The sequence below is a fragment of the Pseudobutyrivibrio xylanivorans DSM 14809 genome (genome assembly GCF_900141825.1).
GTDB classification, from domain to species: Bacteria; Bacillota; Clostridia; order Lachnospirales; family Lachnospiraceae; genus Pseudobutyrivibrio; species Pseudobutyrivibrio xylanivorans.
Map to the genome: position 1 here is coordinate 1 of NZ_FQYQ01000003.1, position 57,671 is coordinate 57,671.

Sequence of the window (57,671 nt, forward strand, 5' to 3'; positions counted from 1 at the left end):
GCTGGCAGTATCAACATACTTATTATCGTACTGCTTTACAAGAGCATGGCATTATCCAATCTATGTCTCGAAAAGGTAACTGTTATGATAACTGTATAATGGAGACATTCTTTGGAAGATTAAAGAACGAAATGTACTATGGTTATGAGAAAGACTATTCTTCTTTTGAAGAATTCTCAAAGGCAGTTGAAGAATATATAGATTACTACAATAACAAAAGAATTCAGGCAAAAACAAAATGGATGCCACCTGTACAATACAGGATAGCATCCATGTGTTCAGCCTAGTTCATAAATATGTGTCCAGGATTCTGGGTACATATCATCTGGGCGTCCCCAGAATCGCTGGTCTATGTAAACTAGTCTATTAATAATAGTTATTATTCTAAAACGCTATAATTCTTTTTACTTATCACCAATGCAGAGCGCTGGTATTTCAAATGTAAAACCAGCATATCTAACTTTTTTATGAGTTTTTAAACAATTATCTGGCATATCTAGTTCATATTTGTGATTTTTAATAATACTACAAACCTCCCCCAACGATTTTTTCGATAGTAGATTTATAAGTGTTAATTCATCTATAACCGGAATATTATCATTCTGTGTTCGAATATTATTCTTTGCAACAACACACGCAATAATATCCACATCTTGTTCTGTTGATTCACCAAATACTTTTTTTATAAAATCTAGCTTATCTTTCGTCGCATACTCAATTACCATTTCTTGTTGTTCGCAGCCATGTGTAATATCATCTTCCCTAGCAAATATCTCTTTACTAGAATCAGCGGCCATAAACCACTTTAATTCACATAGTAAGATTACATTCGATTCTTTATCATATATTCCTAAATCAATATCTGGCAATCGTCCACCAAGTCGTTTATGTTTAACTATAAAATAATTCTTACTTAACACTGATTGGATTTTTTCCACCATGAGATTTTCAAGATTATTAACCTCTTTAGAATGTTCATAATCCTTATTTTTCAAACTAACTAACGACAAAAGATTTCGTTCTGGATTCGCACCGATAAATAACATCGGAGCAATTAACAATCCTTGTTTTCTCAATGCTATAATAGGCTGATACATTACATCCATATTCTTTATTTTGTAATCATAAATAAGGTATTCAACAATGTTTTCTACAACTTTTCTTTTTAAACCATTGATTGATGCTATTAATGAGACTAAATCTTCTTTTGTAATTCTAATTATGCTATTTTCCCATCTTACCTTTGGATCTTTTATAGTAAACAAACTACCAAAATGTATATAACAAAGCGCAGCAATATCAATCCAGGTTTGTCTATATTCTTCCAAAGAAAATAAATCAAATTGCCAGTATTCAGGCAATGTCTTTGTAGCATCCCATTGATTACATGCTATTTCTAAAAATGGTTCTAATATATCATGATTTATTTCATACCATAATTGACCATTATCAACATGAACATGTTCTCTCAGATTTTGTAAAGCTACTGATATCTTTACTGGATTAAATAATTCAAGAAAATTATTGTCTCCAGTATTCATTCTTTCTCTAAGCATATCATTCCAAGCTGTGTCATTCTCTTTTGACAAATTAAATATAACTTTCTTTCTTTTAACATCCGCAGTAAATCGTTTTCGAGAATATGAAATATATCCACTACAAATCACTGAATATGGATAAGCATATTTATCTAGGAATGAATAGAGCAATTTATATCTTCTTTCAGATAGCTCAAAACTTAAGTTTTCATCAGTATCATCTAAACTAGCCTGGTTAATCCACATCAAGGCTTGGTTTAATGCATCCATATAATCTGTTATCTTCCCCATCGCGAATGGGTTTAACATCATAGCTTTAAAATTTATTACACATAAATCACCATATGTAGCAAGCAATTCATATCTAATTTGTTCTTTAGTTCCCGTTAATGCAGGATGATTTTTGTGATAATCATCAATTATTCTTTCAATTTCTCTAATATCATACGATTTCATTATATTTTTACTCATAGTAAGCACCTCCGCAAGCCATATTAATCATATCATATAAAGCCAACAAGAAGTGCTTAAATAATTTTAAATCCTCACCACATTAAACAATTCTCCTCTTTTAACCTTGAATCCACCCTTAAGATACTTCTCAATATCCAAGTTATTCCTAGAATCATATTCTCCAGTCTCATGGTAAAGTGGATGCTGGGTGACATCATATTTGTCCGACAAAAATGGTCTTACGCCACGAAGCTGCAAGATACATTTATCACCATCAAGCACAGCTAGTTCATCCATAGTCATTAGGTCTTTACCAGTCTTTTGATAGTTCGTAGAAAAAGAAGGATTGTTACCTCTGCTTTCTCCAGTGTTATACATATCAATAGTTTCTTTACCCAATGCCTGGCTCAGGTCTTTTAGCGTAGAAGGCTCAGAACCACCTAAGAAAAGCTGTGAGTCCATATTACCTATAATGGTATCACAGTGATCTTTATAGATAGCTTTCAACTGAGATTTAGCCTGTAAGAATAAGCAAGCACTTATCTCACGACTTCGAATTGTAGCTACCAGTTTCTCTAGGTTTGGAATCTGGCCGATGTTTGCTGTTTCGTCTATAAGACAACGTACATGCACTGGCAGTCTCCCACCATAAACATCATCAGCTTTCTCACATAGCAGATTAAAAAGCTGTGTATAGATAAGTGAAATGAGGAAATTGAATGTAGCATCTGTATCACTCATGATTAGAAACAATGCAGTCTTTTGATCACCTAATGTATCAAGCTGCAATTCATCATAAGTTGTAATCTCGCGAAGCTCTTCAATATCGAATGGAGCCAGTCTAGCGCCGCATGAAATTAAAATACTTTTCATCGTTTTGCCAGCTGCCATTTTGAACTTTTTATATTGCCTTACTGCAAAGTGATTTGGATTCTTTTTCTCCAGTTCATTAAACATAATATCTACTGGATTCTCATAATCCTCATCATCCTCCCTGACCTCACAGGCATTTAAGAAATCAAGCAAGGTATTGAAGTTCTGTTCCTCTTCAGGGGCCTCATAATGGATATATCCAATGAGTGCTGTATAAAGGAGTGTTTCAGCTTTGGTCCAGAACTGATCTCCTTCTTTACCATCACCTTTTGTATTAGTAATAAGCGCATTAACAAGCTTTAAAATATCCTTCTCAGAGTGAATGTACTCGAAAGGATTGTAATGCATACTTTTTGCAAAATTGATGGTATTAAAAATCTTTAATCTATAGCCATGCTTCAAAAGAGTCTTACCACATTTGATAACAACATCTCCCTTTGGATCAGTGACTACATAACTAGAATGCATCTGTAAAAGGTTTGGCAGTAAGAAGAATCTAGTCTTACCTGATCCAGAACCACCTGTAATTACAACATTCTTATTTCTTGCATATTTTGGCTGTTTAGGACGGCTGCTCATCATCAGTCGCTCTGTTTGGGTGAGGATGATATTATCCTCAAACTTTGGTGCCTCGAAAGGCTCTATATCCTGCTGATTTCCCCATCGTGCTGAACCATATTCTGCACCATGACGATATTTCTTAGCATTCTTTCCCTTCACATAAACAGCAACCTTCATCACAACACCAATAACAATACCGACTACCAAATCAAATGGATAAAAGCTTGGTAAGAAATTCGAGAAGGCTATCGGAAGAGACTGAAATAATCCATCAATCTTTTCCGATATTCCAATACCTTCTGATATTCTCCAGGCTTCACCTAGATTTGTTGCGAATAATCCCATCAACACATAAGGAACGTTCAGCAGAATTAATTTCTTCTGCTGCTTTGTCATCTAACGTGCTCCTTTTTCTTAGTTCGTGTTTTCTTTGGTTGTGACTTAACCTTCTGAACCAAACGTTTAAGCTTTTCACGAACGCTAGGCCTCTGTTCTTTCCTAACCATCTTGGCTCCATATTCATTCATCACAGCTTCTAAAGCGTCTGTATCTCTAGCCTTAAAAAAGGCTGTATATACTGGTGGATTTTGATTCTTATCTTTAATTACTGCGAAATCCACTCCATACTTCTTAGCTATTCTTTCAAAGGTTTTAATACCTTTATCACCAATCTCCATACTGGTAACACCTTGATTCTGCTTTATAAGCTCATCAATAGATTGTTTTCCTTGGATATGGCTATCAATACTTTCTAGCTTCTTATTAGCTCTATGCCGCATATAAAGTCTAATACCTGCCATAATTCCATTAATGGTCATTCTAGTACCTGTTATAGCCAGCCGGACCGTTTTCTCTTCTATCTCTTCCTGCAAAATCTCACCTCCTCTCCACTAAAAAACAGATACTAAATATTAATTCTTAGCATCTGTTTCTTCTTTATCTTTATCCTGTTTTATTAATTCCTGATACTTTGAAAGCCTATCAGCTTTCTTTTGATTTTCGTCAAAACTTAAATCTACTTCTACTGGAATCATAGTTACCTCCTACAAACACATATCTTTATTTCTTTGTTGTTTCTTCTGCCACTGTTCAAGCAGCTTTATAATGGTATCCTCCATCTGGCGAGGTGTGTAAGACTTAGGAAAGTATTTCTTAAGGACATCATTCTTAAGGGTGACTCTGTCTACATCCTGCTTTTTTTCTTCTGAAAGAATGATGTTCATTCCTTCCTGAGTGATTCTATTTTCTACGGCTAATGCTTTTATTCGCTGAGCCTGTGAAAGAGATGGTATGGACTGTGAGTATTCAATAGCCTCTAACAAGTCTTTTTGCTGAGTTGGATTTAGGAACGATAATTCCACAGCTGGATTAAATCCAATACGTTTTTCATCAACCATATCAAGCAGTTCAGGACAAAGGTTTGTCAGACGAATATATCTCTTAACATTTGTTTTAGAAATACCTGCCTCTTCTCCAATTATCTCAGTACTCAACTTCGGACCAACTTGGTCCGAAGTTAATTGCGCCATCTTTCCCTGATGTTTTAAAGCATCTAATTTCATTTTAAATGCCCAAGCTCTCTCACTAGGAAGTATTTCTTCACGTTGCAGATTACTATCTACCATCAAGATGGTCGCAGCATCATCATCCAAATCCCTAACAATACAAGGAATTGTTTCAAGGCCTGCAATCTCACAAGCATGATGTCTTCTGTGTCCTGATAGAATTTCATAACCATCTCGATCAGGTCTTACAATAGCTGGCTGTAAAACACCAAACTCCTGAATGGACTCTACTGTTTTTGCCATATCTTCATCGTCTTTTACCTTAAAAGGATGACCTTCAAAAGCATGAAGCTCTGTAAGAGGCAATTGCACAACCACATCACCATCAGGTACTTTGGCTGTTTCTTCCTTAGCTGCCCCGCCAAAGATATCATCGTAACTGGTCAATTGAATGTTTGCGCGCTCTTTCATTCTTCAATACCTCCTTGGTTAACTCTCTATAAGCCTCTGCAACTTTTCCCTTAGGGTCATGAGCGTAAATACTCTTGCCCTCAGCACTTATTTCAGCTGCTCTAACTGAATGTGGAATCTCAGTTTTATAAACCTTTAACTTGCTGCCATAAGTCTCACGAATAAGATTACTAATGTCCTTAGCGTAGTTTGTTCTGTTATCCACCATTGTTAAGAGGATTCCATCAATCTTAAGCTTGGGATTAATCTGTCGTCTTACTTTGCTAACAGTCTGTAAAAGCTGCTCTAAACCTTTAGCAGAAAGGTACTGTGCCTGAACTGGTATCACTAACTGATCAGCAGCTGCTAACGCATTTACGGTAAGCATTCCAAGCGAAGGCATACAATCAATTAGCACATAGTCATAATTCGTTTTTACGGAATCAATATATTCTTTCAAAACCCTTTCACGACTCATATAGTTGACAAGAGATAATTCCATACCAGAAAGCTCTATGTTTGCTGGAAGCAAATCGACACCTTCTTTGTGATGAAGAATCCCTTCATCAACAGCTATCCGCTCTTCATTAAGCACCTTTGCCATAATATCCTTTACTGTTACCGATATCTCATCTGTTCGTGGATACCCAAGGCTGATGGTAAGTGAACCCTGTGGGTCCAAATCAACCAATAAAACCTTTTTCCCTTCTGCAGCAAGACCAATCCCAAGATTTTCAGTACTTTGGGTTTTCCCAGTCCCACCTTTCTGATTTACAAGTGCCATAACAATTGGCTTACTCATTGGTTAGCCCTCCTTCATTCCTAAATATTTCATTATTGCAACGAGTTCTGTAGTAAGAAGATGTCGTTAACAGCGAGTTGTACAAAGTCGTTAATAGATACGATTTAATGTTACCTATTTTCGGTTTTGTTTCTTCTAGACGTTCCAGCACGAATGCGATATTAAACATATTCAGCTTCATAAACTGTGATCTAACAATACTCATTGGCTTTTTCTCTCCACAAATAACGATTTCCTTCTTAGATGACGTAACTACATCAACAATCAACTCATAAAGCTCATCAACAAGAGGATTATCTGAATAATCAACTCTCAAAGCATCCAGGCTTATCTGATTTGCAATATAACATCTGATTGCGGAGTAGTTATCAAAGTCTTGTCTCGTCCTGTCCCGTCCTTCATCTACATAACCTTCATCATTAGACAAGACTTGACTAGACTCAGTATCACTAAATTCAGTTTTATTAAACTTAGTATTATTTGTTTGTCTTTCCGACAATTCTTGATTTGACTTATCGACATTTCTTGAATTGTCATTTGGACAATTCCAGAAGTGTCCATCCGACACTTCCTCTGAAAAGTCCAATACGTAGATGAGATTTGGCTTATTCAGCCCCTGCCTTTTTCTTTCAATTAATTCAATTTCCTCAAGCTCTTTGAATACACTGCAGGCCTTTTTCTCTCCACAACCAATAACCTCTTCAGCAGCTTCACTGATTGTGCAGTAAACAAAGACTCTACCTTCATCATCAAACCATTCATTTTCTGCAGATAAACTCATCCTATCCAACAGGAAACCATACAGTACCTTAGCCTCACAGGAAAGCTTGCGATATCTTTTTCCCGTTAGTAACAACTTTGGAATTCTTATAAATGAAAAAAGGTCAGCTTGCCGCCGACCATAAAAATACTTTTTAGACATTAAATCCCACCTCGTATATTCACTTTATTTGGCTTATATAGCCATTTCACCTTTGTCCTTAGACTTTGGTTTATGCTCCTTCTTTGGAGCTTCCTTGACCTTATCCTGGGTCTTCTTAAGCTTACCAACCGCAGATTCTTTCTCAGCCTCTTTATCGAGCTCATGCTCCTTTGTAGCTATACGCTCTTTGAAGTTCTCTGCCAGCTCAAATACCTTTTCCTTTGAATCATAGTGATATAGATTATCCGAAAGGATGTCCTCTGGCTCTAACTCACAAGAATTCACATTGGATATCATCTCCTTAAGTGAATCTATATCGTGAGCCATAGACTCAGGTACTAAAAGCACCTCGTGGATTGAACAAGGGATAATATAGAAGTCTTCTCCCATCTTTTTTGCCTGCTCATCCAAGAAGCCCTCATAAGCAATAACACCAGCTCCATGATGCTTATCCGCCACTGTTCCAACGAGAATCTGATCTTCTGGTCCACCAGCAGGGAGCATAAATCCTGCATCCGGAATAAGCTCTGCAATTGTTCCAAATAAAGTATTAACCTCCACAGGTCTGATCTCCGGTGATGAAATAAGAGCATCCTGATGAAGCTGCTCCTTTGTAATATCCATCTTTTCAAGCATCTCATTTGTAACCACAACTGATGCTATTCCATCATCCATCTGTCCAAGCAATACGCGATATACAATCGCTATATCCTCCATATCTTTGTGAGGAACCTTCTCTAGAAGTGATGAATTCTTTTCCGCATTTACTGCTTCAAGTACCAGCTTGTCCTTGATGAAATCATAATCTGTAAGCTGATTTGCATCGTAGCTTGGCATGTTAGAAATAGCGTCATCCATCATCCTTGTCGCGTGGTTCAGGACCAGGTCGTAATCATCTGTTTTCTCATATGCTGCAAACAGATTTGAGAAATTACCGCTAGGTCCCATCATGGAATTCTCAAGCTTAACAGAAATTGCATCATAACCATCCTGATTAAGCTTCTGTGAAGGTGCGATATCTACACTGGCGATATCATGCCCTTTTGCCTCAAGATTACTCTTAAGGTCTTCTTTGAACTGCTCTTTGAACTGTTCGTAGTCCATATAACTAACCTCCTTATGAATATTTTATTTTTGTCTATAAGTGAGACAAAAAAAGAGCAGTTATTCAATAAAGAATACCTACTCTATGTAACAAAAATATTCAGTTTGGAAGGCAAATGGTGTCAAAAAAATTGACACCATTTTGACACCATTTGCTCACGACATACATTTCAAAAATGCTTATTTTACGCCATTCTGACACCACAAGTTATGACAACTTACGATACGTTACGATAAGATATAACAGTTTACATAAATAGCAAAAATCCTTATAAATACGCTATTTCTCGCTAATCTTATTCCACTCATAAGGTGTGTTCTGGTACACGTAGTAATTCAACCAATTAGAATACAAAATATTCCCATGACTTCTCCACTGAAGCAATGGCTTCTGCTCTGGATCATCATTTGGATAATAGTTCTCTGGCAAAGCTATTTCTAATCCTTTGCCAACATCTCGCTTATATTCACTATCAAGAGTAAAGCGGTCGTACTCTGGATGTCCCATTACAAAGATATTGCTGCCATCCTTGGACATGCAAAGGAACACGCCAGCTTCATCGCTCTTGGCACATACTACAAGCTCGTCACAGGCTTCTATATCTTCAGTGCGCACACCTGTATGGCGGCTGTGTGGAGCATAGAAAACATCATCAAATCCACGGACCAGTGGAATCTTTCTGTTCTGAACTCTGTGTGGGAATATACCAAATTTCTTCTCATCTAAATCATATTTATTAATACCATAGCGGTAATATAATCCTGCCTGGCATCCCCAGCAAAGATGAAGTGTAGATGTTACATGAGTCTTAGTCCACTCGAACACATGAGTAAGCTCTTTCCAATAATCCACCTCTTCAAAAGGCATCTGTTCTACAGGTGCTCCTGTAATAATCAAACCATCAAAATATCTATCGTACACGTCCTCAATGCGCTCATAGAAAGTATCAAGATGAGTCTTGCTTGTGTGTTTGCTCTCGTGACTTCCTACTGTAAGGAATGTTACATCCACCTGAAGAGGTGTATTAGAAAGTGAACGTAAAAGCTGAAGCTCAGTAGCTTCTTTTAATGGCATTAGATTAAGAATTCCAATAGAGATAGGTCTAATATCCTGATGAGTGGACCTATTCTCGTCCATAACAAATATATTCTCTTGCTCAAGTATTGCCTTAGCAGGTAAATCGTTTTGTGTTCTAATTGGCATACTTACCCTCTCCTTATCATCTAGTAAAATCAATAAATAACTTTACTAATGATAACACAACCTATCTTCTTCTGCCATGCAATAATTCTTTATTCTTGTACATGCGCTGGTCAGCCATAAGATATACTCGATTGGAATCCGCATTTTTAAATTCATGTCTGAAAGCATAGCCAATAGCAGCACTTCTATATATGTTAGGGTCAGATTTATTCATATTATCAAGACAACTATTCAGCCTTTCAATAATTTCATCTACTTTTTCCATGCTGCTATCTGTAAGAATACCAACGAATTCATCTCCTCCAGTTCTTGCAATGAAGCCAACATGTCCAAAGCTTTCCTTTAAAGCTTCTCCTACATCGGATATGTATTTATCTCCCATCAGATGTCCCTGATTATCATTGATAGCCTTTAAGCCGTTTAGGTCTATGCTGATAACACAATAATCCTCTTCGCTTTTAGAAATCTTAGCCATATAAGCCTCGTACCTAGATCTGTTTGCCAAGCCTGTCAGCTCATCGGCATAAGCAAGATGTGCAAGTGAAGAATACTCTTCATTTCTAGCGAAAGACTCTGAAATAAAGGTTGAATAATTAAGCATTGTTCCGAAAACCATAAATATAGCAGCCACAGGAACAATCAACTTAGAAAGCATTATCTGTTCACATATACCATATAGTTCTAGATAATAAAAGATAACATTAATAACACAAGCTGCAGCCAGACCGATTTGTCCAACCGCCTGAATAAACTGGGACTTGGTAATCAAATTCGCTTTTGCATCCTTAATTAGGACCTTAACAAACATAAATACAATCAGTACTAACGCATCCAGCTGATATATTCCCAGTGTCCTATTGATATGAACAAGCCCTGTAAAATGAAGTGCTATTAATAAGAACGGAATAATCGAACCACATATACTGAAAACCAGGAACGCTTTATTTTTTAGGTAGTCTCTCATACAGCCGATGGTCATATACATAAGTGGAACCACCATATACAAAGCAATATATTCTATTTCTGTTTGATGTCCGCTGGTTTCAATGAACAAATCCACCAGCTTAAACTGAGCCAAAAACCACACTCCCAGAGCAACATACATTAACGCAGCATACATCTGCATGTTCACTTCCGGAATGTTGCTTCTAAATCCTAAAGCAACGGCAAAAAACATTATTCCAAAAACAACAAGAAACGCACCAACCAAATATATGAACATGCGATTATACACGCTATACATAAGCAGATCCACGTAGCCACCTACAGCCGGAGCCTGATAATATGCATAAGCATTATCCTCAGTCACCATAAGAGTAATCTGAATTGTGGATAATATAAGCGCCTTAGGCAAACTCACATAGTTTACTTCGCAGCCAATATACTTTCCTGTTTTATATTCCTCTAAAAATCTATGCCCTGCTAATTTATCTCCACAATACACCTCCCAAGCACTATGTCTTGAATCAAACATTAATGTTGGAGAAATGAAATAGCCCAGATCAACATTATCATTTTTTAAAGTGATAATATCCCCTTTATAAGTACTATTCCCAATCAGCTTTCTAAGCTCAGATAGCTTCACATCCTCATAAAGATTTCCATTGTAAGTAACATCCCACCCGCTATCCAAAACAACTACATTTGAATAGTTATTTGGTTTAAAGAAATAATGAGCAAAGATGTATATTACTAAGAGGGATATAAAGGAGATTCCCAGATAAAGTATTTTTTTACCCATGATGCACCCCCTTCATTTCGTACATGCGTAAGTCAGCCTTATCGAATACATCCTTATATCTTCCCCCTTGTACCTCGTCACTATAGGCAAAACCAACAGATGCCCCTAGTGTTATATCCTTGCTATATTTATTATATTTGCGCATTTCTTCCTGCAATTCCTGGGCGCAGGCCTCACAGGCTTCTCTATCGATTTTCTTATATACAACTACAAATTCATCTCCACCAGTCCTTGCAATCATATCCGAATCTACATAAACTTCCCTTAGAAGCTTCGTAAATGCGATAATCATCTTATCACCAACAGTATGTCCAAAGGTATCGTTCACCACTTTAAGCTTGTCCAAATCAAGGCTGACAATGGTATAGTCTCCTGTCAAAGTAGCAAAGTACTGATTGCAAGCAGCTCGGTTTAAAAGACCTGTTAATGCATCAGTGTATGCCATGCCCTCCAACTGTTTTTTCACTCTGTCTGCACTCATATGGTTGATGCCATTCATAAAGTAATATACAAAATAGCAAAGCATGAATAACAACATTCCCATTTCCAACAAATCTAAGGATGGGAATAGTTTTGTATCCGTAAAATTAATATCAGGATTATAAAAAGCCCCAATAATTATTTCAAGAAATGAAAAAATAAGCATTGTGATAAGGCCAAACACAAGGTAATAATCAGCATCTACCGTATAATATAGCTCTGATTCCTCATTGCTTTTCTGCTTCTTTACAATAGCTCCATAAAGAGGAGGCATAATAACTATGATTTCAATAAAACATAACACTCCCACAACATTAACCATTCTGTTTATATGAAGGATTCCAATTACGTGAAGTAGAAGTAACATTATCGGAAATACGATATTAACAATAATAAAAATACGCTGTTTTCTTTTGAATAAATCTGGATGAGTAGAATACAAAAGAATTGAAAATGCCAAAGGTATACAATAGAAGGATAGATACTCCACCATAGAGAAAAATTCATCGTGAGAACCAATGAACCATAAAATATCATTTCTAGCAAAGATATAGCATCCTAATATCATAGAAAAATTAGCACCAATATAAATTTGAGAAGCCGTTCTTCGGGTAAAAGCAAGATAAATTGACAGAGCAAACAAAATGCAAGAATAGACAACCAAAAAGCTACCGATAAACATAGAAATTCTGTTGTAGCTGAAGAATGATTGCATTAATAAACTTCTGTGGCCTAAATAAACCGGTGATAATATTTCAACAGAATTATCCTCACCCATGGTATACACAATCATAATATTATGCCTACCAGGTTGAGGGTTCATATCAACCATATTGTATTTTTTAGGAATGTATTTTCCTTTTTCTAATTCATCTCTACCATAAGAATACTTAACTTTACCATCCACTAAAAGTTCGACTGCCTGCAAATTGCTTCTAAACATTAGTGTATTGTGCTCTGGTATAAAAAATGATTTAGAAATGGAAATACGCTCTCCTCTTTTGCTTTTTCCAATATTATATTTGGATAAAGTCACGTCATTACTGGTTATACCCCCACGAAAAACAGACCAGCCATCATCTATACGGCTGATTGAAAAGTTTGACGATGAGGTAAACCATTTACCCCCAAATGCCAACACTACTACTATCATAAATATCATTAGCATTGGGAGTATAAAGTACCTGTTTATTAGTATTTGACGCCTTCTTTCCATCATAAGCACATTATAAAGTATAAATGTGTATTTTTATGTAAAAAAACGTTATATTTTAACTATTTATCAACGAAAGTAAGCCCTCTTCATCAAGTACTGTAACACCTAATGAATTAGCTTTATCCAATTTGCTTCCAGCAGCCTCTCCAGCCACTAAATAACTAGTTTTCTTAGAAACAGAACCTGCGCACTTTCCACCATTTAATTCGATGAGCTCCTGAGCTTCCTTTCTGCCCATAGTAGGAAGTGTTCCTGTGATTACGAAAGTAAGGCCTGAAAGCTTGTCTGTAGCGCCTTCTTTTTCTTCCTCTACCATATTAACACCTGCAGCCTTTAATCTGCCTATAATGTCAATATTTACAGGGTCGTGCAAATAATCATAAATAGATTTGGCACTGATTTCTCCAATATCATTAACCTGCATAAGCTCTTCTTCTGACAGTTCCATGATTTTTTCGATGTCCTTGAACTGTCCAAGTAACGCCTTTGCAGCAGCTTTTCCAACATTAGGAATACCAAAGCCTGTGAAAAGCTTTACAGCATCATTTTCCTTTGAGCTTTCAATAACACCAAGAAGCTTGTCAGTATTCTTTTCCTTACCGATAATCCCCTCCTCAATAAGCTCATCTCGCTTATCCTTAAGAGAATAGATATCAGCAATGTCCTTAATGTACCCTCTTCTTACAAGGTCGATGATATATACTTCACCAAATCCTCTAATATCCATAGCATCTCTTGATACAAAATTAATAATATGACGCTCTAACTGAGCTGGACAGCTAGGATTAGAGCACTTCATATCTGCTGTATCAGCATCCCTTGATACAGGGCCGCCACAGGCTGGGCAAACACTTGGAATCTTATATGTGTTAACTCCATCTGGACGTTTATCGTGCTTAACCTCTTTAATCTTAGGAATGATTTCGCCTGATTTATAAACTACTATCGTATCTCCGATACCGATGTTCAGTTCATCAATAAAATCCTGATTGTGAAGAGTAGCACGGCTAACTGTTGTACCGCATAAACGAATTGGCTCAAAAATAGCTGTAGGATTTACTCGACCAGTACGGCCTACAGAAAGCTCTACATCTAAAAGCTTTGTCTCCTTTTCTTCAGGTGGGTATTTGTATGCGATATGACCGTTTGTGTACTTAGCACTTGTAGAAAAATCAGCTCTATATACGACCTGATCAATCTTAACTACCGCACCATCTATATCAAATTCAAACTCTTCTCTCTTCTCGCCAATCTCATCGATAACAGATAAAATATCCTCTGCATTATCGCATATACGATGGAAAACAACTGGCACATTGTGCTCGTCCAAAATATCAAGTCCCTTACAATGACTCTCTGTAAGCTCATCCGGACCCTGCTGAACATTGAATACAAACATCTTCAAACCACGCTTTTTAGTGATATTTGCATCAAGCTGGCGAAGTGTTCCAGCAGCAAGGTTTCTAGGATTAGCTGCAAGCTTACCTCCAGCAATTTCCTGCTCCTCGTTATATCTGTCAAAATCCTCGTGAGACATATAAACTTCACCTCGAAGCTGAAGTGATTCATATGGCAAATCAAGATATTTATTTACATCTGAAATAACAAGCGCATTTTCTGTAACGTCCTCACCTACAAGACCGTCTCCTCTTGTCTCAGCAAGCTTAAGCTTTAACTTTCCCTGACTATCTTTCTCGTATCTGAGAGTCATAGAAAGACCGTCAATCTTTGCCTCTACAGAAAACTTTGCATCTGGATGAACCGCCTTAACCTTTTCAACCCATGCTACTACGTCCTCTTTAGTAAAGACATCCTCGATAGAAAGCATTGGTACATCGTGAGTAACCTTTACACCTGCCTCACGCTTTGCAATACCACCTATTTTCTGTGTAGGAGAATCTGGTGTTACCCACTCAGGATGCTCCTTCTCGGCAGCCTTAAGCTGAAGCATAAGCTGATCATATTCGAAGTCTGTAATTTCAGGCTCATCATCGTTGTAGTATTTGTCCATGTGATAGTCGATAGTATCGACTAATTTTTTATATTCTTCTAATAACATTAATTCTTTGATCCCTCTAACATTTTATTTAACAGTTTCAGTTCGTGTAATGTCACATCCCTATATGTATCTTCCTTTAAATCTCCGAGCTCAATATTCATAATACGTACTCTCTTAAGGGTGCGCACTCTATAACCAAGCTCCTGACACATTCGTCTGATTTGACGATTCAATCCCTGTGTAAGAATGATATTGAACTTGTTTGGTCCAAGCTTTTTCACCTGACATTTTCGAGTAGTAGTATCCAATTCCTCGAGATAAACTCCCGCTGACATCTTTTTTATAAAGTCGGCTGTAATCTCTTTATCAACAGTGACAACATATTCTTTTTCATGGGCGTTTACAGCCCTCATTATCTTATTAACTAAATCACCCTGATTAGTAAGAAGTAACAATCCCGTGCTGTCCTTATCCAAACGACCGATAGGATAAATTCTCTCTGGATAATTCAGATGATCTACAATATTATTCTTCTCACGCTTTTCAGCTGTGCAAACAATTCCTGCTGGCTTATTATAAGCGATAAGAATCTGTTTCTTTCCAACATTTGAAACAGGCTTGCCCTTAAACAAAACCTCATCAGCGGCAGACACTTTCATTCCCATAACTGCCGGCTGCCCATTTACCATAACATCTCCGGCTTCAATGGCGGCATCTGCAGCCCTTCGACTACACACCCCTGCGTCAGACAAATATTTATTTAATCTGTATAATTCTTCCACTAAAGCCTCCATTTATATATCAGAATGGAGACCAAGTTCATGGTCTCCATAAAATTCTTAATTTATCAGCAGATAAGCTTATTTAGATAATAAATCTGTTCTGATAAAGCCTTCCTTGTTCTTAAATTTAACCTTTGTCCAACCTTCAGCATAGCTCATGATAACTTCTACTTCATCACCATCATATGCAACTGCAACTTTTGATGAAGATGTATCCATCTTTGAGCGAATGTTTGTTGTAGACTTAATTCTAATCTTATCACCCTTATTAAAGCTCTGTGTAACTGTTGGTGTCTCCTCTGTCTCTTCCTCCTGAGTCTCCTCAGCGGCATCTCCATTAGAAACTGTTACAGCATCCTTAGTGATATAAGCTTTTGTGCCGTTGTAATCAAACTTGTAGAAATCTCCCTCTTCTCCGTAGATGGTGATTTCTGTACCCTTCTGAACAGAGCCAAGTCTTTCACTATTCTTATCAGCTTCTGCTCTTACATTAGCCTTAGCATTTGTCTTTCCAGTAAATGAATTAGCTTCCTCTTCTTCTGCCTTGGCAGCTTCCTCAGCAGCCTTTGCCTCCTCTTCTGCCTTAGCTTTAGCTTCTTCCTCAGCCTTTGCAGCCTCCTCAGCCGCAGCAGCTAACTGAACCTGATAATCCGAATTCCACTGAACGATAGCAGCTGGAAGTGTCTCTGACATGAATGTTGCAAGGCTGGCATCTTTATCGATTGCATCCTCGTATGCCTCAGTAACCTCTGCTTCCTTGTCTAATTTATCCTGCTGACGAATAAATACAGAAATCAGATCAGAAACCTCTGTATCCATCTCGTAGATGTTATTAGTCTGATTGAATGAACCGTAAATATTGTTGATGAAAAGCTTATCATCCTTTGTCTCAACATAGAAGAAATCAAGACCAGGTGCTTCAGTTTCGATATCCTTATATTTAAGATCTACTCTGACTGAGCAAAGGTATGAGCCCTTCTCAAGACCGTCTTTTGTGAAAATCTTAATGTTGTTAAAGCTGTCGATGTACTGGCTGTAAAACTGAATATAACTTACTTCCTGATCTGATACAGGATCTGCAAGCTTCTTAAGTGAATCTGTATCGCCAGAAGCATATGCTTTGTAATAATCATTTATTAACTTATCCAGTTCTTCGTTCTTGTTTTCTTTGTAATTCTTATAAACACCTTCAGCTGTTTTTTCCTGTGTTGCTGATTTTCCAGTACCTAAAAATAAAACACATGCCATGCATATGAAAATGCAACCTGCCAAAAAGTATCTCTTATGTAAAGCGATGAAATCACCGCAATTTCCTGCTATATATCTAACCTTATCTTTTATCTTTTGAAAATCCATGTGCCCCTCCAGTGAGTATTGTAGGCTTCGAACTGTAGACGGCCGGATTCGAACCGGCGGTCTTCGGAGTCGGAGTCCGATGCGTTATCCAACTACGCTACGCCTACTAATTAACTTGCCGATTTATTGTATCACAAGTTAGTACTCACATCAAATAAGAAACCTTAATTTTAGAGAAAACTTTAGTTGATAAAAGTGCTAAAGTGTTCTAAAATCATAATAATTTATTTTTAGGAGGTAATGTAAGTATGAATCCAATTGGTTCCACTAGATTATATTGTTTACTCGGAAACCCTGTTTCACATAGTATCTCTCCCGCCATGCATAATATGGCCTTTGATACTTTAGGGCTTGATAATTCTTACATGGCCTTTAACGTAGAACCAGATGACTTGCCAAGAGTTGTTGATGGACTGAAGGCTGTAAATTGCGGTGGCTTTAATTGCACTATGCCATTCAAAACAGCAATCATCCCTCTTTTGGATGAAATAGACGAGATTGCATCATTGGCTCATTCCGTAAATACGGTAGTAAATGTTGATGGTAAACTTCGCGGTTATACAACTGATGGAATTGGTTTCCTACAGTCTATGACTGAGTGTGGAATCAAATATAAAGGCAAAACCATAACTATGCTCGGAGCTGGTGGTGTTGCTACTTCTATTATCACTCAGGCAGCTTCCGAAGGTGTGTCAAAAATAAATATTTTCAAACGTAAAAATTCAACTTTTAAAGATACAGTAGAATATGCCGACAAGATAACAAAAGCAACTGAATGCGATGTTTTTGTTTATGACATGGCAGATATGGACATTTTAGAGTTTTCGTTGCAAGAAAGTGATATACTTATTAATTGTACAAACGTTGGTATGGGCGACGATGATTCTACTCTCGTTCCAAAGGAATTCCTTCATAAAAATCTGATTGTTTGCGACACCATCTACCATCCTGATATGACAAGGCTTTTAAAGGATGCCGCATCAATTGGTTGTAAAACTATGAACGGAAAATATATGCTGCTCTATCAAGGTGCTGCTGCCTTCAAACTTTGGACAGGCCAGGAAATGCCTGTCGAAGTTGAAAATAAAATTAAAAGAATAGAGGAATAAAAATGAGCTTTAATTATCTTAAAAAAATGCCTTCACCAGAAGAAATAAAGGAGATGTTACCTGTACCTGAAAAGGTTCAACAGCTTAAGCTTCAGCGTGATAAGGAAGTGGCTGATATTATCACAGGAAAAGATGACAGATTCTTATGTATCATCGGACCTTGCTCAGCTGACAACGAAGATGCCGTTTGTGAATACATCAGCAAGCTTTCAAGAGTTGCCGAAGATATCAAAGACAAAGTATTAGTTGTTCCTCGTATTTATACAAACAAACCTCGTACAACTGGCAGCGGCTATAAAGGAATAGCTTCTCAGCCTGATCCAAACGAGGCTCCAGATATGCTCGCTGGCCTCATTGCCATGAGAAAGATGCATATTCGTGCAATGACAGAATCTGAACTTACTGCTGCCGACGAGATGCTCTACCCTGAGAACTGGGGATATGTAGATGATCTTCTTTCTTATGTAGCAATTGGTGCACGTTCTGTTGAAGATCAGCATCACCGTCTTACTGTATCAGGTTTTGATGTTGCATCTGGTATGAAAAATCCTACATCTGGTGATTTTTCAGTAATGCTTAATTCAGTATATGCTGCACAGCATCCACATCACTTTACATTCTCTGGCTACGAGGTAACCACTACAGGTAACCCACTTGCTCACACAATTTTACGTGGTGCGGTTTCAAAGCATGGCAATAGTACACAGAATTATCACTACGAAGATCTCATTCGCCTTCATAATATGTATGAAGAAATGGATCTGGTTAATCCAGCTTGTATTATTGATGCAAATCATTCAAATTCAAATAAACAGTTTAAGGAACAAATTCGAATCGTAAAAGAAGTGATGCATAATCGCAATCACTCAAATGAAATTAAGAAATTAGTTAAAGGTGTAATGATTGAATCTTACCTTGTGGAAGGCTGCCAGCCTATCTCAGAAAACCAGACCTACGGACAGTCAATCACTGATCCATGTCTTGGTTGGGAAGATACTCGTCATCTCCTCTATACGATTGCAGAGAGAAATTAGAGAAATAATAAAAAGCCCCTTGTAGGCATCAAGCTCTTAGGTTTCTCAAGTGAAGCTTTCTATACTGAACTGAGAAACACTAATGCTTGTAGCCGTAACAAGGGGTGTTTTTGTAACTAGAGCTTTTCCTTATGCTGTAAGTCTACCTACTTCAAAGATGGAGATAAGCTCATCATCTTTTCTTCCAACTCCACTAATGAAGCTGTCCTCTTTCTTGAGGAATGGTGAAGGCTCATTAATCTCGCTGTTTGCGATATTCATTACAGCCTTTACATCATCAACGATAATTCCCATCATCTCTTCATTCTCAAGGTTAAGTACAATTATGCGGGTATCCTTATTAATATTTTCCTCTACATAATTCATTCTCTTACGAAGGCTCATTACAGGAACAACATGTCCACGTAAATTAATTACACCTTTCATATACTCTGGAGACTTTGGAATACTTGTTATTTCTGGGACCATGATAATAGAGTTAATCACTGAAATATCAATACCGAAAGATTCCTTATCGATATGGAATACAATATACTGCTTATCTTCATTTTCAACTCTATTTAAAACTACTAAATCGTTCATTATTATAGAAACCTCCTTTTAAACTACTTATATTAAGCTATTTTGAAGAACTTCATCTCATCGTTTAACTGCTCAGCAATATTTCTAAGGTATGATGCAGACTCTGCAAGTGTTGAAACTGTTGCAGAAAGCTCCTCTACTGAAGCACCAGTTGTCTCTGAAGATGCTGCATTCTCTTCTGAAATAGCAGAAAGTGAAGACATAGCATTAGCTACTACTGTGTTTGAAGAAACACATGTATTAGCCTCGCCAGAAATCTTTGTAACACTCTGAACTGTCTCATCGATATCCTGAAGCATACCCTGAACTGTATCAAGAGCCTCACCAAGAGCCTTCTGCTGCTCAATATTTCCATTCATTACATGTGTAGCAGCGCTAACTGCCTGTTCTGCCTCTGCCAAAAGCTCATCCATAAGAACTCTGATTTCCTGTGCAAGGCTTTCTGAATCATCAGCAAGCTTTCTAATCTCCTCAGCTACTACTGCGAAGCCCTTACCAGCATCACCAGCTCTGGCTGCCTCGATAGAAGCATTAAGTGAAAGAAGGTTTGTCTGAGCTGCGATACCAGAAATACCCTCTACACGCTCATTGATGTTTGTTACAGCATTCTGAGTTGAAGAAATCTTTTCAGCAATCTCCTCAATCTTAATAGTCATATCACTGCTTGTATTCTGAAGAACTGCAAGTGATGAGCTTGAAGCTTCTGATGCATTCTTCATTCTATCTGCAAGTGTTGTCATCTCATTTGTTGAGCCCTGTACGTTCTCAACAGCATTAGTAATCTGATTTGTGCTCTGTGCTGCAGACTGGATTTCCTCTGCCTGCTGTACTGCACCGCTTGCAATCTGCTGAACTGCGACTGCAACACTTTCTGCTGTAGCATTAATCTGATCTGCCATCATTGATAACTCTTCTGAAGACTCACCAACATTAGATGAAGAATCCATGATACTTGCAACAATACGTGAAAGCTTTTCAATAACTGTATTTGTATAATTTACAATGTGACCAAGTTCGTCATTACGCTTTGTAAACTTGTCAATAGTCTTAAATCTACCCTCTGCAAGAGCCTCAAGTGAATCATTTACTGCAAGGATCGGCTTTGTAAATCCAAGAGCAATAAAGAACGCAACAACACCACCAATGATAATAAGAATTAATCCAAGTACATTAGTTGTAAGCGCACTCATACGAGCTGACATAAGAACCTGATTTACAGGAACATTCATACATACTGTATAACCAGTGATAGGCTCTTTAACGTATGATGTATACATTAATTCACCCATAGCACTATTTTCAAAAGTACCAGACTCTTCATCAGAGCCTACGAAAGGTGCATCAGCAATAACGATTGGCTCATCCTCAGCTGATATCTCCATAGTAGAAGTAGCTGCAATAGTTCCGTTTTGATCAACAATAAAACATGATCCGCCTGCATCTACTAATACATCATGAAGCTGTGCTAAATCATAACTTCTATATAAAACACCAACAACATTTTTTGTATTTGGCTGAAAAACAGGAACTGCAATGCAAATACTTCTAACACCTGTAGAAGAGCTTACCATTACTTCTGAAGCTGTTGTCTCACCCTTTACAGCACCCTGAAAATAATCTCTGGCAGATACATCAGAAAGAGTCTTGTCATCACTTCTAAGAACCATCTGTCCCTGAGTATTTACAAGAGTGATTGCATTACCGTCGTTAATCTTTGAATTGATGTACTGCATCTGATATTTAACATTCTCAGCCTTCTCTTGATTAAGAAGAAAATCTACTGTATCCTGAGAAGCAGCAATAGTATTCAACGCAGCTTCTCCTTGTGCGAAAATAGTGTTAAGTGCTGCCTGCAAATACCATGCAGACCACTCATTTTGCTCCTTAGCGCCATGTATAGCAGACTTGCTAGATGAATTATAATTAATTGATGTTGCTACTAAAAGTGGAATAGCTGCTAAAGCAATCATAGCAACAATAAGCTTTGTCTTTACACTGGAAAAAAGGGTCTTCTTAGTCTTTTTCATATAAACCTCCAAAAAATAAACCAAAAACCATTAACCTAAAACCAAAAAACAAAAATGCATTTGTGTTATTTTTGTGAACACATTTTGAGATTATAACAGGTTTTATAACTATTTGTTGTTTTTATTTAAGTACAATATGGTAATATGTCACAAATTCTTATAGGCTTTATATTGTGATAATGCACAATAAATTTTCCAAATATTAAAAAAAACTCCTGTTTTCAAGGTAAAAAAATAGAGATCAAAGAACTATGTCTTCAATCTCCATAAACCACTAGTTGATACAGTGCAAATCACTAGTTGCTCGCTTTTACTGCATAAGCCATAATTGCAGCAACTGTTTTTGCATCCTGAAGCTTTCCTGAATAACACATATCCAGCAAATCCCTTAAATCCCATGCTTCAATATCTATCTCTTCAGATTCATCCAGCTTTTGCTCTCCCACCTTTTCAAGTTCTGTAGCAAGATAAACATCAATCAGTTCATCACAAAAAGCTACTGTAGATTTAAGTGACAAAAGCTTTTCTAATTTACCGGCTCTGTAACCAGTCTCCTCTTCAAGCTCTCTTGCTGCACAAATAGCTGTATCTTCATTTACAGAATCTCTTTTACCTGCAGGAATCTCAAGTGTCTCTCTATCAAGTGCATTTCTAAACTGTCTTACCATAAGAATCTTTCCATCTGGCTTAACTGCAAGCACACAAGCTGCGCCCATTCTATGGCTTATGAAATCCCATTTTTCTGTATTTCCATTTGGAAGGAGCATGGTGTCCTCATAAAAATCAAGTATAGCACCGCTATGAACTAATTTACGATCTATTCGTTTTATCTGTTCCATATTATTTGCCTCCATTAAAAAAGCGGCTGGAAAACCAGCCGCCCAGTAATTACTTCGCGTAATCTGTAACTCGTGATTCACGAATTACGTTAACCTTAATCTGTCCTGGATACTCAAGCTGATTCTCAATCTGCTTTGAAATATCCCTCGCCATGATGACCATATCGGCATCTGTAACCTGTTCAGGAACCACCATGATTCGAATCTCTCTACCTGCTTGAATAGCAAAAGATTTTTCAACACCCTTAAAACTGTTAGAAATTTCTTCTAATTCTTTTAATCTGTTTGTGTATGTCTCCATAGCCTCTCTACGAGCACCTGGACGAGCTGCGCTGATAGTATCAGCCGCCTGTACAATACAAGCTATAAGTGTTTCTGGCTCTACATCGCCATGATGTGCCTCTACAGCATTTACAACTGTCTGAGACTCTTTGTACTTACGACAAAGATCTGCGCCGAGCTGTACATGAGTACCCTCCTGCTCTCTATCTACTGCCTTTCCAATATCATGGAGCAAACCAGCACGCTTAGCTACTCTAACATCAAGCCCAAGCTCTGCAGCAAGGAGTCCTGATAACTGAGCAACCTCGATAGAATGCTTAAGAACATTCTGACCGTAGCTAGTTCTGAATTTCATCTTTCCAAGTAATCTAAGAAGCTCTGGGTGAATACCCTGAACACCAACCTCGAGAGCGGCTGCATCGCCTTCCTCGCGAATCTGCTGTTCTACTTCCTTTTTAGCCTTTTCAACTGTCTCTTCAATTCTGGCTGGATGAATACGACCATCTACAATGAGCTTCTCCAATGCAATACGTGCAATCTCACGTCTAACTGGATCGAAAGCAGATAAAATAACTGCCTCTGGAGTATCATCGATGATAAGCTCTACACCTGTCATTGTCTCAAGTGTACGGATATTTCTACCCTCACGACCAATGATACGTCCCTTCATCTCATCATTAGGAAGCTGTACTACAGAAATAGTAGTCTCTGCAACGTGATCTGCTGAGCACTTCTGGATAGCGCTAACAACGATTTCACGTGCTTTCTTCTCAGCTTCATCCTTAGCCTGAGTAAGACTTTCCTTAATAAGCTTTGCTGCGTCTAATTTGACGTCTTCTTCTACAGATTTTAAAAGTTGTTCTTTTGCTTGTTCGGAGGTAAGTCCTGAGATTCTCTCTAGTTCCTGTACACGCTGCTGATTAAGCTTTGCAACCTCTTCTCGCTGCTTGTTAAGCTGCTGTTCCTGACGAGCGAATTCAGCTTCTCTCTTCTCTGCCGCTTCGAGCTTCTTCTCAAGGTTATCTTCCTTCTGAGAAATTCTATGCTCACTGCGCTGAATCTCTGCTCGGCGCTCACGGATTTCCTTGTCGAGATCATTCTTCTGTCTCATGGCATCTTCTTTTGCCTCGAGCATAGCTTCTCTCTTCTTGGCCTCCGCACTCTTTACAGCCTCATCGATAATCTCACGAGCCTTAGCCTCGGCAGAATCTACCTTATTCTTGCCCTGAGTCTCATGATGCTTATTGGCTACAAAAAGTGTAACAACAGCTGCGACAACTGCAACGATAAGGCAAATTACTATTACCGTTACAACGTTCACAGGAGCACCTCCTTATATAATTTTCTAAATTTGAATATAAAATAAAAGCTAAAATGCTCTCATTTATAAACTTCAACACAATTAGTTTAACTTTATAATGGGCTCATGTCAAGAAAATGTATACTATATATAGTAGTCTGGGCATGAATTAGGTTTACTTCAATTCTATTAAATAAAATTAAACTTAATTAAATCTCAACTTAATGATTTACCAATTGATTCAGATGAAAATCCTCTGCCTGCCAAAAATCGATACATCTTTCCTCGGTCCTCATAAGTGGCATTTTCTTTGTCATATCCCTTCTTTTCAAGGAGTCGATTTATCAATTCTTGCTCATCTGCAGTGTATTCTTTCTCTAAAACACGCTCTATAACATCAGATGAAATGCCCTTTCCCATAAGGTCCTGACGAATCCTGTTTCGGCTACGGGAATCCTGATAAAAGCGAACATAACTGGCCGCCATACGGGCATCATCCAAATATCCATAATCATTAATATAATCTATGGCGATGTCAATGATATCCGAAGAATAGCCGCCTTCCTTTAGCTTATCTCTGAGATTCTTCTCGGAACGATCCTGCTTTTCCAAAAGATGAAGTGCACGCTTTTTACATCTGGGAATAAGAATCTCCCTGCAAATCTCCTCATAATCTGAAAGAGATAAATCTGCACCTTCTTCTATTCCATAGCTTTCGTATTCTTTCTTATATAGAACAAAATCTGTCCCGTTATCGAGACAGATTTTTGCTCTTCCCTTGGATAATTTAACAAGAGATGTAATTTCCATAATTATTCAATAACCTCTGTAGGTATATCTTCTTTTTCGCCACCAACTAAGCCAACTTCGCTCTCTTCAGTCTCAGCATAGTAATCACGGATAGCATTTGCAATTTCCTCGCAAACTTCTTTATTCTGCTTAAGGTACATCTTAGCATTCTCACGGCCCTGGCCAATCTTCTCACCAAGATATGCGTACCATGCACCAGACTTCTGAATGATATCAAGATTAGTAGCTACATCAAGGATGTCGCCCTCACGTGAGATACCCTCACCGAACATGATATCGAATTCTGCCTCACGGAATGGAGGTGCTACCTTATTCTTAACAATCTTAGCGCGTGTTCTGTTACCAATTACTTCACCGTTCTGCTTAAGAGCCTCGATACGGCGTACATCGATACGAACAGATGCATAGAACTTAAGAGCACGACCACCTGTAGTAGTCTCAGGATTTCCAAACATAACACCAACCTTCTCTCGAAGCTGGTTGATAAAGATAACTACGCAATTAGTCTTGGCAACAATACCTGTAAGCTTTCTCATAGCCTGTGACATAAGACGTGCATGAAGACCAACGTGGCTATCACCCATATCTCCATCGATTTCTGCCTTTGGTACAAGAGCTGCAACTGAATCCACTACGATGATGTCCATAGCGCCTGAACGTACCATAGTCTCTGTGATTTCAAGTGCCTGCTCACCATTATCAGGCTGAGAAATGTATAATTCGTCAATATTAACACCGATAGCCTTTGCATATTTAGGATCAAGTGCGTGCTCAGCATCAATGAAACCAGCGATACCTCCTGCCTTCTGAACCTCTGCAACTGCGTGAAGTGCAAGTGTAGTCTTACCAGATGATTCTGGTCCATATATCTCAATGATACGGCCCTTAGGGAAACCGCCCTGACCAAGTGCGATATCAAGGCTGATGGAACCTGTAGGAACTGTCTCAACCTGGACATTAGCCCCCTCGCCAAGCTTCATTACTGAACCCTTTCCATACTGTTTCTCAATCTGAGAAATTGCCGCATCTAATGCTCTAAGCTTATCTTCATTTGCCATTTTATAAAACCTCCGTTCGGAACAATTGTTCGTTCTTTAAATATAATAATAGTGAAATGGGTATTAAATGTCAACAATAAAATGGGATAAAAAATCGAATAAAACAAAAACAAAAAAGACAGTGGCGAACGCCACTGCCCATTAATATACAATCCTAAATTTAATTAGTCAAGCATTAATTTGTTCCGAACTCTGAAAGAACAAGACCATCATTTCTATCAAGAACCATGCCAACAGACCAAGAGTTAACAAATAAAAGAAGTGGTCTGTCCTTAAGATCTTTAATCTTCTTCATATCAGAAGTACCAGAAATCTTGTTGATGTCGTAATCTCCTTCAATCCATCTGATATGCTCATATGGAAGGTTCTCAAGACCGATTTCTACATTATATTCGTTGTTCAAACGATATTTTAAAACGTCAAACTGAAGAACACCTACAACACCTACGATGATTTCTTCCATACCTGTGTTGTACTCCTGAAAAATCTGGATAGCACCTTCCTGTGCAATCTGTGTGATTCCCTTCATGAACTGCTTACGCTTCATGGTATCAATCTGACGAACACGTGCGAAATGCTCTGGTGCGAAAGTAGGAATACCCTCGAACTTGAATGGCTTCTTAGCAGAAGTAAATGTATCACCAATGCTGTAAAGACCTGGATCAAATACACCGATGATATCTCCGGCATATGCCTTATCTACTATCTTTCGCTCATCAGCCATCATCTGCTGTGGAGCAGAAAGCTTAGCCTTACGGCCGCCCTGAACGTGTAAATAATCCTTAGAAGCATCGAAAGTACCAGAACAAATACGAAGGAAAGCTACTCTGTCTCGGTGAGCCTTGTTCATATTTGCCTGAATCTTAAATACGAAAGCTGAGAAATCCTCAGAGAATGGACTAATCTCGCCAGCATCACTCTTACGAGGAAGTGGGCTGTAAGTCATCTGAAGGAAATGCTCAAGGAATGTCTCAACACCAAAGTTTGTAAGAGCTGAACCAAAGAATACTGGTGAAAGCTCTCCGGCTGTAACTAATTCCTGATCAAATTCAGCACCAGCACCATCAAGAAGCTCAAGCTCCTCCATAAGCTGATCGTACTTATCCTGTCCGATTTCTTCCTTTAAAGCTGGATCATCAATAGAAACGATACGTTCCTCGCCCTGCTTTGTACCCTTCTGAGTGTCAGAGAACATACGAACACACTTTGTATTTCTATCATAAACGCCCTTGAATTCCTTACCTGAACCGATTGGCCAGTTTACAGGAACTGTAGCGATACCAAGCTCGTTTTCAATATCATCAAGAAGCTCAAATGTATCATTTGCATCTCTATCCATCTTATTAATGAATGTAAAGATAGGGATATGTCTCATAACGCAGACCTTGAAAAGCTTTCGTGTCTGTGCCTCAACACCCTTAGATGCATCGATAACCATTACAGCTGAATCTGCTGCCATAAGTGTACGATATGTATCCTCTGAGAAGTCCTGATGTCCAGGTGTATCAAGGATATTAATGCAATAGCCATCATACTCGAACTGAAGAACTGAAGAAGTAACTGAAATACCTCTCTCCTTCTCGATTTCCATCCAGTCAGATACTGCATGTCTTGCAGTAGCCTTACCCTTAACAGAACCAGCAAGATTAATCTGTCCTCCATATAAAAGGAACTTCTCTGTAAGAGTAGTCTTACCAGCATCGGGATGGGAAATAATCGCAAATGTACGACGACGCTTAATTTCTTCTTCAACTGTAAAAGCCATTTAAAACCTCCATGTATATAAACCGAAAAATAGCCTATACCGCCGTAACGATATAGGCCATAAATTCAAAATTGTAAGCTGTAAATTAGTATTTACGCTTTCTAGCAGCCTCAGACTTCTTCTTACGCTTTACTGAAGGCTTCTCATAGTGCTCACGCTTACGAATCTCCTGCTGGATACCAGCCTTAGCACAGTTTCTCTTAAATCTACGAAGAGCGCTGTCTAATGACTCGTTTTCTTTAACTGTAACATATGACATAGTCTAATCCTAACCTCCCTCCATTTGGGGACTTGTACTCATTAATCTAAAAGCACTAACAAGCATTGTAACACAAAATCTATATTTGTCAACATTTTTTAATTAAAGCATTGACTCAAGTACACTCTTTGCCTCTGCAAGGCAATCTGCAATACCTGCTGGGTTCTTGCCGCCGGCCTGAGCCATGTTTGGACGACCGCCGCCGCCACCGCCAACCTTAGGAGCAATAGCCTTAACAAGATTTCCTGCATGTGCGCCAGCTGCCTGTGCAGCATCTGTAGCCATAACTACAAGATTTACCTTGCCATCGCAATCAGATGCAAGAACAACAACACCCTCACCAAGCTTTGTCTTAAGATCATCGCCAAGATCGCGGAGGCCGTTCATATCTACACCTGAAACTGATGTAGCAAGAAGCTTAACTCCCTTAACCTCTACGACTGAATCCATAACATCGCCAACTGCTGCCTGTGCAGCCTTAGCCTTTAATGACTCAAGCTCTGAGTTTGTCTCTTTAAGCTGCTTCTGAAGGTGTGCAATCTTCTCTTCAACCTCTGCTGGCTTACACTTAAGAGCTGCAGCTGCAGCGTTAAGCTTTGCTTCGAGGTCTGCATAATATTCGAATACTGCTGCGCCAGTAATAGCTTCGATACGACGTGTACCAGCAGCTACACCAGACTCAGAAAGAATCTTAAATGCTGAAATCTCAGCTGTGTTTGCAACGTGTGTACCACCACAAAGCTCTACAGAGAAATCTCCCATCTTTACTACACGAACAGTGTCGCCATACTTCTCGCCGAAGAGAGCCATTGCACCGCTCTTCTTAGCCTCATCAATAGACATGATAGCTGTCTCAACTGCAAGGCCTTCAGCGATTTTCTCATTAACAAGCTTCTCTACCTTAGCAATTTCCTCTGCAGTCATTGCTTCAAAGTGAGAAAAATCGAAACGAGTTCTGTCAGCATCCTGATAAGAACCCTTCTGCTCTACGTGTGTACCAAGTACCTCACGAAGCGCCTTCTGCATAAGGTGAGTAGCTGAGTGGTTCTTGCAAATGCGGGCACGACGCTCAGCATCAACAGTAAGTGTAACCTTCTCGCCTACCTTAATCATACCAGAAGTCATCTCACCAACGTGACCAATCTTTCCACCCTTAAGCTTGATTGTATCCTTAACAGTGAACTGTCCGTTAGCTGTAGAAATAACACCTGTATCACCAATCTGACCACCCATTGTAGCGTAGAATGGTGTCTCTGGAACGATGATTGTACCAATCATTCCCTCAGCAAGTGTATCAACGATTTCTGTCTCCGTAGTAAGTACTGATACTGTAGACTCTGATGTAGTCTTGTCGTAACCTACGAACTCAGATGTAACAGAAAGATCGATATCATCATAAACAGATGCATCTGCACCCATGTAGTTTGTCTCTTTACGAGCAGCACGAGCTGTCTGACGCTGCTTCTCCATGCAAGCTTCGAAGCCTGCAGCATCATATGTGAAGCCCTTCTCCTCAAGGATTTCTGCGGTAAGATCTACAGGGAATCCGTAAGTATCATAAAGCTTGAATGTATCCTCGCCTGAAAGCTCCTTAGAACCAGCAGCAACAAGCTTCTCTTCCATACCAGCAAGAATCTCAAGACCCTTGTCGATAGTCTTATTGAACTGCTCTTCCTCAGCTGTAAGAGTCTTGAAGATGAACTCTCTCTTCTCCCAAAGCTCTGGATAGCCGTCCTTACACTCATTAATAACTGTCTCTGAAAGCTTAGCCATGAATGTGCCCTTGATTCCAAGTGCACGACCATGCTTAGCAGCACGACGAATAAGACGACGAAGAACGTATCCTCTACCCTCATTTGAAGGTGTAACACCGTCAGAAATAAGGAATGTAGATGAACGAATATGGTCAGTGATAAGACGGATCGAAACATCATCAAGAGCATCAACCTGATACTTCTTACCAGACATCTCGCAAATCTTATCACGAATAGCCTTCATTGTATCGATGTCGAATACGGAATCAACGTCCTGCATAACAACTGCAAGTCTCTCAAGACCCATACCTGTATCGATATTCTTCTGAGAAAGCTCCTCATAACCGCCGTGTCCATCACCGTTGAACTGTGTAAATACGTTGTTCCAAACCTCCATGAAGCGGTCGCAATCACAACCAACCTTACAATCAGGCTTTCCACATCCGTATTTCTCTCCACGGTCATAGTAAATCTCTGAGCAAGGACCGCAAGGACCTGCGCCGTGCTCCCAGAAGTTGTCGCACTCGCCTGTCTCTGGATCACGATAGAAACGTGTGATACGCTCTGGTGCTACACCAACTTCCTTTGTCCAGATTTCGAATGCTTCCTCATCCTCTCCGTAGATAGATGGGTAAAGGCGATCTGCATCAAGCTTAAGAACCTCTGTTAAAAATTCCCAAGACCATGCGATAGCCTCGTGCTTAAAGTAATCTCCGAATGAGAAGTTACCAAGCATCTCAAAAAAAGTAAGATGGCGAGCCGTCTTACCTACATTATCGATATCACCTGTTCTAACACATTTTTGACATGTAGTAACGCGCTTTCTTGGTGGAATCTCCTGACCTGTAAAGTATGGCTTAAGTGGTGCCATACCAGCGTTGATGAGCAACAATGAGTTGTCATTCTGTGGTACAAGAGAAAAGCTATTGAGGCAAAGATGGTCCTTGCTCTCAAAGAACTCCAAGTAGGCGCGTCGTAAATCATTAACACCGTTATTCAAAACAAAGTCCTCCAAAATATATTACTTGGAAGAAGACGAAGAATTACTCCTCAATACCTTCTTTCCTATTTTTAGACTTGCGAAGCTTAACACCAATGAAACCTCCGCAGATGCCTAGCGCAACCAGTATGATCATCTTAATCAGATAACTTGCAAAAGTAGATAAAAATGCAGACATGGCAATTCCTCCTAAATCACAATTTTTAATACTAATTAAAGCTGTATTACATACTTAATCAAATTATAATCCAAAGTATTTTTAAATTCCACTGTATTTCAGAAAAATAACAATAAAATCACTAAAATAACCTGACAAAGTAAATAACTATTTTTTAACAGCCCCACTGCCTTTCTTATATCCTTGGCTTCGATTACCTTATCGCTATCTCCTATCAGCCCATTTCCCAAGGCAATATCAAGGGCTCCGGCAAAAGCTGAAATGCTTCCTCCTCCATCTCTCATATGGATGTATCTAGCGTTTTTGCCATTGAAACCACCGAAGGTATGACGAGCTGCAAATACCACAATAGCGCTGCTGACTCTGGATGGAATCCAATCTACAACTTTATTTACAGACACAATTGGCTGACCGAAATAATCATATCTGGAATTTGGGATTCCGATTTTATCCTGAATCAGCATTAAAGATCTGTAAAGAAAACCTCCAACTGGTCCAAACAAGAACATCACAAACATAGATGAAAGTACACTGTGGTCTGTCTCTTTTGCTATATAATCGATGGTGTCCCGGGTAACAACATACTCCGTATCTACAGTCTCTTCTTCGTTCATAAGAAGGCTGGCAGAGTGCTTCATAGCATCAATACCATCGCCATAAAAATCATTCATGACACCTAGGCCACCATAATATAATCGATAATAATCCAAACAAAAATATGTGGCTATCGCCTCAAACAAAACTCCAAAGAATGGAGCGATTTCATAGCACAATATAGTAAAGAATGTACTAATCAAAAACACTGGCACCAAAACAAGGACAATGAGCCATCTTCCAAAGCTTCTTTGCTTAGAACGCTCTAGAAGGATAATTTCATCTCCAAGGAGAGCCCTATCCAAAAACTCAATCAGTCTACTGATTGAATCCATTGGATTCCACAGACTATAGATTCGCCCGATGACAAACTCTAAAATTGTACCTAATAATAACCCATAAATGTGTAGTTTAAACATTACTCTATCCCTTGTATAAAATTATTTTGTCTTACGTTTGTGATAGAACTGTAACTGCTGAACATACCCCTGAAATCCGTCATAGGAGCAATTTATATAATCAAGATAATCGTTCTTTGAATAGTCTTTGTAATCCTCGCTGATTATCTTTTTCATCCATGTATCAATTGGGTAGCTCTCCATAAAATGGAATCCGTAAAGCATAATGCAATTGGCAACTTTGGGGCCAATTCCCTTTATCTCAAGAAGCTTGCTATAAGCCTCTTCATAAGGCAGCTTACTTATTTTTTCTATATCAAGCTCTCCTGCTACCACCTTTTTAGAAATACCAATAATATAGTCTGCCCTGTACCCAAGAGCCGTTCCATCCATCAGCTCTGTTTCAGGAATATAAGCCAAAGTCTCGGCCTTTGGAAAATGAATTCCGTCAGAATATCTGTCACATAAAATCTGGATAGATTTTTTAATCTTTGGTATGTTGTTATTTTGAGAAATAACATAGGAAATAAAGACTTCCCATAAATCCTGTCTGAGAATACGCATCCCAAAGGAATCCTTTAGTGCATCTTTTAAAAATTTGTCTTCGTATTTACGAATTTCATTATTGAAAGCAACGTAATCTGTATCAAAATCAAAATATCTCTGCCAGAAATCCCACTGATTTTCGTCGCATACAAAATCCCAGGTATCCTTCTCTGTATTGAGATAAAAATATATGTCATTGTCACCTGAACATGCACTGTAAGTATCTGGCATGCCATCGGCACCCTTGGTCTCCCTTTTCATTCTGAATACCTGTCCGGAGTTCATAATGACTTCGGGATTGAATTCCTCAGGAGTAAATTTTTTACTAAAAACCATTCTAGTCCTCTATTTCAAATACAATATTTTCTCTATTAATATCCACTACCCTGTCTTTAAGGTTAGCCATGCCAGGCCTTTCCTTAAATCTCTTTATCCACTGGTACTGTCCCCACATATGCATAGGGAAAATATAATCACATTCTATATTTTTTACAAAATGCTCCATTCCAAGGAAATAGCCATCTTCTCCCATTCTGGAATCAAGTACAACAAATCCAATATCAAAATGACGATTTTCAATTGGCTTTAGAGCTCGTTTATATTCTCTGCCATAAACCTCACCATATAGTTCTCCTCGACCTTCAGCATTCCACCAGTTTAAATCGCCAGCATGATAAATATTCATACCATTTACATTAATAACGAAAGCTACACCAGCATCGGTAGAACGAAGTGTCTCGATTGTCATATCGTCTATACGATATTTCTTAAGTGGTGCCACAAAAGTAATTTTCTCTTTTATGGATAACTCAAATCCATTTCTGATTAAGTAATTGCGGCCTAAACGAATATCCTTTGACAGGATGAATTTTACGTTATCTCTGCCCTCTGCCAGTCTGAGATTTTCAAGCCACCAATGATCCTTGTGGCTGTGGCTGGCGAACACATAAAGAGCTTTTTCTGTAGAAAGTTCTGGCAAGGAACCTCTATACTCAACAGCCTCCGCACAAACCTCTTTATTAAAATAATCAAACAGCAAATATCTATCATCAAGCTCAACTAAAAACGAGCTATGCATCAAATAGTAAACCTTAGTCATTATTCAGGCCCTTCTTTAATTACAATTTCTTATTAACAAAACTCCCCAATTAAAGATAATTATAGCAAAAAAGCCCGGACAGATAAACTGTCCGGACTTAAAATAATCTGTATAACTAATTACTTAGCTGCACGAGCCATAGCCTCGTCGAAATCCTTTGTTCCTTCAAATACGCAATTAGAATATGGGTTTCCACCGATTCTGATTGCATTTCTGATGATAACAGAGATGCAGATTACGTTAGCTGCAAGTGCTGCCATAGCTACGAAGCCCTGCATTGTAGGATCTGCTGTGATACCCATTGCTGCAATAGCCTCACCAGCTGCTGCTGTCTTGCCCTGGCCTGCTGAGTAAAGTGCGATAGCCTTCTCATAAAGATCCATTGTTGTGATACCAGCCTCTGTAGCGCCACCGTATACACGAGGAAGAACAGCTGCAAATGTACCCTTTAACTGGAAGAGAGGTACTACCTGTGCCCACATGCACCAAATTGCAAGTGTATTAGCACGGTTCTGGATCCAAGCACCCTTATTCCAAAGTGCGTTAGCAAATGTAGGAGCAAGAAGAAGTGCAACACCACAGTACCATGTATGTGTAGGAAGATTTAAGTATGTGTACTCGAAGTTCCATACATCATATGCAATAATGAACCAAACTGTCATATCTGGCCAAATCATATCTGACTGGTTCTTGTCGTTTGATGTGTAAAGCTTTACGCAACCTGTCATACAGAAAATGTTGATCATACCAGCGATAGCGTTAACAACGTTCCACCATCCACCGTAGATGAATACACCTTCGTTTGAAGCCCACCAAGCACCAGAAAGTGTACCAGAAATCTGATAAGCAGCAAGAGCTGACTCCATATCTGATACGTTAGCAATCATGATGTTTGCTGCAACGATAAACCATGGCCACCAAGCGAACCATTTTGCCTTACCAATGCCCCACTTGTACTTGATCATCATGAAGCCGACACATCCGATGTCTGCAGCATAAAGTTTAAAGTAGTGGAACCAACCATCCATGTAAGCTACTGTTGGATTAGCAGAACCACCGAACATACCAACATGTGCAAGAATAAAGTAAACAGTAAGAATAGCTGGAATGATTACGAAGATAATCATACCGCCGACCTTAGTGCGACGTCCAAGCTCATTCATAATAATTAATCCAGCAAATACTAAGCACCAGCCAAGGATCTGCCAAAGATTAGTAATTTGGAAAAGCATATTTCCATCCTCCTTAATTATTTATATATACGAGAAACGATTCCCCGTCACTCCGTTATATATTATAACCTTATACTACAAAAATAACAATGCGACAGCTGTGGATTATTTAATAGTTTTTTTATAAATTGTATAAGCATCAGCCACGTATTTTCAGGGCATGGGGCAAACACTCAAAGCGAATTTCCTCAAAAAATCCAACGTGTTCCCCATCTACATGAAGGCACATTGGCGATTTTAATTTGATATGGATTTTATCAAAATTTAATAAATTAAAACCAGGCTTACCCTCATGCTTTCCAGCTATTAAAAATGGTAACAGGCACAGACATTTCAGTCTACTTATATCATGAGCACAAAAAGCTGTTAGGTATCCTGAGTCTGGTCTGGCATTTGGCGCCATAGGTATTCCACCACCCTCGGCCTTACAGTTCATAGCTGCTGCAAAGATAGTACCATTAAAATAAAACTCTCTCTTTTCATCTTTAAACCATGTGGTAATTTCACCATCGATAAATGGCATGGTAAAAATATCACCTACAGTAAGGAGCCCATAGGTGGCAGCGCCAAGGCCAAATCTATTGAGGAATTTCTTTAACCTGCTGGTCAATGCCTGTAAACACACATAGGCATCTACTCCAATCCCAGAGCTGACCCCAAACAGTCTCTCCCCGCCTTCATATATAACCTTACCTATATCATATGTTTTGTATTCCTCTGTGTTTAATGCTCTATCGAGAATATCAACGGCATCCCCCTGAAGGCCAATACCACTCACAAAATCATTTGCAGAACCAGATGGCAAAGGGGTATATAATGTATTTTCAAAATCAGCTATTCCATTCAAAGCCTCATTTAAAGTGCCATCTCCCCCCATAACAAAAAGACCTACCTTCTCCCCCGAGCTTGTAGCCTGACGGGCAAATTCTGTAGCATCACCTGCTCCTGCAGTAAAAAAGATCTGGTATTCCACTTTGTTATTTTTCAAATACTCATCTATTCTCGCCCAGGTATCAGCCGCTTTTCCTGTTCTTGATGCTTTGTTTACAATAAAAACATTCTTCATAATAAAAATACCTTTTCTATAATATGTAATAATGATAGCATATAAACTATCGATAAAAAAGAAAGGTGGAACACCATGATTAACGACGAATTTAAGAAAAAAGCCTATCATAAAATAGACCACAACGGCCATCGCGCATTGTCTGTAGTATCCTGGACAATTGCTTCAATACTTGTAGGATTATTTGTTGGTGCCTTCGCATCAGCCTTTGGTCTTTCCATGAGATTTGTTATTCAAACAAGAGAAGCCCATCCTTGGATTATATATTTTCTACCTGTTGGTGCAGTCATTATTACATTTATATACAAAACCGTTCTAAAGGAAAAAGACAGCGGAACAAATACCGTTATTGCTGCCATTCAATCTGATGAAAAGCTTCCATTTAGACTTGCTCCACTGATCTTTATTGCCACCTGCATTACACATTTAATCGGTGGTTCTGCCGGACGTGAGGGTGCTGCTCTTCAGATGGGAGGTGCCATTGGAAATGGAATTGGACGCGCCTTCAGACTTAATTCTACTGATAAAAAAACAATGATAATGTGCGGTATGAGCGCAGCCTTTTCTGCGCTATTTGGAACACCAATGGCTGCCGCAATTTTTTCTATGGAAGTCATTTCTGTAGGAATCATGCACTATGCTGCTTTGGTACCATGTGTGATTTCTTCACTTGTAGCAAGAGCTATAGCAGCTAAAATGGGATTAGGTGCTGAAGAATATCTCATTCCTGACATTCCTTCATTTGGAGTTAAGAACGCAGTTTTAATATGTGTTTTCGCTGTAATATGCGGTTTCGTATCAATATTGTTTTGTACCTGTCTGCATAAATATGAAGAGTTCCTTTCAGGAAAGCTCACTAACCCATACATAAAAGCTGTTGTTGGTGGTACTTCAGTTCTTATACTTACACTTTTAGTCGGAAACCAGACTTACAATAGTACAGGTTCTGCAATCATCGCATCCTGCTTTACAGGTGCAACTATTGGATTACAATTCTTTTTACTAAAAATAATTTTCACCACCCTCACATTATCCTGTGGATATAAAGGTGGCGAAATCGTTCCAACATTATTTATAGGTGCAACTTTAGGAGCTGCCATGGGGCCAATCCTTGGTCTTCCGGCACCACTTATGGCTGCCGTAGGAATGGGTGCTCTTTTCTGCGGAGTTACAAACTGTCCAATATCAAGCTTACTTATCTGCTTTGAATTATTCGGCTACGAGCCAATGCCTTACTTCCTTTTAGCTGTTGCATTCAGCTATTGGGTATCTGGATATACAGGACTCTATAAAGCACAAAAAATCGTATATTCGAAGTACAAAAGTAACTACATAGATAAAAAAGTACAATAAAAGTCAAAATAAAAAAAGCAACTTGTTACGCTCTCAATCCTTAGAATTACTCCGTTCAACATAGAAAGTTTCGCTTGAGTAACTCTAAGAGATTGATAGCTACAAGTTGCTTTTATTATATTTTCTCTGCAAAGTATAAACGTGCTCCGAAGTCTGGGAAGTAACGAACCTGCTCGTTATATCCTGTTCCTACGAAGGACTGTGCAAGTTTTACACCTACATTGTTAAGTGTATCACCACTGGCCACAAAATCTTCTGATTCACCTGGCATCTTTACGAACTTCGCAATTACGTTATGAAGTACTCCGTCCTGTTTGATATGAACAGGCGCTACTGTATTAACTAAATCTCCAAATCCTTTAAGATTATATTCAAGCTTTCTTCCAAAGAAGTGATACTTAGAATCATTATCAAGCCCGGCCTGATCTATTCTAAGATACTGCTCTCCTGCCATAATCTCACGCTGCATAAGCATAGTTACAGCAGTATTTTTATTCTTATCTACAATACTCCATTCAACAATATTTCCATTCTTAAGACGATAGAAATCTCCGAACTGAAGCGTCTTTCTATATTTCTTATATAACTCAATCTGCGCCTTAACACTGGCAATATCTTCCGCCTTGGCATCATTAAGATTAAGCTCGTAACCAAGTACACCAAAGCTTGCTACAGCAAAACGGCTCTCGATTGGTGTAACACGTAATGTCTGATGATTTGGACATGCAGATACGTGAGCTGTATAAGTACTCTGTGGATATGCATAAGAATATCCATTCTGAATTGTAAGACGGCTTACTGCGTCTGTATTATCGCTGGCCCAAATCTGTGGGTAATAGCAAAGTGCACCAAGGTCAAATCTGTTTCCGCCTGAAGCACATCCCTCCATGAGAATATCAGGGAACTTCTCAGCCAATGTTCTAAGCAAACGATAGAATCCAAGAACATATCTGTGGCTAACCTCCTGCTGCTTTTCAGCTGGAAGATATTTTGAATAATAATCTGAGAAATTGCGGTTCATATCCCACTTGATATATGAAAGACCGGGAGTAGCAAATACTTCGCTCATTGCCTCAATCATATAATCGACAACCTCAGGATTGCAAAGGTCAAGAAGACGCTGATTACGACCCTCAGCGTGATCCATACCTGGAATATCAATAGCCCAATCTGGATGCTTGCGATAAAGCTCACTGTCCACATTAATCATCTCAGGTTCAACCCAAAGGCCAAACATAAGACCAAGGTCATTTATCTTTTTAGCGAGACCCTCAAGACCACCTGGTAGTTTCTTTTTATTTACAATATCCCAATCGCCAAGAGCTCTCTTATCATCATTTCTCTCACCGAACCAGCCATCATCCATAACAAAAAGCTCAACGCCAGTATCCTTTGCTACCTTTGCAAGCTTTACGAGAGATTTATCTGTGAAATCAAAATAAGATGCTTCCCAGCTATTTATAAGAATAGGACGTTCTTTATATTTCCATGTACCTCTTGTTATATGCTCTCGAACGAAATCGTGCATATTAAGACTCATCTGTCTATAGCCATCACCCGAATATGTGATTACAGCCTCTGGAGCCTGAAACTCTTCTCCAGCCTCAAGTGTCCAAGAGAAGTTCTGTGGATTAATACCATAAGCAACTCTTGTCTTGCCCCATGGCGAAACCTCGCTGGCAGAATAATGATTACCTGAATATACAAGGTTGAAACCCCAAACATCACCATCAGTCTCTGTAGTATCAGCTTCTGAAACCATAAAGAATGGATTGCAGCGATTAGAACTTGTGCCTGTAAAAGATGAATTAACAAGCTTTCCTGCTGTAAGAACCACATCAGCCTTGTTCATCTCTCTTGTCCACGAACCATGGAATGAAGTTATTTTCATGCCCGGTTTATCGTAGTCAAGAACCATTGAAAGCATACGTGTAAGCTTTACAGATTCCTCTGAGCTGTTAACAAATCTGGCACTTCGAGTGATAACATCACACTCCTCAAATATCGAATATGAAAGAATAAGTTTAAATCCATGATTCTTATCCTTCAATGTAACCTCAAGTGTCTTGGCATTGTCATCCTCATCATATGAACTAGGAAGTCCCTGAAGCTCTGGCTTACAGTTAATTACCTGATAGCTGTCATAAACAAAATCAAGTGTGCTGCTGCCATCAGCGCAGATTACCTCTACCATAGGCTCCCTGAAATCACCCTTCCCAATTGCTGAAGTTTCAAGTCTGACATCCTCCAAAGTAAGCTCAGGATGCTCAGGATTGTAAGTAACAGTATTTCCTGGAGCAAATGCGCGCTTTTCATTAAGCACAGATGGCTCATCCTCGTGGATGAGCCTTCCATAATACAAATGTTCCAGCTGACCTGTTTCCATTACACGAAATGCGTATGTAGTATTCTTAGTATTTAAAATAAATACCTTACCATCAGCCTTAATCATTTTTATTCTCCTATCTTATGAAATAGCTTTTCTGCCTTCAATTTCATCAGTAATTTCATCCATCTTTGTATCAAAAAGAATATAACGCTTTTTGAATACAATAGCGCCAATCGCAAGAACAGCAATTGGAATAAGTGTCATTGTAAATCGAAGACCAAATCTCTGTGAATCAGAAATAGCCTTAACTACTTTTGCCTCTTTATCAGGATTAATACTAAATATAGCAAGCACCATTGATGACATGAATCCTGAAATACCAGATGCAAGCTTAACTACAAAGGTTTGCATAGAAAAAATAACTGATTCATCTCTTCTGTAATTTTTCCACTCGCCATAATCTACTGTATTTGCAAGGAATACTGTAATGATTACATTGAGAACGCCTACTGCAGCCATAATAAGAGCTGCAGGAATAAGAAGCCATGTAATTTTTCCTGTTCCTGAAAGTGCAATGATAATAATCAAAATATATCCGAAAACAGCCATTCCAAAGCATGTATAGAATATTTTTACTGTATCCATAAACTTTCTAAGTATTGGGAATAAAAGCATCATTGCTAATATCTGGCAACCGCCACCTACAGTATTAAAAAGAGTAAAATCATCACGATATGTAGCAGGGCTAAAATCATACTTTAAGAAAAAGTATACCAACTGCTGAGTAAAATAAAGTGCAGTGTTAATCATAACAATGGCAATAACAACTGTCATAGCCTGATCATTCTGGATAAGAGCCTTAAACATGTCTTTGATAGAGGCTGACTTCATATCTACTGTAGATTTTTCTTTAATGAAAAGGCATGTAATTGAAATAAATACAACAAATATTAACGCAATAATAAGTGCAAATTTGCTATATCCAAGTCTGTTGATTTCGTTATCTGTGTTGCCTCCGCACATCTTGCCAAGAGCACCAACACTCATAACAGTAATAATAGAAACCAGTGCCGAACCAACGCCTGCACATGAACGAGCAAATGCGGAAAGGCCTTCTCTTTCCTTACCTGACTCTGTAAAAGCAGGAACCATTGACCAGTATGGAATATCCATCATTGTATATGTAACGCCCCAAAGGATATAAGTGACAGATGCATATGCAACAAGCCCAGCACCATCAAGTGAAGGTGGAATGCTAAACATCATATAAAGAACGATTGCATTAGTAACAGTTCCAATCATCAGCCAGGGTCTGAACTTACCCCAACGTGACTTTGTCTTAGCAACCAAAACACCCATTAATGGGTCATTAAAGGCATCGAATACTCTAGCCACCATAAGAAGAATACCTATTGCTACTGCAGATATTCCCATTACATCCAAAAAGTATATTGAAATGTATGATGCTGAAAGCATATACACCATATCCTTACCTACAGCTCCCAATCCATAGGCAAATTTCTCAGTACCTGTTAATTTTTTTCGTGTTTCCATTATAATTACCCTTCCCTTATTACTTATTCTTAAGTCCCATAGCAAGCTCAACTACCTTGTAAGCTCCATCGTAGAGACCGATTTTCTTATTTACCTTAATACTCTCACACATATCTGATAGAAGACGATCATCCTTCATAAACATATCAATCATCTGAATAGTATGTGGGATATCTCTACACTCTAATGTACCATCTCCCATTTCAGCTGAATGAATTGCGCCCCACATTTCATGCTTTCCTACTCTCTTAATGAAAAGCTTAGGAATTGGGTAGAATGCAAGCTCAGATGGCTTTGTAACAAGAACATCACAGCTTCTCATAAGAAGATTTGTGCAGTAAACAGCCTCAAAAATATTTTCATGATAGAATCCGTGAATACCTGTGACATCACCTGTAATAGCATCCTCAGCAAACTTTGTTGTGGCATCAAATTCATTGAAATGCTCAGTAGCTACAGCCTTCATCTCTGGAATCTCAGCCATAAGATCATCCCAAACATTCTTGTAGTCGCCAACATTTACATAAAGCATTGCCTTGTTCTGCTTAATTGCAGGAAGAAGGTACTTGATGATTGCTGCAAAAATCTCCTTCTGCGCTCCAGCGCCACCAATTGTAAGAAGGAAACGCATAGCCTTTCCATCATGTTTTCTAGCCATTCTTGCATCACAATCAGATTCAATATTGCTAACAAGCTCATGATCAATATAGTGACCTGTGTAAACCAAGTCATCATTTGGCATAGGGCTGCAAACAGCATTATTTGGTGCCATTCCATTACAGATACGATATCCCATGTACGCATTTTTGCACTGGATTGTGTGAACACTGCCCTCTGCAAAATGAAGTGCCATTGGCCAATTGTCTGGAATAGCATTAACAACGTTCTTCATGCCTGCATGGATAGCTGCCTGTGCTGGCCATACATGGGTGCCGATAACAGGAATCTCCTTAGGCACATTCCTAAATACTGGTGCCATAAGCTCTGCATTCTTCTGATCTGAAGAATTATATGAAAGCTTTCTGAACCACTCATAGTTAGCTGGCTCCCAGATAAATTTATTAAAGAGCTTATTCTTAGACATACGTGAGCCCTTTGAATACAAATCATTCTGATGGCTGATAACCTTAGTACATGTAGTCTGTGGATATCCGTTTAAATCCATCCAGTATGGAGTATAACCAAGTGCTTTTGCTGCTGAGGCCATAGCCATTGAAATACGGTAATGACCGAAGCCCATTCTGATATTTCCAACAATAATCCCCTTCTCTGTGTCAAACTGTTCCTTTGACTGTCCATCCTTCAAGAGAACATCATAAACCCCAAGAGAATCTCCAATATGTGAATTCTTCTCAAGGACAATGTTGTAATCAACATTTGAATCGTCGCCAAATCTCTTGGCATACTTCGCTTTTGAATTACAAGCCTTGTTGTAATCTTTATCAGCGATAACATTTCCAAAAATAACCTTACTCTTGTCTTGCATTATTTATACCTCTTACCCCTTTTAATTATTTTGTTAAACACTCCACTGAAAGGCCAATTGTAACTGGCTCTAAGCCGTCACATTTGATAGTAAGCTTACCATCTCCATCCTCCCCAATGGATTTTATATATACTCCCGTGCAGCCTCCCATCGGAGCTACTGCAGTAGGTCCTATTATTTCAAAAGGACCTTCTATTTCAAAGCTCAATGGCTGAGCAAAATAGAACAATTGATTATCATTCTGATCTACAATTCTTATGCGAATATTAGCAACATCATAGGTATGAAGCTCTGTTAAAAGTGTATGGCTAGCCTTTGCTTCTATATGAGCCTCTGTAACTGCGGCCTTAGTAACAGTTTTAACAACCTGCCCATCTTTTATAGCTTCGAACTTGTACTCGCGGGATTCTCCACCCCAGTCACCAATGAACTTGTTGTAAATTGGAACTGCCTTCTTAGGACTAACACCATGGAAGGCAACAAGTCTGAATGCGTTCCACGCAAGTGTTGGTGTAGGTCTGAATCCCTTTAAAGTAACTTCATTAAGAATCTTTTTGATGAGCTTTGCCTGCCCCTTTGTGAATTCGCCGTCCTGCTCAATGGCATCACCTACGAAATCATCAATCAGAATCGGACCATGCTTAATGTTCTCAAATTTGCTATCCTCTGGAACATACTCTTTAATCAGAACATCATTTTTATACATTCTTACAGAATCAGCATTGCTGATAATATAAGATTTTCCACGATTACATGCTGGATGCTCTCCAATATCAAAGCTTGTAGTAACATCCAAAACTGTCTCTGTGTCAGAAAAGGCTGCATAAACTGATGCTGCAAGCTTAGGATTTCTGAACATATCCATAACACCGTGATAACAGATTCTATCACCTGAGCCAAAATCCTTGTGGGTGTTATAATCAAACATACACCAGCCAAAGGCACCTGCAATATCAGCTTCACCAGCAACTGCATCTACCACTGTAGCATGTCTTATAGCGTGCTCCTGTCTATGTTCCTCCCAGTCAAATGGCTTTGTTGGGAACATGTGGCCATTGTACTCACTAATTAAGTATGGCTTTTCATCATTAGATGTAATATCGCTCTTCTTAGCACAACCCTTATTTTTTCCTGAGAACGAGAAATCATTATATGTGTAAACATCTTCAAGAAGATTACTCTTAGCTATACATCTTACGCCACCTGTAGGTCGTGTAGGATCAAGCTCGTGTGCAACGGCATTCGTTCTTTCATAAAACTCATCATTATCTGGAGACTCATTAATACGAACGCCCCAAAGTATGATAGAAGGATGATTCCTATACTGACGAACCATATCCTTTGTATTCTCTACTGCAATATCCTGCCACTCCTTACCTCCAATGTGCTGCCAGCCAGGAATCTCTGTAAATACGAGAAGACCTAATCTATCACACTCATCGATAAAGTAATGTGACTGTGGATAATGGGATGTTCTTACTGCATTTAAAGCCAGCTCTTCTTTAAGAATCTTTGCATCTAATCTCTGCATAGATTCAGGCATTGCATATCCAACATAAGGATAAGACTGATGTCTGTTTAAACCTCTGAGCTTCACCTTTCTACCGTTGAGATAGTAACCATTCTTTCTGAACTCTGAGCTTCTGAAACCAATAGTTTCTTTAACCTCATCTACTACCTTGTCATCAAGAATAAGCTGAGTCTTAAGGCTGTAGAGATATGGGCTTTCAATATCCCAAAGCTTTACAGTAGATGGCGCGCTTGTAAGACTAAGGTAGTAACCGCCATCTTTCTCCTCCAAACCTCCGACAGGCTGTGAGATTAATAAATCTTCGTCCAAATACTGTCTTATGAATAATCGTTCTTCGCTTGCAAGCTTGTAAACATTCTTTCTGAAGAAGCATTCAGTCTTGATAATTCCCTGAACATTCATCATCTTTATCTGCTTAGGTGATCTCTTATTTGTAGAGACCCTTTCTAATAAAGAAGGCTGAACAATAATATCTTTAAAATGAACCTTTTCTCTAACTTCGAAATATACATCTCTGTATATTCCACCATAAGTCATGTAATCAATTACGTACCCAAATGGAGGCTGATCGAGTGTCTCTCTAGAATCAACCTTAACAGTGATAAGATTCTCTTCACCGAGCTTTAACACCTTTGTAATATCAACAGTAAAAGCTGTATAACCACAATCGTGATGCTTTAAGTGCTTTCCATTCACATATACATCGCAGGAATGTCCAACACCCTCAAATACAAGAGATACATACTGATTTTCCCACTGAGTAGGTGCAAAAATACTCTTCTGATATCCACTTACCATCTGGTAAATACTCTCATCAAAATATGAAAGAGGAGTCACTTTTACTGTATGTGGAATATTGACTAATGTGCTGTTTTCCATTGGCTCATTAATCATCTCCTCAGAGAAGTTTTCGTTAAATCTCCATTTTCTATCTAAATAAATTCTTTGTGCCATTTACTTTTCCTTTACAAGAATCCCATCAATAAGTACATCAACAACTTCCTTCAAAGCAGTTGGGTAATCCATATTGCTTCGCTTAAGGAAATCACCCATTAACAAACGTTCTACGCTGGAACCATAAATAAGCTTAAAGATTTCAAGATTGATCTTTCTAATCTTTCCTTCTTCCATCCCCTTATTAAGGAGGTCGAAAGTCTTATCCCAACCGCTCTCTAGACGATTATTGAGCTTCTCATGAGCCATTGGATATTTTTCAGCCATTTGCTGCATAGCAGCATAATCAAATCCATAGCTATTTTCCGGAAGCACCACAAGAATACCTCTAAGCTTTTCTATAGTGGAAAGCTTATCATTCTTGTATACCCTGTCTTCTTCTTCCTTAATAATATTGAAGGCGTAATCTACCATCTCACACATTAATTCATTCTTATCATTAAATACTGTGTAGATAGTTTTCTTACTCATCTTCATTTCAGATGCAAGGTCGTCCATTGTGAACTTAGGTCCTTTTTTTCTAAATACGTTTAGTGCACCCTCTAAAATTCTTTCATTCATATGTTTTTACTCCCAAAAACTATAATTTGTATAACGAGTTTCCTTACACTAATAATAACACATCCATGGAAACTAACTCAACAGAAATAGGTTTGTCCATTTTTCACAATTTATTCGCAATGTTTTTGTTGACAAAGTACAATCTCGGGTTTATTATGTCCATGTTAAAAAAATAAGAGAATTTAGGAGGAAATAAGAATGTTCGAAGAAGTATCATTCCAGATGTACACAATTTATTCAGATTACGAGAAATATTGCAAAAAGCAGCAGAACGCAGGCATGGAGCCGGTTTCATTCTTCAAGTATGCATTTGGCCAGTACGAAGACTAATATCAAATATATGGCGGTCACCTATTTGGGTGGCCGCTTTTTTTGTATCCTCCCAAGCTACACTCTTTTTTCTCTCCTGCACAGGCTCAGGGGACCCGCCCTCCCCGCCACCAACTAAAGCATTTGAGCAGAATTATAGATTTTCTTAATACTGCTGGTTGAGCTTTTCTGGATGTCTTTTCACTGGTTTTGCACTTCGAAGAGAATGTTGTGCTTTTCACAGACATGTTTTTATCTATAAATATTCTCCAAAGCTATTTGTTGAGGTTGCTTTCATATTCCGTTTGCAAAGTAGAACATAAAAAGAGATATTTGGTTGTAAGGGCACCGTGGCACATTCAACGTCCTGTTTCAAGTGACCACTGCTGCCGCCGTCCTAGCGGCAGCTGCCCTTACAATTCAAATATCTCTTTTGTTCTACTAAGCTCACTCCAAATATCCAGCAACCTTCAACAAAAACTTTGGAGAATAATTCCTAAAGTATATTGCATGTCTGTGTTAAGCACACATTCTTGATAGAAGTGCAAAGAATTGAAAAGACATCCAACAATAAAAAAGCGGCCACTGGAGTTTCCAGAGACCGCCATATAGTTGATATTAGTCTAGTTCTTAGACTTGAAGTACTCGTCGATTGCTGCGGCTGCTGTTTTACCTGCGCCCATAGCGAGGATTACGGTAGCTGCGCCTGTTACGGCATCACCACCTGCGAATACAGCATCCTTAGTTGTTGCGCCCTGCTCTGTAGCAATGAGGCAACCCTTCTTATTTGTGTCAAGACCAGCTGTTGTACTAGAGATAAGTGGGTTTGGAGATGTACCAAGTGACATGATGACTGTGTCACACTCGATTTCGTACTCCGAACCTGGAATCTCTACTGGACGACGACGACCTGAAGCATCTGGCTCGCCAAGCTCCATCTTGATAACCTTACATCCACGAACTGAGCCTTCCTCATTAACAAGGATTTCAACAGGATTCTGGAGAAGATCAAAGATAACGCCCTCTTCTTTAGCGTGATGTACTTCTTCTGCTCTTGCAGGAAGCTCTGCCTCAGAACGACGGTATACTACGTGAACCTCTGCTCCAAGACGAAGTGCTGTACGAGCAGCATCCATAGCTACGTTACCACCACCAACTACTACAACCTTCTTGCCGCGAGCGATTGGTGTATCGTATCCTTCCTTGAAAGCCTTCATAAGGTTGTTACGTGTAAGGTACTCGTTAGCTGAGAATACTCCGTTAGCCTGCTCACCAGGGATGTGCATGAACATAGGAAGACCAGCACCTGATCCGATGAATACAGCCTCGAAGCCTTCGTTTTCCATAAGCTCATCGATTGTGATTGAACGACCGATAATTACATTCTTTTCAAACTTAACGCCGAGAGCCTTTACGTTCTCAACTTCAGCCTTAACTACCTTGTCCTTTGGAAGACGGAACTCAGGAATACCATAAACAAGTACTCCTCCCATCTCGTGAAGAGCTTCAAATACAGTAACATCATAACCAAGCTTAGCTAAGTCTCCTGCTGCTGTAAGACCTGAAGGGCCTGAACCAATAACTGCTACCTTGTGACCATTTGGAGTAGATGTATTCTTTGGCTTGATTCCATTTTCGCGAGCCCAGTCAGCAACGAAACGTTCAAGCTTTCCGATAGCTACTGCCTCTCCCTTGATACCACGGATACACTTACCTTCACACTGTGATTCCTGTGGGCAAACACGACCGCAAACAGCTGGAAGAGCTGATGACTCAGAAATGATTTCATATGCTCTCTCAAAATTGCGTTCCTTAACCTGCTCGATAAATGCAGGGATATTAATAGAAACTGGACAGCCGCCTACACACATAGGCTTCTTACAGTTAAGGCAACGTCCTGCCTCTTCTACTGCCTCTTCCTCTGTATATCCAAGACAAACCTCTTCGAAGTTTGTAGCACGAACCTTTGGGTCCTGCTCTGAAATAGGTACTCTAACTAAAACGTCTCCCATTACTCGTCACCTCCACAATTTCCACATCCGCCGTGGTGTGTATCGCCTTCCTGCTGCTTAAGAAGTGCTCTGCCTTCTTCTGTCTTGTACTGTTTTGCTCTAGCCATAGCCTGATCAAAATCTACAAGATGACCATCAAACTCTGGTCCATCTACGCATGCAAACTTAACCTCATCACCAACTACAAGACGGCAAGCTCCACACATACCTGTTCCATCAACCATGATTGGGTTCATAGAAACAACTGTAGGAATGCCAAGCTCCTTTGTAAGGAGACATACAAATTTCATCATAATCATAGGACCAATTGCTACGCAGTGGTCGTATTTCTTACCAGAATCTACAAGTGCCTGAAGCTGTTGGCAACCATTTCCATGGAAACCGTAGCTACCATCATCTGTTGCAAGATAAAGCTCATCAGCTACTTCACGCATCTCATCCTCATAGAAAAGGATATCCTTAGAACGTGCACCAATGATAACTGTAGTCTTTACGCCATGCTCCTTAAGCCACTTAACCTGTGGATATACTGGAGCTGTACCAACACCACCTGCGATGAATACAATGCTCTTCTTTTTTGTCTCTTCTAAATCTTCTTCAAGACAAAGCTCTGATGGCTGTCCAAGTGGACCTACAAAATCGGCAAAAGCATCGCCTTCATTAAGAAGTGCCATACGCTCTGTAGAAGCGCCAACAGTCTGGAAAACAATTGTAATTGTTCCCTCTGCTCTATCATAGTCGCAAATTGTAAGAGGAATACGCTCACCCTCCTCATCAATCTTTACGATAATAAACTGACCTGGTAAACAACCGGCAGCAACTCTTGGTGCCTTAACCACCATAAGGAAAATCTTATCAGAAAGCTTTTCCTTTTTTACGATTGGATACATAAACAAGACTCCTTCCCTTTTAAACGTATTAACGTATTATATCCGTTCACTGTAGTATTGTAAAGTGTTAAAGTGAACAAAATTGTATTTTTGGCATAAATTAAGCCTCTAGTAGCTATCCAGCTCTTGGTGTTACTCAAGGAGCCAATCTCGCGGCGGAGTAATACCAAGGCTTGAGAGTGTGACTAGAGGCGTAAATTATATATTAACTAAAGTATACAAGTTCATCTTCTGGTTTTTCAGCTGGTTCTACAGATACAGGATAGAGAACCGGACCCTTACCCTTATATTCCTTTGCAAACTCAACCTTAATAGTAGCTGTAATATCAACCCAGCTTCTATGGCTAAGAGATGATGCGTTATCCCATTTACACTTCATGCCAAGGAACTGAATATCCTCAACACAGCATGTCATAGCAAATCGACCTGGAACAAATACATCTCTGCGAAGCTTCTTATCGTTTGGATTATATACGAGGCCTCTGAAGTGAACTGTCTTTCCATCATACTTCTTTGGTGTCTCCATACAATCCATAAACCAAAGTGCATAATCAGCATCTGTAATATCGATTACATCTGCATCTAAATCAAATGGAAGCTCCTCTGGTGTATCATCAATGGAACCATCCGCTCTCTCATATACAATCTGTGCAGGACGATTCATAGATTTAATCTGTCCTCTGAACTTAGTCTTTGGTGTAGCATCTGTACAGCGGTTAAAGATAACTACTTCTGCCTTAAAAAGCTGCTCCATCATCATGGTACGCATGTTATTAAGGTAATTTTCAAATGTAGTAGCGTCTACTGTAGCAAGACTCTGCGCTGGAACCCATCCTTCTGGAAGAGGCTCATCATAGATCTTATCTACACCCCAAGTACCATTATACTCAAGGAAAATAACATCTGGGTCGTACTCCTTAGAGATACGAGTAAGATTCTCAAGATTGAACTCATCCTCAGAATCAATAGTAGCTACTTTTGCATTTATTGTCTTAAGCTTCTCAATATCATATTCAATATCTCCATCCTCACAAGAAAGGATGAGAATTTTGTCTTCGCCACCCTGTGCGAAGTCATTTTCAAACAATGTTTCCTGAATAAGGGTAGTTTTTCCACTATCCATAAATCCGGTAAACACATAAACTGGTATATCTTTTGCCATAATATCCTCTTATAAACCAAATAACTCTTCTATCTTGTGCTCGTCAATGTCTGCACCGATTACTACAAGACGTCCTGTGTAATCAGGCTCGCCACTTCTAAGCTCGTACTCTCCATCTACGAAATCAAAATAAATCCAGCCGCCCTCTACAGACTCAACCATACCCTTTGAACGGATAACAGTACCGTAATCTGTAGTATTAGCAAATGCCTTCATAGCCTTCTCGATAGTAGCCTTCTCGAACTTATGAGGTGTTTCCTTGCCCCAAGTATTAAATACTTCATCTGCATGATGGTGATGATGCTCATGATCATGGTCATGGCAACCACATGTGCAGTTCTCGCCATGCTCGTGATGATGATGTTCATGCTCGTGGTCATGCTCATCATGGTCGTGATGATGATGCTCATGCTCGTGGTCATGCTCATCATGGTCGTGATGGTGATGCTCGTGCTCGTGGTCATGCTCATCATGATCGTGGTGATGATGCTCGTGCTCATGTTCCTCGTGAGCTTCCTCAGCAAGATGCTTTAAATCAGCTGCAAGATTATCCTGTCCTTCCATAACTGAAAGAAGCTTCTCTCCTGTGATTTCTTCCCATGGAGTTGTAATGATAGCAGCCTTTGGATTAAGCTTCTGAATCTGCTTAACGCAGAACTCAAGCTGATCCTCTGTAGCTGTCTGTGAACGTGAAAGAACGATTGTAGTAGCAAATTCAATCTGATTATTGAAGAACTCACCAAAAGCCTTCATCTGCTTAGAAGCCTTAAGTGCGTTAACAACTGTAACAAGACCGCAAAGCTTAACGTCAGCTGTCTCCTCAAGCTTAATAACAGATGTCATAACATCTGAAAGCTTACCAACACCAGATGGCTCGATAAGAATACGATCTGGGCTGAACTTCTCAAGTACTTCGTGAAGATTCTTATCGAAATCTCCAACAAGTGAACAGCAGATACAACCAGAATTCATCTCTGATATAGTGATACCAGCATCCTTTAAGAAACCGCCGTCGATACCAACCTCGCCGAACTCGTTCTCAATAAGAACAACCTTTTCACCTTTGTAAGCTTCTTCAAGCATTTTCTTAATGTAAGTAGTCTTTCCTGCGCCCAGGAAACCTGAAATTATATCAATCTTTGTCATGATAATTCCTTCCTTTTTGACAAAATTTAAATCTCTACAACAACCATATATATTATCACAAAATTGTTAAAACTTCTACACTTTCCCCCATCTGCTATCGGGAAAAAATCTCAACAAAAAACCAGCTTATTTTTCAATAAGCTGGCTATATAAAGTTTCGATTATAAAAAAATCGGGATTATTTAATGTGAACTGTTTTTAGGGATTTAAAACAACATTATTAATCCATTTCGTCTAATGCAACTCTTTCGATATGCATAGCCAAATATCCAATCTCTGCATCATGGATATCACGACCTAAGCTCTTGCTGAGCTCCTTGCAAATCTTTGTGGCTGCCTGAAATGAATTTGCGGCAGAGGCATTGATATAGTCGTTCATATCAAGCTTTATTACCTCTCCCTTTAAAGTACGTGCAATCATATAACGAATATGATTGAGCAACCTATTATATGACAATGACTGGGTATCTATCTTCTTTCCTGTTTCTTTCTCTACCATGCTCACGCACTGTCTCACAGCGTCGGCCATTTGCATAGCCTGAGATACTGCCTGATCCATAATAGATGAATGCACATGAAGTGCAATATATCCAATCTCGTCGTCTGTAAGATTGACATCAAGACGATTCGACAAAATCTCCCTTGCTGCTTCTGCTACTTTAAATTCGGAATGAAAAAGAACTCTGATATCGTCTGTAAGGGGGTTTTTTAGCTGCTCATTGTTCTTACTTCTTTTAACTGCATACTCGATATGGTCTGCCAAAGGAAGCAAAACATCACGATCAATTGTTTTAAATGCTTCCTCGGCGCCATCTAAAATCTCGTTTGCAATTTCAAGATATACAGGATCGATACTGGTTGCTAACTCTTTTTTATCGCCTCTCTCTGTAGACTCCTTAAGAGAATAAATCTTATGCTCGTCAGTAGTCTCAATAATCTCACTGATATGTTTTCCAAACCCTATTCCCTTACCGAGAATAAGATACTCCTGTGTTGTGTTTTCCAAGATACCTATCAGCGCATTGTGATTGAGGACCTTCTCGACTCTGTACATTTTTTCTCCTTAATGATTACTCGTAAAAATCTACTGCAAGTAAGTCATCACCTGCGTTAACATCGCCATTTGCGATGCGACGAAGCTTCTGATTACCCTTAAGCTCTGTGCAAAGAACTGGTGTAGCAATTGAAGGAGCGTTCTTAGAGATGTAATCTAAGTCAGCTTCCATAAGTACATCACCCTTCTTTACCTTCTGTCCGTTTGTTACGTGAACGTTGAAACCTTCACCCTTAAGCTTAACTGTGTCAATACCAAAGTGAAGAAGCATTGCTACATCATCATCTGTCTTGAATCCGATAGCGTGCTTTGTATCAAATACGAATACAACTGTTCCATCAGCTGGTGCTACAACCTTGCCCTCCTTAGGAGTAACAACTGCACCATCACCCATCATCTTCTGAGCAAAAACATCATCTGGAGTCTCTGCTAAATCAGCAGCAACACCCGTAAGTGGGCTACCAAGAATAACTGTCTTTACAACCTTACCTGTTGGCTCAACTGTCTCAACTGCCTTTGCTTCCTCAGCAACTGCATCATTTGCTCCATTATACTCAACATTAGGAGCTGTCTCAAGATAATCTTCAAGATTAGCCTTGATAATTGTAACGTGTGGTCCATAAATAACCTGAACACCGTTACCCTTGTGAACTACACCTGAAGCGCCTGTAGCCTTAAGCATAGCATCGTTAACGAGTTCTGACTTGTGTACTGTTACACGAAGTCTTGTTGCACAGCAGTCAACATCAGAGATGTTTGCCTTACCACCAAGACCGTTACAGATTTTCTCAGAAGTGTTGTCGTTCATAGACTCCTTCTTTGCATTGTAATCAGAACGTCTGTAAAGCTTAACCTCTTCGTCTGCATCTCTACCAGGAGTCTTAAGATCGAACTTCTTGATAAGGAAGCTGAAAAGGAAATAATAAACTACGAAGTAACCTACACCAACAACTGGTACCCATAACCATGATGTCATAGAGTTTCCAGGAAGAACACCAAAGAGGATTAAGTCGATGATACCACCTGAGAATGTCATACCAACACCAACGCCGAGCATATGCATGAACATGTAAGATGCACCAGCGAATACACAGTGGATACCGTAAAGAGCTGGAGCTACAAATAAGAATGTGAACTCGATTGGCTCTGTGATACCTGTAAGCATTGATGTAAGAGCTGCTGAAAGGAGAAGACCTCCTACTTCCTTCTTCTTCTCAGGAAGTGCGCATCTGTACATAGCAAGTGCTGCACCTGGAAGACCAAGAATCATGAATGGGAACTTACCAGACATAAATCTTGTAGCTGATACTGCAAAGTGATCAATTGTGTTCTGTGCACCAAGCTGTGCAAAGAAGATGTTCTGTGCACCTTCGATCATCTGACCATTAACCTCGAGTGTACCACCGAGAGCTGTCTGCCAGAATGGAAGGTAGAATACGTGGTGAAGACCAAATGGAATAAGAAGTCTTTCCATAAGACCATATACCCATGTTCCTGCATAACCAGAAGCGAGAACAACACCACCTACTGCGTAGATGCCCTGCTGTACGAATGGCCATACGAAGAACATTAAAATACCAACTGCTGTGTATACCAAACCAGAGATGATAGGAACGAATCTTGTACCACCGAAGAATGATAATACCTGTGGAAGCTGGATTTTGTAGAAACGATTGTGAAGTGAAGCAACACCAAGACCAACGATCATACCACCAAATACACCCATCTGTAATGAAGTGATACCGCAAACTGATGTTGTTGCACCATCAAGCATTGCCTCTGTTCCGCCGTTGATTGTGATCATAGCGCCGATTGAAGCATGCATGATAAAGAAAGCGATAGCTGCTGCTAAAGCTGCTACTTCCTTCTCCTTCTTTGCCATACCGATTGCAACACCGATAGCAAAGATGATTGGTAAGTTCGCAAATACAATGTTACCGGCCTCGTTCATAACTGTAAGGATAGCATATCCTACTGTACCTGGGCCTAAAACTGATGTGAGGTGGTATGTCTCAAGCATAGTTGCGTTTGTGAATGAACCACCAATTCCGAGAAGCAAACCTGCTACTGGAAGGATTGCGATTGGAAGCATGAATGAACGTCCAACTCGCTGCAATACTGCGAAAATTTTGTCTTTCATTTTTTTTAATCTCCTATACATGAAAAATTTTTGCGCACCTATATGGGAAAGTATTTGTCTTCTCCTATGCCGGGTGATGGGTAAATGGGCATAAAAAAAGACACGAACCCACATAAATACAAAAAGTTATTATGTATAGTTCGTGCCTTGATTGGTTACAAGTTACACACTACGCATGATAAATTATCATGGATGTGTCCCTGTGTCAATACTTTTTCGTAATTTTCGTAAACGTTTAAGTATCTTTTTTCTCGTACGTTCACATAAATATTTTAATGTCTATTAATTACCGGGAATTAGGCCGTTTTTTTCCTTTTAATAAGGCGACCTAACTCAATTGCTCCAATACTAGATATAAGTACAAGCATACCAACAGGAATGATATATGGTACTGTGATTCTAATATAGCCAAATATATTCAAAAATGACTGTAAATATACAATAATCACCCACTGAACAAGATAAATTACATCTAAGTTCTTTCCAAGATATGCTACTGCTCCACTAAACGATTTTAGCTTAACCTTTTCTGATAAAACATAATGCAATGGCATTGCTGTAAGAATCACAAATGTCGCAAACACATAATGTAATAAAGACTGCTTATAAATAACTCGTCCAGAAAGCATGTACATGCTTCTTATATCATACCCAAGTGCTACATATATAATAGAAAATGCTATCGTACAGAATAGAGCTACCGGAAAAATACGACGGTAAAATCTGCTCTTATCTTCTGTTCGTTGCAAGAAATAAGCAAATATCATACCAAAAATAGGATAATACAGCCATCTAAATAAAGGGAACGTCGTTACATCATTAGTATTAAAAAACAATCCCCAAAGATACTGTGTCCAACTGTCAGTCAAATCAATATTTGCAAGTTCCCCTCCAATAATGGAAAGTACCAAAGATATTCCCATCATAACAGGAAGAGATAAATTGAATTTCTTCATAAGAGCTATTGCAAAGAATGCCATTCCTGCAAATTGAAGAATACTCACTAAAAACAATGAATCTGCAACAGTCCAGGGCACTGCATAACCTAAATAGATTGCAATAACAGTAGGAATAGTTCCCTTTACAAAACTAAGCAAATATCCATTTCTAAGTAATTTAACACCTCTTTTTCCCATGTCTGCAGGTGTGCTATTATGAGAATACATTATTCCTACACCCATGCAGAACATAAATAAGGGAGCGCCTAAAGGACCTCCAAGAAACTCTAGAACATTTCTAAAAATCCCAGTTGGAACAACCTCTGTATCAACTATACTAATCTGCTCATAGCAATGAATAGTAACCATAACAAGAATGGTAAAGGCTTTAGCCCAGTCTAATTCTTTTTGTCGTCCCTTATTAACAATATCGCGATTCACTTGCTCCTCCATCTGGTAATATCAACATCAAAAAATTCTTAATAATTTCAACAGTTGAGAATCTTATCACAGTATTTATTATGTGACAATTCAATTATAACTTTATGTGTAATTTAACACTGTTTTCATATTTACGTGGTAGAATGGCATTGCTTTCGTAGTGATGGGATGGAGGTAACTTATATGGAATTAACTGCTTCCGAGAAAAAAGTATTAAACGGTATTTCCTTTAACACAGAAGAAATAGAAAGTGGAAATCTTAGAGAAAGTGATACTGCCCTTCTAAATGAAATGAGGGCAGTTGAAAACTACCTTACAGAAAAATATCCCAGCTTTTCCTTTGAAATAACCGGCTGTGAACCAAAGTCAGGTACAACAAGAACCTACTCTGAGTGGTATTTCAAATCTGCTGAAATTGACAGGGAATCCGCTTTCATTGCAATGTCCGAGGAGTCGGGTGATTATTTCACTATAAAAGATGCCTTCTTTGGTCAGCTAATTCGTGCCCCTATAAAAAACTATTTGGAAGAATTACTAAATAAAGCTACTCTCCCTGTTATTAATATAGAAGTTTCTTTTTGGGAATATCTTGGAGAGGAATATGGAGAAGAATTATCTCCTGAGAAGGTTCTAACTGGAGAAATAGATGCAGGAAATGATTTTAAAATATTCCTTGATGATTCCAAACTTACTGACAAAGATTATCGCGCAATCATGGAAAAGATTAAAACCTGTCTCCAATCCAATAATATAAGTGGCGAAGTATATTTGGTAATACTTTCCAGTGCAGATGGAGACCCAGCTCGAGACAGAGTTTTTTCAGATAGTATTTTGTTGTGATTTAAAGAGGTATTCATATGAACAGTTGCTTATCTATAGAAGAAATCGTATTAATCAACTGCTTGCTCTACTGTGAAAATCTTGGAGGTCCAAGAGGAACTTTCCTATCTATAAGTCAGGAGTCCAGAACTATTGGTGATTTTGTGGATGGTGTACTTCACTATGCCACAAAAATAGAAAACGACAAGGAATATAGCACAGGAGTAACTGGTGCTGAATATAAGCAACTTATGTGGGCAATCCGGCCTCTGGAACACCTTAAGAACATCATCATAATGCAGGTCCACTATGAGAGTGAGGGTGCTGGCGGTGGACGCAGTGCTCTTCTCTTCGACCCATCAGCAAATGAAGCCATCGTTGCTTTTAAGGGAACACAAAGTGACGCGGAATGGATAGACAATGTTTCTGGACTTTATCAGGTTCCAACAGCATTTCAGGATAATGCTCTAAACTGGTTCAAATCTCTTGATTTGGATGGATATGATACCATCACAGTAACTGGTCATTCAAAAGGTGGCAATAAAGCAAAATTTATCACAATTATGGATGACAGAGTTGATAACTGCTTTTCTTTTGATGGGCAGGGTTTTTCTGACGAATTCATTCGTAAATATTCTCCTCTTATAGTTAAAAATCAAAGTAAAATTTTGAATATTAGTGCTGAAAGCGATTTTGTAAATATCCTACTAAACGATGTGGGTAAGAAGCAGTTCTACTTAGGCACCAATTACGGTCGTCTTGGCTTTGCTGAAAATCATTGCCCAAATGCAATTGCATTCTATGATGATATTGGTGAAATGACTATTCATGAAGCACCAGGTCAGGATAAGAAAATGTCAGCACTGGATAAAATGCTTAACAGCTTTATCAGATCTATACGTATGTCAACCAAGGAAAAAGTTGCCAATATGCTTGGCAGCGTTATTGTTAATGCCTCTAGTGGTGATACCGATAAGCTTGTTTATTCTTTTTCAGACAGTACAAACTCAGATAGTGCAGCAAAACTTATAGCCTACACTTTGCGATATAAAGTTGAAAAACCTAAAATGGTGG

At 38.9% G+C, this 57,671-nt stretch carries 48 protein-coding genes and 1 tRNA gene (1 of these 49 running past the window's edge); 7 read left to right on the top strand and 42 right to left on the bottom strand.

The features are described from left to right. A partial coding sequence (locus BUA88_RS03180) for an IS3 family transposase (protein ID WP_143151393.1) occupies nucleotides 1–287 on the top strand: 287 nt, incomplete at its 5' end. A 117-nt stretch (nucleotides 288–404) separates the two neighbouring features. Here the strand turns inward: BUA88_RS03180 and BUA88_RS03185 are convergent. The 15 genes from BUA88_RS03185 to BUA88_RS03250 all read right to left on the bottom strand — a co-directional run bounded on the left by BUA88_RS03185 (nucleotide 405) and on the right by BUA88_RS03250 (nucleotide 17,093). Continuing rightward, on the bottom strand, nucleotides 405–2,009 hold the full coding sequence (locus tag BUA88_RS03185) for a hypothetical protein (protein WP_242939568.1): 1,605 nt from the start codon (nucleotides 2,007–2,009) through the stop codon (nucleotides 405–407). A gap of 66 nt (nucleotides 2,010–2,075) precedes the next feature. Continuing rightward, the gene (locus BUA88_RS03190) at nucleotides 2,076–3,821 is read right to left on the bottom strand and encodes a VirD4-like conjugal transfer protein, CD1115 family (protein WP_072912627.1); all 1,746 of its coding nucleotides are present in this window, start codon (nucleotides 3,819–3,821) and stop codon (nucleotides 2,076–2,078) included. Next, nucleotides 3,818–4,297 carry a PcfB family protein gene (locus BUA88_RS03195; protein WP_072912631.1) on the bottom strand — a complete coding sequence of 160 codons (480 nt, stop codon included), beginning with the start codon at nucleotides 4,295–4,297 and terminating at the stop codon, nucleotides 3,818–3,820. Before BUA88_RS03195 ends, BUA88_RS03190 begins: the two co-directional genes overlap by 4 nt. Before the next feature lie 39 nt (nucleotides 4,298–4,336). Further along, nucleotides 4,337–4,459, bottom strand: coding sequence for a hypothetical protein (locus BUA88_RS16580; RefSeq protein ID WP_278335514.1), 123 nt, complete (start codon nucleotides 4,457–4,459; stop codon nucleotides 4,337–4,339). Nucleotides 4,460–4,468: 9 nt separating this feature from the next. Further along, nucleotides 4,469–5,401, bottom strand: coding sequence for a ParB/RepB/Spo0J family partition protein (locus tag BUA88_RS03200; protein WP_072912634.1), 933 nt, complete (start codon nucleotides 5,399–5,401; stop codon nucleotides 4,469–4,471). Next, on the bottom strand, nucleotides 5,361–6,182 hold the full coding sequence (locus BUA88_RS03205) for a ParA family protein (RefSeq protein WP_072912639.1): 822 nt from the start codon (nucleotides 6,180–6,182) through the stop codon (nucleotides 5,361–5,363). Before BUA88_RS03205 ends, BUA88_RS03200 begins: the two co-directional genes overlap by 41 nt. Beyond that, nucleotides 6,175–7,104, bottom strand: coding sequence for a replication initiator protein A (locus BUA88_RS03210; protein ID WP_072912643.1), 930 nt, complete (start codon nucleotides 7,102–7,104; stop codon nucleotides 6,175–6,177). Before BUA88_RS03210 ends, BUA88_RS03205 begins: the two co-directional genes overlap by 8 nt. A 33-nt stretch (nucleotides 7,105–7,137) precedes the next feature. Continuing rightward, the gene (locus tag BUA88_RS03215; protein ID WP_072912646.1) at nucleotides 7,138–8,208 is read right to left on the bottom strand and encodes a DUF5688 family protein; all 1,071 of its coding nucleotides are present in this window, start codon (nucleotides 8,206–8,208) and stop codon (nucleotides 7,138–7,140) included. Between the two features lie 280 nt (nucleotides 8,209–8,488). Continuing rightward, on the bottom strand, nucleotides 8,489–9,412 hold the full coding sequence (gene metA, locus BUA88_RS03220) for a homoserine O-acetyltransferase MetA (RefSeq protein WP_072912649.1): 924 nt from the start codon (nucleotides 9,410–9,412) through the stop codon (nucleotides 8,489–8,491). A gap of 61 nt (nucleotides 9,413–9,473) precedes the next feature. After that, nucleotides 9,474–11,153: a GGDEF domain-containing protein gene (locus BUA88_RS03225; protein WP_072912653.1), complete on the bottom strand. Its 1,680-nt coding sequence runs from the start codon at nucleotides 11,151–11,153 to the stop codon at nucleotides 9,474–9,476. Next, nucleotides 11,146–12,576, bottom strand: coding sequence for a GGDEF domain-containing protein (locus BUA88_RS03230; RefSeq protein ID WP_159430876.1), 1,431 nt, complete (start codon nucleotides 12,574–12,576; stop codon nucleotides 11,146–11,148). Before BUA88_RS03230 ends, BUA88_RS03225 begins: the two co-directional genes overlap by 8 nt. A 328-nt stretch (nucleotides 12,577–12,904) precedes the next feature. After that, the gene (gene ligA / locus BUA88_RS03235; RefSeq protein ID WP_072912659.1) at nucleotides 12,905–14,908 is read right to left on the bottom strand and encodes an NAD-dependent DNA ligase LigA; all 2,004 of its coding nucleotides are present in this window, start codon (nucleotides 14,906–14,908) and stop codon (nucleotides 12,905–12,907) included. Further along, nucleotides 14,908–15,642, bottom strand: a complete 735-nt coding sequence (locus tag BUA88_RS03240) for a pseudouridine synthase (protein WP_072912662.1) — start codon at nucleotides 15,640–15,642, stop codon at nucleotides 14,908–14,910. Before BUA88_RS03240 ends, ligA begins: the two co-directional genes overlap by 1 nt. A 66-nt stretch (nucleotides 15,643–15,708) precedes the next feature. Continuing rightward, on the bottom strand, nucleotides 15,709–16,986 hold the full coding sequence (locus tag BUA88_RS03245; protein ID WP_072912664.1) for an SH3 domain-containing protein: 1,278 nt from the start codon (nucleotides 16,984–16,986) through the stop codon (nucleotides 15,709–15,711). A gap of 33 nt (nucleotides 16,987–17,019) precedes the next feature. Further along, a tRNA-Arg gene (locus tag BUA88_RS03250) sits at nucleotides 17,020–17,093 on the bottom strand. A 141-nt stretch (nucleotides 17,094–17,234) separates the two neighbouring features. Here BUA88_RS03250 and BUA88_RS03255 point away from each other — a divergent pair. Together BUA88_RS03255 and BUA88_RS03260 are read left to right on the top strand one after the other, a co-directional pair. Beyond that, nucleotides 17,235–18,095 (top strand): shikimate dehydrogenase, encoded by an 861-nt coding sequence (locus tag BUA88_RS03255; RefSeq protein ID WP_072912667.1) that lies wholly within the window; start codon nucleotides 17,235–17,237, stop codon nucleotides 18,093–18,095. A 2-nt stretch (nucleotides 18,096–18,097) separates the two neighbouring features. After that, the gene (locus BUA88_RS03260) at nucleotides 18,098–19,129 is read left to right on the top strand and encodes a 3-deoxy-7-phosphoheptulonate synthase (RefSeq protein WP_072912669.1); all 1,032 of its coding nucleotides are present in this window, start codon (nucleotides 18,098–18,100) and stop codon (nucleotides 19,127–19,129) included. A 129-nt stretch (nucleotides 19,130–19,258) separates the two neighbouring features. On the opposite strand, the gene BUA88_RS03265 is transcribed toward BUA88_RS03260, so the two are convergent. The 15 genes from BUA88_RS03265 to BUA88_RS03330 form a co-directional block, all read right to left on the bottom strand. Further along, on the bottom strand, nucleotides 19,259–19,711 hold the full coding sequence (locus BUA88_RS03265; protein WP_072912671.1) for a chemotaxis protein CheW: 453 nt from the start codon (nucleotides 19,709–19,711) through the stop codon (nucleotides 19,259–19,261). A gap of 32 nt (nucleotides 19,712–19,743) precedes the next feature. Further along, entirely contained in the window at nucleotides 19,744–21,738 is a 1,995-nt protein-coding gene (locus tag BUA88_RS03270) for a methyl-accepting chemotaxis protein (protein ID WP_072912673.1), read from the bottom strand. 296 nt (nucleotides 21,739–22,034) lie between these two features. Then, nucleotides 22,035–22,577: an NUDIX hydrolase gene (locus BUA88_RS03275; RefSeq protein WP_083572368.1), complete on the bottom strand. Its 543-nt coding sequence runs from the start codon at nucleotides 22,575–22,577 to the stop codon at nucleotides 22,035–22,037. 49 nt (nucleotides 22,578–22,626) lie between these two features. Next, nucleotides 22,627–24,180: a ribonuclease Y gene (gene rny / locus BUA88_RS03280; RefSeq protein WP_072912679.1), complete on the bottom strand. Its 1,554-nt coding sequence runs from the start codon at nucleotides 24,178–24,180 to the stop codon at nucleotides 22,627–22,629. Nucleotides 24,181–24,375: 195 nt separating this feature from the next. Beyond that, complete coding sequence (locus BUA88_RS03285; protein ID WP_072912683.1) at nucleotides 24,376–24,969, bottom strand: regulatory protein RecX; 594 nt, start codon at nucleotides 24,967–24,969, stop codon at nucleotides 24,376–24,378. 2 nt (nucleotides 24,970–24,971) lie between these two features. Then, nucleotides 24,972–26,027, bottom strand: a complete 1,056-nt coding sequence (gene recA, locus BUA88_RS03290; protein ID WP_072912686.1) for a recombinase RecA — start codon at nucleotides 26,025–26,027, stop codon at nucleotides 24,972–24,974. A 175-nt stretch (nucleotides 26,028–26,202) separates the two neighbouring features. Next, complete coding sequence (locus BUA88_RS03295; protein WP_072912689.1) at nucleotides 26,203–27,792, bottom strand: peptide chain release factor 3; 1,590 nt, start codon at nucleotides 27,790–27,792, stop codon at nucleotides 26,203–26,205. Nucleotides 27,793–27,877: 85 nt separating this feature from the next. Next, complete coding sequence (gene rpsU, locus BUA88_RS03300; RefSeq protein ID WP_015549455.1) at nucleotides 27,878–28,051, bottom strand: 30S ribosomal protein S21; 174 nt, start codon at nucleotides 28,049–28,051, stop codon at nucleotides 27,878–27,880. A 102-nt stretch (nucleotides 28,052–28,153) separates the two neighbouring features. Beyond that, on the bottom strand, nucleotides 28,154–30,805 hold the full coding sequence (alaS, locus tag BUA88_RS03305) for an alanine--tRNA ligase (protein ID WP_072912693.1): 2,652 nt from the start codon (nucleotides 30,803–30,805) through the stop codon (nucleotides 28,154–28,156). Between the two features lie 43 nt (nucleotides 30,806–30,848). After that, entirely contained in the window at nucleotides 30,849–30,983 is a 135-nt protein-coding gene (locus BUA88_RS16585) for a hypothetical protein (protein WP_255405294.1), read from the bottom strand. A 98-nt stretch (nucleotides 30,984–31,081) separates the two neighbouring features. After that, nucleotides 31,082–31,996 carry a cobalamin biosynthesis protein CobD/CbiB gene (locus BUA88_RS03310; protein WP_072912696.1) on the bottom strand — a complete coding sequence of 305 codons (915 nt, stop codon included), beginning with the start codon at nucleotides 31,994–31,996 and terminating at the stop codon, nucleotides 31,082–31,084. A 21-nt stretch (nucleotides 31,997–32,017) separates the two neighbouring features. Further along, entirely contained in the window at nucleotides 32,018–32,857 is an 840-nt protein-coding gene (locus BUA88_RS03315; RefSeq protein WP_072912699.1) for a DNA-3-methyladenine glycosylase 2, read from the bottom strand. Nucleotide 32,858: 1 nt separating this feature from the next. After that, complete coding sequence (locus BUA88_RS03320; protein WP_072912702.1) at nucleotides 32,859–33,620, bottom strand: MBL fold metallo-hydrolase; 762 nt, start codon at nucleotides 33,618–33,620, stop codon at nucleotides 32,859–32,861. Nucleotides 33,621–33,739: 119 nt separating this feature from the next. Beyond that, the gene (locus BUA88_RS03325; protein ID WP_072912705.1) at nucleotides 33,740–34,852 is read right to left on the bottom strand and encodes a DUF5692 family protein; all 1,113 of its coding nucleotides are present in this window, start codon (nucleotides 34,850–34,852) and stop codon (nucleotides 33,740–33,742) included. Nucleotides 34,853–34,991: 139 nt separating this feature from the next. Next, nucleotides 34,992–35,918 carry a diacylglycerol/lipid kinase family protein gene (locus tag BUA88_RS03330; protein WP_072913111.1) on the bottom strand — a complete coding sequence of 309 codons (927 nt, stop codon included), beginning with the start codon at nucleotides 35,916–35,918 and terminating at the stop codon, nucleotides 34,992–34,994. A 75-nt stretch (nucleotides 35,919–35,993) separates the two neighbouring features. Between BUA88_RS03330 and BUA88_RS03335 the strand changes: the two genes are divergently transcribed. Then, entirely contained in the window at nucleotides 35,994–37,271 is a 1,278-nt protein-coding gene (locus tag BUA88_RS03335) for a chloride channel protein (protein WP_200798840.1), read from the top strand. 115 nt (nucleotides 37,272–37,386) lie between these two features. Here the strand turns inward: BUA88_RS03335 and BUA88_RS03340 are convergent, their stop codons facing one another. Genes BUA88_RS03340 through BUA88_RS03360 form a run of 5 tightly spaced genes read right to left on the bottom strand, consistent with a single transcriptional unit; the run spans nucleotide 37,387 to nucleotide 45,686 of the window. Continuing rightward, nucleotides 37,387–39,723, bottom strand: a complete 2,337-nt coding sequence (locus BUA88_RS03340) for an alpha-galactosidase (protein WP_072912708.1) — start codon at nucleotides 39,721–39,723, stop codon at nucleotides 37,387–37,389. 15 nt (nucleotides 39,724–39,738) lie between these two features. Beyond that, a complete protein-coding gene (locus tag BUA88_RS03345; protein WP_028246741.1) occupies nucleotides 39,739–41,154 on the bottom strand; it encodes a glycoside-pentoside-hexuronide (GPH):cation symporter in 1,416 nt (471 codons plus the stop codon). A gap of 19 nt (nucleotides 41,155–41,173) precedes the next feature. Further along, entirely contained in the window at nucleotides 41,174–42,640 is a 1,467-nt protein-coding gene (locus BUA88_RS03350; RefSeq protein WP_072912711.1) for a DUF6937 domain-containing protein, read from the bottom strand. Between the two features lie 25 nt (nucleotides 42,641–42,665). Continuing rightward, the gene (locus BUA88_RS03355) at nucleotides 42,666–45,125 is read right to left on the bottom strand and encodes a glycoside hydrolase family 2 protein (RefSeq protein ID WP_072912714.1); all 2,460 of its coding nucleotides are present in this window, start codon (nucleotides 45,123–45,125) and stop codon (nucleotides 42,666–42,668) included. Next, nucleotides 45,126–45,686 carry a TetR/AcrR family transcriptional regulator gene (locus tag BUA88_RS03360; protein WP_072912717.1) on the bottom strand — a complete coding sequence of 187 codons (561 nt, stop codon included), beginning with the start codon at nucleotides 45,684–45,686 and terminating at the stop codon, nucleotides 45,126–45,128. Nucleotides 45,687–45,884: 198 nt separating this feature from the next. Between BUA88_RS03360 and BUA88_RS16590 the strand changes: the two genes are divergently transcribed. After that, nucleotides 45,885–46,016 (top strand): hypothetical protein, encoded by a 132-nt coding sequence (locus tag BUA88_RS16590; RefSeq protein ID WP_278335515.1) that lies wholly within the window; start codon nucleotides 45,885–45,887, stop codon nucleotides 46,014–46,016. Between the two features lie 602 nt (nucleotides 46,017–46,618). Here BUA88_RS16590 and gltA read toward each other — a convergent pair. The 7 genes from gltA to BUA88_RS03395 form a co-directional block, all read right to left on the bottom strand. Continuing rightward, nucleotides 46,619–48,007, bottom strand: a complete 1,389-nt coding sequence (gene gltA / locus BUA88_RS03365; protein ID WP_072912720.1) for an NADPH-dependent glutamate synthase — start codon at nucleotides 48,005–48,007, stop codon at nucleotides 46,619–46,621. Further along, nucleotides 48,007–48,897, bottom strand: coding sequence for a sulfide/dihydroorotate dehydrogenase-like FAD/NAD-binding protein (locus BUA88_RS03370; RefSeq protein WP_072912723.1), 891 nt, complete (start codon nucleotides 48,895–48,897; stop codon nucleotides 48,007–48,009). The genes gltA and BUA88_RS03370 overlap by 1 nt, the downstream gene beginning before the upstream one ends. A gap of 205 nt (nucleotides 48,898–49,102) precedes the next feature. Then, nucleotides 49,103–50,059: a TIGR03943 family putative permease subunit gene (locus tag BUA88_RS03375; RefSeq protein ID WP_072912726.1), complete on the bottom strand. Its 957-nt coding sequence runs from the start codon at nucleotides 50,057–50,059 to the stop codon at nucleotides 49,103–49,105. A 9-nt stretch (nucleotides 50,060–50,068) separates the two neighbouring features. Further along, complete coding sequence (locus BUA88_RS03380; protein WP_072912729.1) at nucleotides 50,069–51,205, bottom strand: CobW family GTP-binding protein; 1,137 nt, start codon at nucleotides 51,203–51,205, stop codon at nucleotides 50,069–50,071. A gap of 220 nt (nucleotides 51,206–51,425) precedes the next feature. Next, nucleotides 51,426–52,259, bottom strand: a complete 834-nt coding sequence (locus BUA88_RS03385) for a PRD domain-containing protein (RefSeq protein ID WP_072912732.1) — start codon at nucleotides 52,257–52,259, stop codon at nucleotides 51,426–51,428. 16 nt (nucleotides 52,260–52,275) lie between these two features. After that, nucleotides 52,276–54,399 carry a PTS sugar transporter subunit IIABC gene (locus BUA88_RS03390; protein ID WP_072912735.1) on the bottom strand — a complete coding sequence of 708 codons (2,124 nt, stop codon included), beginning with the start codon at nucleotides 54,397–54,399 and terminating at the stop codon, nucleotides 52,276–52,278. 296 nt (nucleotides 54,400–54,695) lie between these two features. Beyond that, nucleotides 54,696–55,778: an acyltransferase family protein gene (locus BUA88_RS03395; protein ID WP_072912738.1), complete on the bottom strand. Its 1,083-nt coding sequence runs from the start codon at nucleotides 55,776–55,778 to the stop codon at nucleotides 54,696–54,698. Between the two features lie 183 nt (nucleotides 55,779–55,961). On the opposite strand from BUA88_RS03395, the gene BUA88_RS03400 reads away from it, so the two are divergent. Beyond that, nucleotides 55,962–56,618 (top strand): hypothetical protein, encoded by a 657-nt coding sequence (locus tag BUA88_RS03400; protein ID WP_072912741.1) that lies wholly within the window; start codon nucleotides 55,962–55,964, stop codon nucleotides 56,616–56,618. Nucleotides 56,619–56,635: 17 nt separating this feature from the next. Further along, nucleotides 56,636–57,671, top strand: partial view of an Mbeg1-like protein gene (locus BUA88_RS03405; protein ID WP_072912745.1) — the 5' portion only. Its footprint extends 386 nt past the window's final position; 1,036 of the gene's 1,422 nt are visible here — the first part of the coding sequence; it begins with the start codon at nucleotides 56,636–56,638; the stop codon falls past the right edge of the window.

Bases quoted from the DNA above. Each gene is read 5' to 3' on its own strand.
- BUA88_RS03185 (WP_242939568.1), bottom strand. From the start codon at position 2,009: ATGAGTAAAAATATAATGAAATCGTATGATATTAGAGAAATTGAAAGA.
- BUA88_RS03190 (WP_072912627.1), bottom strand. From the start codon at position 3,821: ATGACAAAGCAGCAGAAGAAATTAATTCTGCTGAACGTTCCTTATGTG.
- BUA88_RS16580 (WP_278335514.1), bottom strand. From the start codon at position 4,459: ATGATTCCAGTAGAAGTAGATTTAAGTTTTGACGAAAATCAAAAGAAA.
- BUA88_RS03200 (WP_072912634.1), bottom strand. From the start codon at position 5,401: ATGAAAGAGCGCGCAAACATTCAATTGACCAGTTACGATGATATCTTT.
- BUA88_RS03205 (WP_072912639.1), bottom strand. From the start codon at position 6,182: ATGAGTAAGCCAATTGTTATGGCACTTGTAAATCAGAAAGGTGGGACT.
- BUA88_RS03210 (WP_072912643.1), bottom strand. From the start codon at position 7,104: ATGTCTAAAAAGTATTTTTATGGTCGGCGGCAAGCTGACCTTTTTTCA.
- BUA88_RS03215 (WP_072912646.1), bottom strand. From the start codon at position 8,208: ATGGACTACGAACAGTTCAAAGAGCAGTTCAAAGAAGACCTTAAGAGT.
- metA (WP_072912649.1), bottom strand. From the start codon at position 9,412: ATGCCAATTAGAACACAAAACGATTTACCTGCTAAGGCAATACTTGAG.
- BUA88_RS03225 (WP_072912653.1), bottom strand. From the start codon at position 11,153: ATGGGTAAAAAAATACTTTATCTGGGAATCTCCTTTATATCCCTCTTA.
- BUA88_RS03230 (WP_159430876.1), bottom strand. From the start codon at position 12,576: ATGTTTAGAAGCAATTTGCAGGCAGTCGAACTTTTAGTGGATGGTAAA.
- ligA (WP_072912659.1), bottom strand. From the start codon at position 14,908: ATGTTATTAGAAGAATATAAAAAATTAGTCGATACTATCGACTATCAC.
- BUA88_RS03240 (WP_072912662.1), bottom strand. From the start codon at position 15,642: ATGGAGGCTTTAGTGGAAGAATTATACAGATTAAATAAATATTTGTCT.
- BUA88_RS03245 (WP_072912664.1), bottom strand. From the start codon at position 16,986: ATGGATTTTCAAAAGATAAAAGATAAGGTTAGATATATAGCAGGAAAT.
- BUA88_RS03255 (WP_072912667.1), top strand. From the start codon at position 17,235: ATGAATCCAATTGGTTCCACTAGATTATATTGTTTACTCGGAAACCCT.
- BUA88_RS03260 (WP_072912669.1), top strand. From the start codon at position 18,098: ATGAGCTTTAATTATCTTAAAAAAATGCCTTCACCAGAAGAAATAAAG.
- BUA88_RS03265 (WP_072912671.1), bottom strand. From the start codon at position 19,711: ATGAACGATTTAGTAGTTTTAAATAGAGTTGAAAATGAAGATAAGCAG.
- BUA88_RS03270 (WP_072912673.1), bottom strand. From the start codon at position 21,738: ATGAAAAAGACTAAGAAGACCCTTTTTTCCAGTGTAAAGACAAAGCTT.
- BUA88_RS03275 (WP_083572368.1), bottom strand. From the start codon at position 22,577: ATGGAACAGATAAAACGAATAGATCGTAAATTAGTTCATAGCGGTGCT.
- BUA88_RS03285 (WP_072912683.1), bottom strand. From the start codon at position 24,969: ATGGAAATTACATCTCTTGTTAAATTATCCAAGGGAAGAGCAAAAATC.
- recA (WP_072912686.1), bottom strand. From the start codon at position 26,027: ATGGCAAATGAAGATAAGCTTAGAGCATTAGATGCGGCAATTTCTCAG.
- BUA88_RS03295 (WP_072912689.1), bottom strand. From the start codon at position 27,792: ATGGCTTTTACAGTTGAAGAAGAAATTAAGCGTCGTCGTACATTTGCG.
- rpsU (WP_015549455.1), bottom strand. From the start codon at position 28,051: ATGTCATATGTTACAGTTAAAGAAAACGAGTCATTAGACAGCGCTCTT.
- BUA88_RS16585 (WP_255405294.1), bottom strand. From the start codon at position 30,983: ATGTCTGCATTTTTATCTACTTTTGCAAGTTATCTGATTAAGATGATC.
- BUA88_RS03310 (WP_072912696.1), bottom strand. From the start codon at position 31,996: ATGTTTAAACTACACATTTATGGGTTATTATTAGGTACAATTTTAGAG.
- BUA88_RS03315 (WP_072912699.1), bottom strand. From the start codon at position 32,857: ATGGTTTTTAGTAAAAAATTTACTCCTGAGGAATTCAATCCCGAAGTC.
- BUA88_RS03320 (WP_072912702.1), bottom strand. From the start codon at position 33,620: ATGACTAAGGTTTACTATTTGATGCATAGCTCGTTTTTAGTTGAGCTT.
- BUA88_RS03325 (WP_072912705.1), bottom strand. From the start codon at position 34,852: ATGCTTTTCCAAATTACTAATCTTTGGCAGATCCTTGGCTGGTGCTTA.
- BUA88_RS03330 (WP_072913111.1), bottom strand. From the start codon at position 35,918: ATGAAGAATGTTTTTATTGTAAACAAAGCATCAAGAACAGGAAAAGCG.
- BUA88_RS03335 (WP_200798840.1), top strand. From the start codon at position 35,994: ATGATTAACGACGAATTTAAGAAAAAAGCCTATCATAAAATAGACCAC.
- BUA88_RS03340 (WP_072912708.1), bottom strand. From the start codon at position 39,723: ATGATTAAGGCTGATGGTAAGGTATTTATTTTAAATACTAAGAATACT.
- BUA88_RS03345 (WP_028246741.1), bottom strand. From the start codon at position 41,154: ATGGAAACACGAAAAAAATTAACAGGTACTGAGAAATTTGCCTATGGA.
- BUA88_RS03350 (WP_072912711.1), bottom strand. From the start codon at position 42,640: ATGCAAGACAAGAGTAAGGTTATTTTTGGAAATGTTATCGCTGATAAA.
- BUA88_RS03355 (WP_072912714.1), bottom strand. From the start codon at position 45,125: ATGGCACAAAGAATTTATTTAGATAGAAAATGGAGATTTAACGAAAAC.
- BUA88_RS03360 (WP_072912717.1), bottom strand. From the start codon at position 45,686: ATGAATGAAAGAATTTTAGAGGGTGCACTAAACGTATTTAGAAAAAAA.
- BUA88_RS16590 (WP_278335515.1), top strand. From the start codon at position 45,885: ATGTTCGAAGAAGTATCATTCCAGATGTACACAATTTATTCAGATTAC.
- gltA (WP_072912720.1), bottom strand. From the start codon at position 48,007: ATGGGAGACGTTTTAGTTAGAGTACCTATTTCAGAGCAGGACCCAAAG.
- BUA88_RS03370 (WP_072912723.1), bottom strand. From the start codon at position 48,897: ATGTATCCAATCGTAAAAAAGGAAAAGCTTTCTGATAAGATTTTCCTT.
- BUA88_RS03375 (WP_072912726.1), bottom strand. From the start codon at position 50,059: ATGGCAAAAGATATACCAGTTTATGTGTTTACCGGATTTATGGATAGT.
- BUA88_RS03380 (WP_072912729.1), bottom strand. From the start codon at position 51,205: ATGACAAAGATTGATATAATTTCAGGTTTCCTGGGCGCAGGAAAGACT.
- BUA88_RS03385 (WP_072912732.1), bottom strand. From the start codon at position 52,259: ATGTACAGAGTCGAGAAGGTCCTCAATCACAATGCGCTGATAGGTATC.
- BUA88_RS03390 (WP_072912735.1), bottom strand. From the start codon at position 54,399: ATGAAAGACAAAATTTTCGCAGTATTGCAGCGAGTTGGACGTTCATTC.
- BUA88_RS03400 (WP_072912741.1), top strand. From the start codon at position 55,962: ATGGAATTAACTGCTTCCGAGAAAAAAGTATTAAACGGTATTTCCTTT.